Annotated in this window: 39 protein-coding genes (1 of these 39 running past the window's edge); 20 read left to right on the plus strand and 19 right to left on the minus strand. The window is 72.0% G+C overall.

Features of this window, described 5'->3' with window-relative positions:
• Nucleotides 1-1017: carbohydrate-binding domain-containing protein (locus NRP21_RS23865; RefSeq protein ID WP_257718744.1), on the plus strand; the 1017-nt coding region annotated here is incomplete at its 5' end.
• Between the two features lie 66 nt (nucleotides 1018-1083).
• Here NRP21_RS23865 and NRP21_RS23870 read toward each other — a convergent pair.
• Entirely contained in the window at nucleotides 1084-1881 is a 798-nt protein-coding gene (locus NRP21_RS23870; RefSeq protein ID WP_257718745.1) for a DUF1194 domain-containing protein, read from the minus strand.
• Nucleotides 1882-2062: 181 nt separating this feature from the next.
• Entirely contained in the window at nucleotides 2063-4354 is a 2292-nt protein-coding gene (locus NRP21_RS23875) for a hypothetical protein (RefSeq protein ID WP_257718746.1), read from the minus strand.
• 1213 nt (nucleotides 4355-5567) lie between these two features.
• Between NRP21_RS23875 and NRP21_RS23880 the strand changes: the two genes are divergently transcribed.
• Nucleotides 5568-6140 carry a helix-turn-helix domain-containing protein gene (locus NRP21_RS23880; protein ID WP_257718747.1) on the plus strand — a complete coding sequence of 191 codons (573 nt, stop codon included), beginning with the start codon at nucleotides 5568-5570 and terminating at the stop codon, nucleotides 6138-6140.
• A gap of 18 nt (nucleotides 6141-6158) precedes the next feature.
• Here the strand turns inward: NRP21_RS23880 and xrtA are convergent, their stop codons facing one another.
• Genes xrtA through NRP21_RS23925 form a run of 9 tightly spaced genes read right to left on the minus strand, consistent with a single transcriptional unit; the run spans nucleotide 6159 to nucleotide 16575 of the window.
• Nucleotides 6159-7652 (minus strand): exosortase A, encoded by a 1494-nt coding sequence (xrtA, locus tag NRP21_RS23885; protein ID WP_257718748.1) that lies wholly within the window; start codon nucleotides 7650-7652, stop codon nucleotides 6159-6161.
• The gene (locus tag NRP21_RS23890; protein ID WP_257718749.1) at nucleotides 7649-8890 is read right to left on the minus strand and encodes a TIGR03087 family PEP-CTERM/XrtA system glycosyltransferase; all 1242 of its coding nucleotides are present in this window, start codon (nucleotides 8888-8890) and stop codon (nucleotides 7649-7651) included. The genes xrtA and NRP21_RS23890 overlap by 4 nt, the downstream gene beginning before the upstream one ends.
• A 5-nt stretch (nucleotides 8891-8895) precedes the next feature.
• Nucleotides 8896-9930: a FemAB family XrtA/PEP-CTERM system-associated protein gene (locus NRP21_RS23895; RefSeq protein ID WP_257718750.1), complete on the minus strand. Its 1035-nt coding sequence runs from the start codon at nucleotides 9928-9930 to the stop codon at nucleotides 8896-8898.
• A 10-nt stretch (nucleotides 9931-9940) separates the two neighbouring features.
• Nucleotides 9941-10792, minus strand: a complete 852-nt coding sequence (locus tag NRP21_RS23900) for an XrtA system polysaccharide deacetylase (RefSeq protein WP_257718751.1) — start codon at nucleotides 10790-10792, stop codon at nucleotides 9941-9943.
• Nucleotides 10793-10799: 7 nt separating this feature from the next.
• Nucleotides 10800-11768, minus strand: a complete 969-nt coding sequence (locus NRP21_RS23905; protein WP_257718752.1) for an AAA family ATPase — start codon at nucleotides 11766-11768, stop codon at nucleotides 10800-10802.
• 10 nt (nucleotides 11769-11778) lie between these two features.
• Nucleotides 11779-13509: a TIGR03016 family PEP-CTERM system-associated outer membrane protein gene (locus NRP21_RS23910; RefSeq protein ID WP_257718753.1), complete on the minus strand. Its 1731-nt coding sequence runs from the start codon at nucleotides 13507-13509 to the stop codon at nucleotides 11779-11781.
• A complete protein-coding gene (locus NRP21_RS23915) occupies nucleotides 13499-14437 on the minus strand; it encodes a P-loop NTPase family protein (RefSeq protein WP_257718754.1) in 939 nt (312 codons plus the stop codon). The genes NRP21_RS23910 and NRP21_RS23915 overlap by 11 nt, the downstream gene beginning before the upstream one ends.
• Nucleotides 14434-15948 (minus strand): XrtA system polysaccharide chain length determinant, encoded by a 1515-nt coding sequence (locus tag NRP21_RS23920; protein WP_257718755.1) that lies wholly within the window; start codon nucleotides 15946-15948, stop codon nucleotides 14434-14436. The genes NRP21_RS23915 and NRP21_RS23920 overlap by 4 nt, the downstream gene beginning before the upstream one ends.
• A gap of 3 nt (nucleotides 15949-15951) precedes the next feature.
• Nucleotides 15952-16575, minus strand: coding sequence for an XrtA/PEP-CTERM system exopolysaccharide export protein (locus NRP21_RS23925; protein ID WP_257718756.1), 624 nt, complete (start codon nucleotides 16573-16575; stop codon nucleotides 15952-15954).
• A gap of 325 nt (nucleotides 16576-16900) precedes the next feature.
• Between NRP21_RS23925 and NRP21_RS23930 the strand changes: the two genes are divergently transcribed.
• The 8 genes from NRP21_RS23930 (at nucleotide 16901) to NRP21_RS23965 (ending at nucleotide 30842) form a co-directional block, all read left to right on the plus strand.
• Nucleotides 16901-18241, plus strand: coding sequence for a sugar transferase (locus NRP21_RS23930; protein WP_257718757.1), 1341 nt, complete (start codon nucleotides 16901-16903; stop codon nucleotides 18239-18241).
• Nucleotides 18242-18266: 25 nt separating this feature from the next.
• Complete coding sequence (gene prsK, locus NRP21_RS23935; RefSeq protein ID WP_257718758.1) at nucleotides 18267-20357, plus strand: XrtA/PEP-CTERM system histidine kinase PrsK; 2091 nt, start codon at nucleotides 18267-18269, stop codon at nucleotides 20355-20357.
• Nucleotides 20354-21754 (plus strand): PEP-CTERM-box response regulator transcription factor, encoded by a 1401-nt coding sequence (gene prsR, locus NRP21_RS23940; RefSeq protein ID WP_257718759.1) that lies wholly within the window; start codon nucleotides 20354-20356, stop codon nucleotides 21752-21754. Before prsK ends, prsR begins: the two co-directional genes overlap by 4 nt.
• Entirely contained in the window at nucleotides 21751-24630 is a 2880-nt protein-coding gene (gene prsT, locus NRP21_RS23945) for an XrtA/PEP-CTERM system TPR-repeat protein PrsT (RefSeq protein WP_257718760.1), read from the plus strand. The genes prsR and prsT overlap by 4 nt, the downstream gene beginning before the upstream one ends.
• A gap of 9 nt (nucleotides 24631-24639) precedes the next feature.
• On the plus strand, nucleotides 24640-25986 hold the full coding sequence (locus tag NRP21_RS23950; RefSeq protein ID WP_257718761.1) for a putative O-glycosylation ligase, exosortase A system-associated: 1347 nt from the start codon (nucleotides 24640-24642) through the stop codon (nucleotides 25984-25986).
• Nucleotides 25987-26167: 181 nt separating this feature from the next.
• Nucleotides 26168-27391 (plus strand): glycosyltransferase family 4 protein, encoded by a 1224-nt coding sequence (locus tag NRP21_RS23955; protein WP_257718762.1) that lies wholly within the window; start codon nucleotides 26168-26170, stop codon nucleotides 27389-27391.
• Nucleotides 27388-29487, plus strand: a complete 2100-nt coding sequence (locus tag NRP21_RS23960) for a hypothetical protein (protein WP_257718763.1) — start codon at nucleotides 27388-27390, stop codon at nucleotides 29485-29487. Before NRP21_RS23955 ends, NRP21_RS23960 begins: the two co-directional genes overlap by 4 nt.
• 50 nt (nucleotides 29488-29537) lie before the next feature.
• Nucleotides 29538-30842, plus strand: coding sequence for a glycosyltransferase family protein (locus NRP21_RS23965; RefSeq protein WP_257718764.1), 1305 nt, complete (start codon nucleotides 29538-29540; stop codon nucleotides 30840-30842).
• Here NRP21_RS23965 and NRP21_RS23970 read toward each other — a convergent pair.
• The 3 genes from NRP21_RS23970 to NRP21_RS23980 are packed head-to-tail and all read right to left on the minus strand — an operon-like array spanning nucleotide 30774 to nucleotide 33719.
• Entirely contained in the window at nucleotides 30774-31784 is a 1011-nt protein-coding gene (locus tag NRP21_RS23970) for a glycosyltransferase family 2 protein (protein WP_257718765.1), read from the minus strand. The genes NRP21_RS23965 and NRP21_RS23970 overlap by 69 nt on opposite strands.
• Nucleotides 31785-31788: 4 nt before the next feature.
• On the minus strand, nucleotides 31789-32730 hold the full coding sequence (locus tag NRP21_RS23975) for an FkbM family methyltransferase (RefSeq protein ID WP_257718766.1): 942 nt from the start codon (nucleotides 32728-32730) through the stop codon (nucleotides 31789-31791).
• On the minus strand, nucleotides 32727-33719 hold the full coding sequence (locus tag NRP21_RS23980; protein WP_257718767.1) for a glycosyltransferase family 2 protein: 993 nt from the start codon (nucleotides 33717-33719) through the stop codon (nucleotides 32727-32729). The genes NRP21_RS23975 and NRP21_RS23980 overlap by 4 nt, the downstream gene beginning before the upstream one ends.
• A 225-nt stretch (nucleotides 33720-33944) precedes the next feature.
• Here NRP21_RS23980 and NRP21_RS23985 point away from each other — a divergent pair, with 225 nt between their 5' ends.
• The 4 genes from NRP21_RS23985 to NRP21_RS24000 all read left to right on the plus strand — a co-directional run bounded on the left by NRP21_RS23985 (nucleotide 33945) and on the right by NRP21_RS24000 (nucleotide 39647).
• Nucleotides 33945-34931, plus strand: coding sequence for an NAD-dependent epimerase/dehydratase family protein (locus tag NRP21_RS23985; RefSeq protein ID WP_257718768.1), 987 nt, complete (start codon nucleotides 33945-33947; stop codon nucleotides 34929-34931).
• Between the two features lie 270 nt (nucleotides 34932-35201).
• On the plus strand, nucleotides 35202-37118 hold the full coding sequence (gene asnB / locus NRP21_RS23990) for an asparagine synthase (glutamine-hydrolyzing) (protein WP_257718769.1): 1917 nt from the start codon (nucleotides 35202-35204) through the stop codon (nucleotides 37116-37118).
• Nucleotides 37115-38662 carry an oligosaccharide flippase family protein gene (locus tag NRP21_RS23995; protein WP_257718770.1) on the plus strand — a complete coding sequence of 516 codons (1548 nt, stop codon included), beginning with the start codon at nucleotides 37115-37117 and terminating at the stop codon, nucleotides 38660-38662. The genes asnB and NRP21_RS23995 overlap by 4 nt, the downstream gene beginning before the upstream one ends.
• Nucleotide 38663: 1 nt before the next feature.
• Complete coding sequence (locus tag NRP21_RS24000) at nucleotides 38664-39647, plus strand: glycosyltransferase (RefSeq protein ID WP_257718771.1); 984 nt, start codon at nucleotides 38664-38666, stop codon at nucleotides 39645-39647.
• A gap of 8 nt (nucleotides 39648-39655) precedes the next feature.
• On the opposite strand, the gene NRP21_RS24005 is transcribed toward NRP21_RS24000, so the two are convergent.
• On the minus strand, nucleotides 39656-40696 hold the full coding sequence (locus tag NRP21_RS24005; protein ID WP_257718772.1) for a GNAT family N-acetyltransferase: 1041 nt from the start codon (nucleotides 40694-40696) through the stop codon (nucleotides 39656-39658).
• 53 nt (nucleotides 40697-40749) lie between these two features.
• Between NRP21_RS24005 and NRP21_RS24010 the strand changes: the two genes are divergently transcribed.
• The 5 genes from NRP21_RS24010 to NRP21_RS24030 are packed head-to-tail and all read left to right on the plus strand — an operon-like array spanning nucleotide 40750 to nucleotide 47194.
• Nucleotides 40750-42999 (plus strand): glycosyltransferase, encoded by a 2250-nt coding sequence (locus NRP21_RS24010; protein ID WP_257718773.1) that lies wholly within the window; start codon nucleotides 40750-40752, stop codon nucleotides 42997-42999.
• On the plus strand, nucleotides 42999-43754 hold the full coding sequence (locus NRP21_RS24015; protein ID WP_257718774.1) for a YdcF family protein: 756 nt from the start codon (nucleotides 42999-43001) through the stop codon (nucleotides 43752-43754). The genes NRP21_RS24010 and NRP21_RS24015 overlap by 1 nt, the downstream gene beginning before the upstream one ends.
• The gene (locus NRP21_RS24020; protein WP_257718775.1) at nucleotides 43732-44859 is read left to right on the plus strand and encodes a GNAT family N-acetyltransferase; all 1128 of its coding nucleotides are present in this window, start codon (nucleotides 43732-43734) and stop codon (nucleotides 44857-44859) included. The genes NRP21_RS24015 and NRP21_RS24020 overlap by 23 nt, the downstream gene beginning before the upstream one ends.
• Entirely contained in the window at nucleotides 44856-46034 is a 1179-nt protein-coding gene (locus NRP21_RS24025) for a glycosyltransferase family 4 protein (RefSeq protein WP_257718776.1), read from the plus strand. The genes NRP21_RS24020 and NRP21_RS24025 overlap by 4 nt, the downstream gene beginning before the upstream one ends.
• Nucleotides 46031-47194: a glycosyltransferase gene (locus NRP21_RS24030; RefSeq protein ID WP_257718777.1), complete on the plus strand. Its 1164-nt coding sequence runs from the start codon at nucleotides 46031-46033 to the stop codon at nucleotides 47192-47194. The genes NRP21_RS24025 and NRP21_RS24030 overlap by 4 nt, the downstream gene beginning before the upstream one ends.
• 45 nt (nucleotides 47195-47239) lie before the next feature.
• On the opposite strand, the gene NRP21_RS24035 is transcribed toward NRP21_RS24030, so the two are convergent.
• The 4 genes from NRP21_RS24035 to NRP21_RS24050 all read right to left on the minus strand — a co-directional run bounded on the left by NRP21_RS24035 (nucleotide 47240) and on the right by NRP21_RS24050 (nucleotide 55627).
• Nucleotides 47240-48136: an FkbM family methyltransferase gene (locus NRP21_RS24035; protein WP_257718778.1), complete on the minus strand. Its 897-nt coding sequence runs from the start codon at nucleotides 48134-48136 to the stop codon at nucleotides 47240-47242.
• 285 nt (nucleotides 48137-48421) lie between these two features.
• Nucleotides 48422-50209, minus strand: a complete 1788-nt coding sequence (locus NRP21_RS24040) for an ATP-binding protein (RefSeq protein ID WP_257718779.1) — start codon at nucleotides 50207-50209, stop codon at nucleotides 48422-48424.
• Between the two features lie 294 nt (nucleotides 50210-50503).
• A complete protein-coding gene (locus NRP21_RS24045) occupies nucleotides 50504-54553 on the minus strand; it encodes a DUF6165 family protein (RefSeq protein WP_257718780.1) in 4050 nt (1349 codons plus the stop codon).
• A 108-nt stretch (nucleotides 54554-54661) separates the two neighbouring features.
• Nucleotides 54662-55627, minus strand: coding sequence for a hypothetical protein (locus tag NRP21_RS24050; protein WP_257718781.1), 966 nt, complete (start codon nucleotides 55625-55627; stop codon nucleotides 54662-54664).
• Between the two features lie 653 nt (nucleotides 55628-56280).
• Between NRP21_RS24050 and rfaE1 the strand changes: the two genes are divergently transcribed.
• On the plus strand, nucleotides 56281-57671 hold the 5' portion of the coding sequence (rfaE1, locus tag NRP21_RS24055) for a D-glycero-beta-D-manno-heptose-7-phosphate kinase (protein ID WP_408639658.1). It continues 55 nt past the right edge of the window; the window shows 1391 of its 1446 coding nt (coding positions 1-1391); it begins with the start codon at nucleotides 56281-56283; its stop codon lies off the right edge, out of view.

Here is a 57671-nt window from a genome sequence, read left to right on the forward strand (position 1 = left end):
TTCACAACAGCGGCCGACTTCACGCGCGACCCCACCTTCTCCCTGGAAGCGCCCGGCAGCAGCGGAACCGTCATCCCGCCCATCACCGAAATCCCAGCCCATCCCGGAACCACGCCTGCAGATCCCGTGACCCTGCCAAGCGATCCCGTGACCACGCCGGAGCATCCGACGGCGCCGAGCGACCCCGCCGAAGGGCCGGCGACGCCCCTGCCGCCGGAAACGGCGAAAGGCGTGCCTCTCTCGATCACCCTCGGGGCGGAGAGCTGGAACGGAAACCCGTTCGCGAAGGTGATGGTGGACGGGGCCGTGGCGTTCAGCGGCGAGATTGCCGCTAGCCACGCCTCGGGCGGTATCGCGATGGTCCTCGGCACCGTGGACCCGGAGCAGGCGCACACGGTGACGGTGGAGTTCACCAATGACGCCTGGGGCGGTTCAGCCGCGACCGATCGCAACCTTTACGTCGAGGACATCCGGCTCGGTGAGGTTTCGTCCGGGCAGGACGGTGCGCTGCTGGAGGATGGCCTGCTGACGTTTCAGCTCCGCGGGACGGCTCCGGCATCCGATCACGCGCCCGTTGCCGCGACCGATCAGCACCCGATCGAGATCGGCATCTCCGGCGACGCCTGGGGCGGCAGCCCGCGCTACGACGTACTGCTCGACGGCTCGAAGGTGATCTCGGGCCGGGAGGCAACGGCGGCGCATGGCGCGGGGGCGGCCGAGACGATCGGGATCGGCGCAGACCTCTCGCCGGGCGACCACGTGCTGACGGTTCGCTTCCTGAACGATGCGTCGGGAGGATCGGCCGCGGCAGATCGCAACCTGTACGTGGACTCCGTAGTGGTGAACGGCACGGACATCCACCAGCAGGCTGTCCTGACGACCAACGGGGACGCCGTCTTCCACTTCAGCACGGCCGGGGAAGCCGCTGCGGTGGTCGATGCCGCCATCGCGGCGGTTGACCACGCGATCCAGCCGGTTGTGACCGATCTGGGCTCCAGCTCCATCTGGTTGGGCTGAGGGCCGTTCTTCCTCTCAGGGGAAAATCGGGCGTGCGGGGCGGGCTGCCCCGCACGCCCGATCAGGTCAGGCCTGGGCGGAAGGAGCGCCGGCCGAACGGCGCCGGCGAATCAGGCCGACCGCCGCGAGGCCGACACCGAAGATCGCCAGCGAGGCCGGCTCCGGCACGGGAACCGGGGTGATCTCGCGAACCAGCTTCTGCCGGATGGCGGTGGCGAAGTCGTTGAAGCTGTTCGCGACCTGCAGGAAGCCGCCGCCGCCGACGATGCTGTTCTGGTAGAAGGACTGCACGCCGGCCTCGCCGAGGATCACCAGGCCGTTGATGGTGTCCACGCCGGACGCAAGCGCGGCGTTCCGCGCGGCGGCGGTGTTGATACCCTCGTTCGCGGCGCCGTCGCCGGAAACGTCGATGACCTGGCGCGGCGCCTCGAAGTTGTTGCTGGCGAAGAGCGGCGCCGCGAAGGCGAGCGCGTTGCCGGGTGCCGTGTTGCCGGAGAAGGCCCGGCTGACGTTGCTGATCTGCGTCGCGAAAGCGTTGGCCGAGGCGACGCTGTTGATCAGCGTGTAGCCAATGGACTGGGTGGCCTGACCGGCGCCGGACCACTGGATGAAGTTCACGGCGATCGAGCCGCCAACGCTGGACAGGATGGCGTTCTGGACGGCGGCGCTGCGGAAGGCCTGCACGTAGCCGTTCTTCTGCAGGTTGTACTCGGTGGTGTCGACGCTGCCGGAGACGTCGATCAGCAGCGACAGCTCCAGCCCAACCGGAATCGCCTGCGCCTGGCCCGCGACGGCGAAGGGCGAGACGGCGGCAGCGACGATGGCAAGGCCGCGCAGGGAGGCGCGCAGGCGGGGTACCAGCATGGGTAATCTCCAGATCTGAAGCCGGCCAGGATCGACCGGGCTTCCAGACCGCTTGCGCAACGTCCGTGCCAATCCGTTTCCCGTCGTACTTACAATATCTTGTGTGCGGTTCGGTGCTCGACAGGGGCGCTGCCGTAAAAGTCGCCGACGAGCTGTGTGCGTGCCCTTGCGAGCGCGGGACCTACCGCTTGGACACTTTGCGGGCGGCTTCGATTGCCAGCCCCAGGATGTTTGCCAGGGTCTCCAGAAAGGAGATCTGGCCCGGCGCGAAGCTGCCTCCCGCGGTGTCGTCAACACCCAGCACGCCGAACTGGGGGCCGCTACCGGGGATCAGCACATCGATGCTGCGCCGCACGCCGTATTCCAGCAGGAAAGGCGGCAGCGCGATGCGTCCTTCGCCGGGCGGACGGGGGTAGATGGCGGGCCGCCCCCCGGTGAAGGCCTGGCTGGCCGGGAAGCGCGGATCGAGGGGAAAGTAGATCTGCGCACTCCCCTCGACCTGCCACCCCACCTTCTCGCAGAGCAGAAGCGTGCCGGTGCCCGTCTCGTACCTCATGATCCTGGCGAAGGGCACTTCGCAGCCGTCAGCCGCGAGTTGCGCGGCCTCCTGGCTCAGCACCGCGATATCCTTGTTGCGCAAGGCGAAGCGGCTGAAGGCGGTCAGCATGCCCTGTTGCCGGAGATTGCTGCCCTGCGCAGCGGCGGGGCTCGTGGCTGCGGGCCGGGATGGTCCGACCGGGGAGGGCTGGGCGTCGGCCGGCCTTGGCAATGCCCGCCTCGCACTCCCCACCTCGCGGGGAGCCGCTTTGTCGGGCCGCACCGGGTTGAGAGGCTGCTCCGTGCCGGAAGCGTCGAACTGGTAGGCCTTGAAGCGTTGCCAACCTTCGATCAGCGCTTCGAACTGCTCGTCCTGCGCGGCCCGCTCCCGGCGCAGCTTCTGCATCTGCTCACGCAGAGCGAGGACCGGATGACCTTCCGCGAGATTCGCGCCCGTCTCGATCGCCCGGAGGAAGGACGCCGCTTTCGTCGGGTCGTCCCGCTCGATGACATAGGCTGCGTAGCCCATGACGGAGGCCCGGCCGTAGTCGATCATCCGCCGGCCGAAGCTGCGCAGGACGAGCAGCCGCGGGTGCCTGTCCAGGATCTGCTGGATCTCCGCCGGCGTTGCCTTCTTCGCCCGCACGGCCGAGCTCCGATGCTCGCGCCGCCAGAGGAGATTGGCCATGGCAGCGGCCAGGGCCGCATCCCCGAAGGACCCGAGCGGGTGGCGCATCGCGGATTTGCGGTGGGTGTAGTGATCATAGGTTCCGCGGGCCTCTTCCGGGAGACCGCGCACCACCAGGACGGGGACCTCGGCCTTCGCGGCCACCACGGCCTTGAGCCGGCGGCACCCGTCGAGCAGCCGGCCTGTCTTCAAGAGGCATATGGGCTGCGCGTTGAACTTCCATCGGCCTGTGGCGATGTCGCGGGCTATGGCGTCGACATCGTTGCGCGATGGGGCGGAGCTGCTGTCGCCTTTCTCAAGGTGGCGGGCGGCCTTCGCCGGGTCGATCACCTCGACCTGCAGTGTGACGCCCAAGGTATGAGAGGGCATGGCCGGAGAGGCAGGCACCGCTTCGGCGGCGGCCGTTGCGAGGCCTGGATATCCTTCCAGCCGGGGAAAGGGTTCCGAGGTCGGGTCGGAGCCGCCGGCCCACACGATCCTGCGCGGCCGCTCATAGCGCAGCATGGCGTTCATCGCCTTGATCGAGAGCGCCAGCAGCCCCAGGCGATGCGCCGGACTCGCCGTGTCGGTCGGCAGGCGGTCGATCTCGGCCCGGAGAACGGCACCGGGCTCGCTGGAATCGAAGCGATCGGGGTGCCGCAGGGCTTCCAGCAACCTCATCGTCAGCGACCAGTCCACCTGGCGCCCCATGTAGAGGATGACCGAGCGGACGGGCTCGGGGAGGGGTGAGTTCTCCATGGCCAGACTGGCCGAAACCGCCACCTGGATGCCGGGATTGGCGCGAAGCGCGGCCTCCATTCGCCCCCAGTCCGGCGCGGCTTCAGGGCCGGCGAGGAGAGTGCCTTCGTCGTAACGGATCAGCCGCTCGGTCAGAGCAGCTTGCGCGCGCGCATGGGGAACTCCGCGCGCTGCCAGCACAGCCGCGAAGGGGCGGCGGCGGCGCTGGTCGATGGTAGGAAGCACCTCGTCATCCAGGCCCCGCGCTACCACGGCCGTGAGTGGGACATCCGCTGCGACGCAGGCGGCGACGCGTTGAACGCCGTCCAGCAGCACACCAGACCGCGAGACGATGATGGAGGCACCGTTGAAGGCCCAGCGCCCGGTCACCATGGCCAGCCGGTACATCTCCACGGCCGAGGTGTTCAGGCGCGCTCCCGTGCGGCGCCTGGCCAGGAGATCGCCCGCTTGCTGAGGGGTGAGGACTTCGACGCTGATGCTGACCGGCCCATACGTCAAAGGCTCGGGCACGTAAGGATGCTCCTCATCTGGCGGCCGGTTACTCATCAGTAAACACGCCCCTCACAGGCGCGCGTGCTGGAAGGCGCGCAGACCGGCAGCTGGATCGATCGGGAGACACATCTCAAGGAACATGGGCGCTCCTCATTCGTTTCGAATAGTATACATAAAAGAGCGCCGAAGTCACGGCGTTTTCCCATGCTGCTCGTCCGCGGGCCAAGCGTCTCAGCCCGGTGCAACGCTGGCGGAGGCGATCGTCCGCTCGGCGACTTTCGTGTGGGCATCGGCATTCCCTGGAGCTTCGCCGCGCCGGCCGATCCGCCTCGCCATGGACACTCTGTCAGATACTCCGCTTCGGATCGCCCGCAACATCATCGCGCGTAACACAATGTGCTCGCCTGCGCGGCGCCCCCATAAACCAGTGCAGAAACGCACGTTCAACACGCCTGCTGATCGGTTCTGTGGCGGGGCCATGCACGCCATGAGCACTGCTGGCCTCCCTCCCGGTTATTGCCGCAATGGGGCTCTCAGCCCTGTCCTACGGGTTGATGCCCTCCTCTCCGGAGTTCATCGGGTCCACGACAAGGCGGAAAGGGCAGCGACGTCGGGACAACGCACCTATATGGCGAAGGTATTCGGCCCCGGTCGCTCTCCCGTAGGCGAGACACCGGCCTGCTTCTTAGGTGGCGTGTGTCTCCGCCGTCTGCGTGCGAACCATTTTTTAAAAGTAACGTGTCATACCTAGGATGCTGGATTCGTCTCTGGACCTGCCAATCTGCTCACGGGTGCAGGAGGGAAGAGGGATTTTTCGCAACGCCGTCTTCACGATTCCGTGAAGAGTACCTTGACGTTGCTGAGCTTGCCGCCAGGCCAATTCGTTGACAAACCGGCTCGTTCTGTAAAGCTTTCGAAGTAAAGTGAAGTATTCACGTGGATTTTTAATGGAAGTAAATTTCTTAGCAATTGGCTCTCAGAAAATTGGTGGCCAACCAGGGGAAAAGTGCGGCCTATATTATCTTGAGATAATGACAGTAACATCCATCGCCACGATCTGGACACGTTTCGTTCCTAATCTCGAGCCTCTCCCCTCCCTCATTTCGCAAGCTGGCATGCAAAGTTGCTTTGCGGTTAGGGACACTGGTTGTTTCTTGTGGGTCCGCGTTGCGCAGTATCGGCGGCCAATCAGGCCAGCGAATTCGGGCCAACAGGAGGAGGAGGGTCACCAATGGGCAATAGTTCCATCCATCCGAGCGATACATCCACGCGGAACGTCGTGGACCTGCCGACACCGTCCGGCGCTGGCATCATGGCCAGGATCGCCGAGCAGGAGGACCGTGCAGGCCGGCTGACGCAGAGCCTCGAAATCCAGCGGCGGCGCGACCTGATGGGTACCAACCAGCGTTCCCCGACATCGTCGGACTCCGCCGTGGGCCGTGAGATTCGCGAGCTTCGCCGCGCCCAGGGACGCACGCAGAAGGAGCTGGCGAGGATGGTGGGCGTCACCGGCGCCCAGCTGCATCGCTACGAGACGGGGACCACGAGGATCGCGGCCAGCCGCCTCATCGCGATCGCGAACGCGCTGGACATCCGGCCGGACGTGCTGATCGCGGCCGGCTCCACCCGGGATGTCGCCGCACCTGTCATGCCGGCTTTCCCGGCCGACTCCGGCGACGACATCGTCGAGCTGATCCAGGCCTTCGGCTCGATCTCCGACCCGAAGCACCGCAGCGCGCTCGTCGCCGTCGCCAAGATGATGGCCGCGCAGTACAACCGCCACCCGTCCGGCCAGGCGGATTAGTTGGGCCCGGCCCGCCCGTCAGGGTTGGCGGGACAGTTCCGCCGCCTGCCGCGCGGGCCCGGAGCCCTGCATCTCCAGCACGCGCCGGAGAAGGGCCCTGTCGCGAAGGCGCGACGCCCCATCCCTGCTTCCCGCCGGGCTTTCCACGGACACCACAGCGAGCACCGGCCCCTTTCCGCCGACCAGGCTGTTCCAGCCCTGCTCGGCCCGGCTGCGGATGCCGCCGCCCGCCGGCTGCCCATGAAGCCAGGAGGCGACGGCCACAAGGCGTGAGCCATCGGGCGATTGCCGCGCCCGCCACACCGCATCGCCGCTCGCCACGGAGAACGTCACGGCCTCGTCGTCCTCGCCGGCCAGCCGGTTGCCCTCGGCCGTCACGGCCGCCCAGGTGACGTGGGATGGGAAGAGCAGCAGCCGGCCGGAGATGACGAGATCTTGGCAGCGCAGCACCCCTGGGGCGGGGGCACTGCAGCCCTCCGGAGCCGTCAGCCGAGCCGCCACAGCAGCCGGGTGCCCATCGCCCCCCGGGCCCAGCGCCGCCACCAGCGCCGATGGGGCAGCGGCGACCGCCAGCTGCAGCCCGGCAACGCCGAGGAGGATGGCGGGGCGCGGCGGGGCTACTGTCGCGGCGGCAGGCGGTGGCAAGGTCTTGGCCGCGTCCTGCCGGAACGGCAAGCCCAGGAGCACGAGTAGCAGGATCACGACGCTGAAGAAGACCCAGCCGTAGATCAGGTGGTCCGCCGCCGCCGCCTCGGCACTGCCGAGATGATGGCCGAGCAGGACGATGCCCAGGGCCCGCAGGCCATTCGCCAGGATCGGCACGACCAGGGCCAGTGCGAGGACGGTGAGTCGCCGCGCGGGGCTGCGGAACATCACCAGCGCGTAGAGCGCGCCGAAGGCGAGCGAGGCGATGGTGAAGCGTAGCCCGGCGCAGGCCTCCGCGACCAGGAAGGTGCCGGAGGGGATCTCGATGACAAGATCATCGGCGAAGTGCGGGATACCCAGGAGCTGCAGCCCCGCCACGATCATCCAGGCCGTCACGCGCTGAAGGGCGGGCACGGCGAAGGCGCCGAAGGGGACAAGGAAGACGAGGTAGGCCAGCGGAGCCGCCATTGCCCGCCCGATCCGCCATCCCAGCACGGACAACGCCGCCAGCACCGTGAGGGCGAGGGCGGCCAGCTGGCGGCCCTCCATGATCCCGAGGCGCTCCGCGGCCAGCCAGGCCATGGCGGCGCCGAGGGCAGGGATAGCGAAGAGCGTGGTCGGCTGCGGGTAGAGGCCGGCGAGACGGGCGCGCCGCTCCCAGGCAAGCCAGGCGGCGAGCGGGAGGACGAGCCAGCAGTGGTTGTAGGCGGTGGAGCGGTCCCAGGTTTCCACCGCCGCTGCCACCTCCTGCGCGAAGAGCGTGCCGAGCGCGGCGAGCGAGGCGAGGAGCACGAGGAGCGCCGGCGCCCATCCCCGCGGGACCAGCCCCGCCACTGCCGCGGGCGGCGCCGTCCGGGTCGTGCTCATTCCGCCGCTCCCACCGCGTGGAGGCGCGGCTCCGGTGCCAGCAGCGCGTCCAGCCGCCCGAGGGTGGCCGACCAGTCATGCCCGCGCGCGACCGCGGCGCGGGCGGCCTCGCCGATGCCGGGAAGCCGCCCGGCCAGCACGTCGGCGACGGCGGAGGCGGTCGCCAGCGCGCCGTCGGCCACCAGGATGTCCCGGCCGGCGACGGCGCGCACGCCCTCGAAGGCCTGCGGGGAGGCGATGACGGGGCGCGCCAGGGCCATGGCTTCCAGCACCTTGTTCTGGATGCCCCGCGCGATCCGCAGCGGCGCGACGGCCGCGGCGGCATGGGCGATGTAGGGGCGGGTATCCGGCACCGCCCCCGTGACGTTCACCCCGGGCAGTGCCGCCAGGGCGCGCACCGCGGGGGAAGGGCTGGCACCAACGATGTGGAACTCCGGCGGATGGTGCGGCGCCGCGGCGCGCAGCCGCGGCATGACCTCCTGCGCGAACCAGGTAACGGCCTCCACGTTCGGGCGGTAGTTCATGGTGCCGGTGAAGACGAGGGCCGGCCCCTCTCCCCGATAGGGGTTGGCATGGGGCAGCGCGGGGTCGAAGCGCCCGAGGTCCACGCCGTTGTCCACCCAGTCCAGCCGCGCCGCGCTCTCGGGCGCGAGGGCGGCGAAGTGGTCGCGCTCCTCGCGCGAGACGAAGAGCGTCCGGTCGAAGGCGGCCGCGGCGCGGCGCTCGAAGGAGAGGAGGGTGCGGGCCTCACGCGCCCAGACCTGGCGCATCGGCGGGGAGGCGCCCTCGGCGTAGGCGGCCCACTTGGTGGAATCGACGTCCACCAGGTCCAGGATGCGTCGCGGCACCGGGAGGCCGGTGCCCATGACATAGGGCGCCATGGAGGAGGAGTAGACGAAGGCCGCGTCGTAGCGCCGGGCCGCGAGCCCGGCTTCCACCCAGGCGCGCAGGGCCGGCGCGTGGAACCAGCCGAGGGTGAGCGGCAGGCCGGGGCGCACCCGCATCAGGGCGCGGGCGGCGGCGAGGGCGCGCCCGCCGGTCGGGTGGCACTCAACCCTGTCGCAGACCGCGCGCAGCGCCGGCAGGTGGGCCAGGTCGGCCGGGTCGTCCACCAGGCAGCCGAGGTCCACCGTCCAGCGGCGTGCCAGGTGCTCGAGCATGTGCCACGCCCGGATCTTGTCGCCCTTATCGGGCGGGTAGGGGATCCGGTGGCAGAGGAAGAGGAGGCGAGGGCGCATCGCGTCTATCCCAGTCCACGCACGATGGGTGGCCCCAGCAGGTTCGCCACGGGCAGCGGCAGATGGCGCCAGGCGGCGATCATCAGCTTGTAGCGGGGGTTGGTCGGGTTGTTGTCCGGCAGCCGCGCGCCGTCCCGCAGTTGGTAGCAATAGTTCAGCGGCTGCGGCTGGAAGCCCCAGTTCTTCTTGAAGTCGAAGGCACCCGTGCCGGACTTGCTGCGGCCGAAATCGAAGAGCCGCGCGCCGCGCTCCGCGCCCGCGCGCCGCATCACTTCCCAGTACATCACGTCGTTGGCGGCCAGGCGGCGCGCGTCCCGCGTGCCGCCGCCGTAATAGGGCAGCACCTCGTCGCGGAAGTGGAAGCTCAGCACGGAGGCCACCGGGCGCTCCTCGTGCATCACCGTCAGCACGTCGGACATGCCGGGGAAGGCGGTGCCGAGCAGCCGGAAGTAGCGGCGGGAGAACACGGGCGTGCCGAGGTTCCGCACGCTCTCGGCATAGACGCGGTGCAGCCTGTCCGTGTCGTGGTCGACGACCGAGGTCAGGCCGTTCCCCAGGCCCTTGCGCACCATCGCGCGCTGCTTCCGCGGGATGGCCTTCATGTCGGCCTCCGCATCGCCCGTGATGGGCTTGCGGAAGGTGTAATAGAGGGGCGGGCGAACCTGCCAGCCGAGGTCGGGCGCGCCGATGCGGCGGAATTCCAGGCAGGGTGTGCCGGTGCGGCGCATCAGGTCGCGCGCATGGTCCTCCAGCGCCGCCGCAGCCTCCGGCGTCGCAGAAACGGGGCCGCCATAGACGCAGAAGGGCGTGGAGACGAGCGCGTCTCCGAAGAGACGCGTGCGGATGCGCGCGAGCGGCAGGACCCCGACCACGGCGCCGTCCTGCTCGGCGAAGGCGTAGTGCGTGGCGTGGCCGAAGGCTTCCACGATCACGCGCTGCCAGGCGGAAAGGTGGAAGAACGTGGCGTCCGGCGAGGCGTGGACGAAGCGGTCCCAGGCGCCGGCGGCGGCGTCCTCGAACGGGCGGATGCGGACGGCCATGTTGCGTTCCCTAAGCCGCGCCGATATCGGCGGCGTGCACGCGATCGATCCGGTCCCAGGCGAAGTCCCGCAGCAGCCGGTCCACCCGCGGCGCCATGCTGGCGAGCCGGCTGTAGTGCCGGAAGCGGGAGAGCGCCGGGGCGCTGTGGATCCGGGGCTGGCCCGGATCCACCTCCCAGGGGTGGAAGTAGAAGATGCCCGGGCGCCGCTCCGCCCCGTTCACCCGGCGCAGCCCGGCGCGGAACACGGGGTAGGGCAGCAGGCGGAACCAGCCGCCGCCGGCGCAGGGCAGGTTGCGGCCCATGGCGCGCAGGGTGGTCATCGGCAGCTCCACCACGCCATCCGGCCAGGGGCGGTGCGGCCCGCGCGGCGCATCGGGCGCGCCGTAGAGATCGTGGCGGACGGGGAAGACGGAGGAGCTGTAGCGGTGCCCTTCCTCGGCCAGGATGCGGTGCGCCCAGGGGGTGATCGCGGTACCGATGGAGAAGGTGGGCGCGCGATAGCCCAGCACCGCCGTGCCGCCCGCGTCCTCCAGCACGCGGCGGGCGCGGCGGATATCGGCCCGGAAGGCCTCGGGGCCGATCTCGTGCACGCGCTCATGGCCGAAGCCGTGGCTTGCCAGCTCGTGCCCGGCGGCGACGATGCGGCGGATCAGGTCGGGCTGGCGCTCCGCCACCCATCCCAGGGTGAAGAAGGTCGCCCGCACCCCGGCCCGCGCGAAGCGGTCCAGCACGCGGTCGGTGTTGGCGACGACGCGCGGCGTGAGGGCGTCCCACTCGCTGCGGGGGATGATTCCCGCGAAGGCCTGGACCTGGAACCAGTCCTCCACGTCCACGCTCATGGCATTGGTGACGGTGTTCATCGTCGCCTCACCGGCGCGCCCGGGCGCCATCGCTGAACAGCTCGGACATGCGGTCGAAGATGCGTTCACGGCGGGCCATGAGGCGTTCGAGGGCCTCTACCCGGTCGGTCAGCCGGTCCAGCGTATCGCCGCTCCTCGACAGGCCCTCGGGGCAGTGTGCGTCCGGCGCACCGCCGCTGAGGTCGTCCTCCAGCTCCAGCGCCGTGGCCTCCACGAGCGATCCGGTCAGTTCGTCCGTGCCCTCCAGCGAGCCCGCGAGGAGCACGCGGGCGCAGAGACGGTTGATCCGGCGGGGAATGCCGCCGCTGTAGCGGTGCACGAGATCCAGCGCGTGCGGCTCCCAGCTCGGGCAGCCGTTCCAGCCCACTGCGCGCAGCCGGTGCTCGACATAGGCGTGCGTCTCCTCCAGCGAGAGGCCGCCGAGGTGGTAGGAGGCGAGGACCCGCTGGCGCAGCTGGTCGAGATCAGGGCTGGCGAGCATCCGGCGCAGCTGCGGCTGGCCCAGCAGCACGGTCTGCAACGGCGCCTGGCCGCCATCGGTGACGTTGGAGAGCATCCGCAGCTCCTCCAGCGCCGGCAGCGGGAGCCCCTGCGCCTCGTCCACGATCAGCAGGTGGCGCCTGGCCCCGCTGCGCAGCATCGCCGCGATCTCCAGCAGCACGCGCGCCTTGCTTCCGTCCGAAGGCGCGCCGAAGGCGTCGGCCACGAGCCGCACCACGTCATCACCCGAGACCTGGGTGGTGGCGATCCGCGCGACCGAGAAGCCCTCCGGGTCCAGCGTGCCGCAGAGGCGCTCGATGAGCGTGGTCTTGCCCGCGCCGACCTCGCCGGTGACGACGATGAAGCCCTCCCGCTGCGCCAGCCCATAGGTCAGGTGGGCATAGGCGCGGCTGTGGACGGAGCTCGGAAAGAAGAGCCGCGCGTCCGGCGTCATCTGGAAGGGCTGCTCGCGGAAGCCGTACCGGTTGATGTGCATGGCTTATCCTTCAGAAGGTCTGCCGCAGCCCGACGAGCACCACGTTCTGCAAGGCCCGGCCCGAATCGAAGTCGTCGCTCCGGGTCGTCAGCGCGTACTGGGCGAAGGCGCTGAGGCCGGGCCGGAGCTGTGCCGCCAGCGTCGCGCTCGCGCTGAACACGTCGCCCCTGCCGGTGCCGGGGGAGGTGAAGCGGCCATACTGCACGTTGCCGATGGCGACCATCGACGGCGTCAGCTCGTGCGACCAGGTGAGGCTGGCGGAGGTGCCGCGCTGGGAGAAGGCGGTGGTCCCGACCTCGACCGAGACGGGCCGCCGCTCCTCGCGCGAGAGGGTCAGCGTGATGCGGTCGCGCGGCCACAGCTGGCTGATCGAGATCGCGCCGCGCCGGATGCGGAAGAGGCTGCTCTGCACGCCGAGGAGGGAGTCCGAGAAGGGCTGCGCCGTGGGCGCGCCGGTCGCGGCATCCACGGGGTTGCCGAACTCGTCCAGCGTGGTGGTGGAGAGGAGATCGATGGCGCGCTGGGCGCCCGTCGTCAGCCGCTCCGCATAGTTGGCGAAGAGCTGCGTGCGGACCCCGAGCCCGACCACCGCATCCACCGTGGCCGAGTTGAAGCCGTCGCGGCGGCCGTACTTCGCGGTGACCCAGCTCTCGGGCGAGAAGTTCACGCGCCCGCCGACCGCCCAGACCGGCTCGCTGATGTCGATGCCTGGCACGCCGGCATAGCGCTGCTGCTCGTAGCCGCCCTCCACGAGGGCAATGACGGAGCGGGTGATGGCGTAGCGCGCCTGCAGCGAGGCGATCCGCCTGTAGGCGCCGTCGAGGACGCCGGTGCCGTCGTAGCTGGTGGAGGCCAGGCGGCTCTCGAAGGCGAGGCGGCCGAAATTCTCCCCGGTGCGGCCCACCGCGTAGAACTCGTGGGCGGTAAAGTCCTGGTCAGCGAAGAAGCGCTGCCCGCCCGGCGTGAAGGCGCCGTTGCCCGTGTCGCTGCCGAAGCCGTTGCCGCCGATGTCCTGCGACACCGCCTGGAAGGCGTAGCCGATCTGCAAGGTGCCCAGGCCGCCGAAGCGATGGACGAAGTAGGGGGAGATCTGGACGCTGTTCGTCTGGACCCGGTTGTCCCGCCCCACGACGACGTTTCCCTGGGACGCGAAGCCGCCGCTCGCCGCCTGGGTCGCGGACGCGCCGCGTATGTCGAGGAACACGGCGTCCGGCACCACCGTGACCAGCACCTGCCCGTTCAGGCGCTGGTCCACGCGGTTGCTCTCGCCTTCGGCGGTGTGGAACTGGATGTTGGGCGCGTAGTTGATGATGCCCCGGATCCGGGACGTGTCCACGGACAGGAGCAGGCCGGGGATGATGCTGGTGACGAAGTCCGCGCGCTTGTTCCGGCGGCTTTGGTCCAGGTTGTCGGTGGCCAGGAACTGCACGCCGAGGCTGGGCGTGATGTTCCAGCTGCGCCCGGGCAGGCCGGGCGGCGGGGCGATGGCGCTGTAAGGGAAATCGGGCGCGTCGAGCCGGGTGAAGCCGCTATCCGCCGCCGACGGCAGGGCGAACGGCCCGCCGGACGGGGTAGGGGTGGCGCCGCTGCCCTGGTCCGGGGACGCTGAGTCGATCAGCGACGATGGCGGATCGAGGGCAGGCAGGAACGGCTCGGCGCGGGCCGGGGATGCGATGGCCAGGGCCGTGCCGATCGCGAGCCAGTGGCCGGCGGGCAGCTTCCTCGCCGCCTCAGCCAGCATTGGGCGCCCCATAATCGCCGTGTGCGCCGAAGGTATCGTTGGCGGAGAAGCGCACGCGGTTCAGCAGCAGCTGCAGCACCGGGCAGGCATCCAGCATGTCGAGCGCGGCCTCGACCTCGTTGCGCTGCGTCCGCTCCGCGTCCACCACCAGGATCACCTGCCCCGCGATGGAGGCCAGGGTGCTCGCCTCGCTCGTCGAGAGGCTCGGCGGCGTGTCGAGCACGATGACGTGCTGCGGCAGCGCGGCCGCGAGGCGGAGGATGGCGGAGGCGATGGCCGCGCCCGAGGGCAGGTCGCCGCGGCCGCCCTTCTCCGCACCCTCGTCGGCACCGCCAGGAGCGGTGCCGTAAGGGAGGAAGGACAGGCGATCGATGGCGGTGCGCAAGGGCAAGGTGGCCGGGCGGAGCGACGGGGTGGAGGCGATCTGGCGCAGCCCGGGCCGCCCGGCGGTACCGAGTGCCTGGCTGCACCCGCCCTCTCGCCCATCGACATCCACCAGGACCACGCCGGCCGCCCCGCCGGCGGCGGCGGCGGCCAGGTTCAGCGCGGCGAAGCTCTTGCCCTCGCCGGGCAACGCGCTGGTCACCACCACGATGCGGCCCTGTGCCGTGCCGGCCCGCGGGCCGTCCTGCACCGTCCGCAGCATCTGGTGCTGGATGACGGCGATCTCCTCCGCCACGCGGCTGCGCTCCGGGCGGTCCGGCGCCACGAGCCCGGCGGCCCGCAGTGTCTCCACCGCGATCGGCGGCGGGGGCGCGGCGGCCTCGGCCTTCGCGGGAGCCTCGGGCGCGGAAGCCTCGGGCGCCGAATCGGCCGCCCGGGGGACATCGGGGAGCACGGGGCGCCATTCCTGCGGCGCGCCGGGGTCGCCGAGCAGCTCCGCTGCGCGCTCGATGAGGTGGGTGCGCGCCGTGGCAGCCGGGCTCATGCCAGTATCCTCATGACCTGACCCGGCACGCCGCCGAGTATCGCGCCGAAGCCTGCCAGCAGCAGGACGAAGACCCCCGCGAAGGTGATGGCGGGGAGGAGGCGGCGCGGCGCAGGCGGCGCCGAGAGGCCGCCGAGCACCGGCAGGCCGAGGCCGCGCAGGTCGTGGAGCGTGTAGAAGGTGCGATCCAGCCGCACGAGGGCCACCGCGGCCAGCAGCCCGGCCGCGAGCCCCGCCACGAGCACCCCGGCCGCCAGCAGCAGGCGGTTCGGCGCGATGGGGGTGATCGGCAGGGTGGGTGGGTCCACCACCTCCAGCCGCACGCGGTCGGAGTTCGTGCGGGCGGCGCCGGCGATCTGCACCGACTCGCGGCGCGACAGCAGCTCCTCGTAATTCCGCCGCAGCACGGCGTAATCGCGGTCGAGGTTGAGGTACTGCGCCTGCACCTCGGGCTCGCTGCGGGCCACTGCGTCCAGCCGCTCCACCTCCGCGCGCCCCGTGCGCTCCTGCCGCTCGAGGGAAGCGATCTGGGCGTTCACGTCCACAAGCCGGACCTTGAGCTGCTCCATGAGGGGGTTCGAGCGCGCGATCCGCTGGGGCGCGGAGCGCGGCGCCCCGCCGCCGCCGCCGTTCGCGCGCAGATCGGCGATGGCGCGCCGCGCCGCGAGCACGTCAGGGTGCTGGTCGGTGTAGCGCAGGCGCAGATCGCGCAGACTGCGCTCGGCCTCGGCAAGGCGTCCGTCGCCGCCCCCGCCACCGCCGCCGCCCGTCTCGGTCACGAGCTGGGCCGGCGTGGCATCGATCTGCTGCTGCGTCAGGTCGCGCCGGGTGCGGGCGTCCTGCAGCTCGCCCTGGACCTGCTGCAGCCGCGCCCGTGCCGCCTCCAGCCGGGAGATCCCGCCGTTCGCGTCCGATGGGAGCAGGTCGATGTAGCGCGCCTGGAACTCGGCCTTGCGCCGCTCGGCCTGGCGGAGCTGCACCTCGTAGGAGGCGATCTGCTGGGCCACGAAGCTCCGCGCGCTCTCCATCTGCTGCCGGTCGGTCGCCGTCGCGGCCTCCATGAAGAGGTTCAGCGTGGTCTGCACCACGTCGCGCGCGACGCGGGGGTTGCGATCGCGGTAGTCGATCGTGAAGAGGTTGCGAGTCTGCGTGGTGATGCGGATGTCCTTCATCAGCCGCTGGATCAGCATGTCGCGTGAGGCGGTGTCGGGTGCCTGCGCGTCGAGCCCCGTGCGGACGATGACCTTCTCCAGGTTTGGCCGGCTCAGCAGCGTGCGCTGCAGGACCTCGACCTGCCCGGCCGGCGTGCCGTCGATGGCGATGCCGCGAAGCAGGAGGCCAAGGATCGCGTCGGCGTCGGCGTAGAGCCGGGCGCTGGATTCATACTGGCTGGGCAGGGCATGGATGCCGGCCCAGCCGCCGAGGCACACGAGCCAGGCGACGCCCATCGCGGCCCAGCGGTGGCGCCAGCCGGCCCTTGCGTGCCGGCGGATCAGGGCGGGAACCTGCACGGTTCAGAACCAGCCCTGGGGAATAACCAAGGTGTCGCCCGGGCGCATCGCGGTATCCTGGGTGATGTCCCCGTCGCGCAGCAGGTCCGAGAGGCGGACCGGAATGGCCCTCGGGCGGGCGCCCGGATCGCGACGGATGATCTCCGCCCGGTTGCCGGCCGCGTAGCGGGTCAGCCCGCGCGCGCCGATCATGACGTCGAGCACGGTCATTCCCTCGCGGTAGGGCATCGCCATGGGCTGCGCGGCCTCCCCGATGACGCGGACCTGCCGGTCCGACGGGCCCTGGAAGGACCGGACCATCACCGTCACCGTCGGCTCCCGCACATAGGTACGGAGCCTCTGCTCGATCTGCTTGCCGAGTTCGGAGGGAGTTCGCCCCGCCGCCTCGATATCCGGGATCAGGGGCAGCGAGAGGCGGCCATCTGGCCGGATCGGGAGCTCCGGCGCACTGAGCTCCGGCGCCCGATAGACAAAGATGGAGAGCGTGTCTCCGGGGCCGAGCACGTACTCGGGCGCCGGCTCCGAGGCCGCCGCGAGGAGGTCGCGCGGCGCGCTGGGCTGCCCCGAGCAGCCCGCCAGGCCGAGCCCGGCCATCAACAGGAAGGGGGAATAGGCGATGCGGGGCATAGCGGGATCCTGCTCTCCTCCCGTTACGGCATGGCGCAGGCCCTGTTTCCAGGCGCCGATTATATCTGCCGATCGGTTCCTCGGAAGTTATCACCGCTAAATCCGCCTTCAATAAATTTTTTACAACATCGGAGTTGATCCAAGCGAAAACATGAATGGAAGTGTAAAATTTCCCGGTAAATTTCTTAGCGCGGGTAAATTTCATAAGCGTTTTTAGGTACTTATGGACCATCGTTCAACTTGGATGGGTGTTATAAAATCTTCCAGCCGTCAGCCCCGGCTGGTAAGTCATACCAGGGGGAAGCCTCTGTTCAGGAGCGGCCTGATGACGAGCGTGTTCGGACATGACGTCCGTTCTGATTTGCTGGTCCTGTATCTGGCGGAGACCGGCGCCGTATTCCTGGCCGTCTATGCGCTCGCCCTGCTCGGCGTGGCGCAGGACACCCGGATCAACACCCTGGATGCCGGGCTCGTCGCGGTGGCGGTCGCGCTCTGCTGCGGCGTCGTGGTCGGTGCCAGCGGGCTTTACAGGCCCGAGGTGCTCTCGCGGGCCCGGCGGATCGCCGCAGGCGGCTTCGTCGCCGCCCTCCTCCTGCTGATCCTCACCTGGCTGGGCCTCCAGTTCCTCACTCCGGCCCGGGACCCCTTCTCCTGGAGCATGGTTGGCGCGGTGCTGCTGGGCTCCGTGCTCGGCGTCGCCGTGGCGCGGGTCGGCTGCAGCACGGCGACGCGCTGCGGCCTGCTCACCCGCCGCCTCCTCGTGCTCCAGGACGCCCCACCGGGCCTGCCCGCGGGGCGGGAAGCGGAGGCCGTGCGCGACTTCCTGGTCCCGGTCTTCATGCCCATCGATGCTGTCGGCGATGGTGCCCTCACCCCGGAGTGGCTGAAGGCGCAGCGGATCTGGGCCGTCGTGGCCGAACCCTCTTCCCTGACGTGCACGATGCGCGAGAGGTTCCGGGCGGCGGGCCTGCGGATCCTCAGCCCCGACGAGCTCGACGAGTGCCGGCTGAACCGTGTCGTGCCCGAGCGCCTGCCGGAGAACTGGCTCCTCACGGCCCGCGGCGCGCATTCCTCCCGGTTCGGGCAGTTCCTGCATCGCTGCCTCGATATCGCCGCGGCGTCGTTCATCCTCCTGGCCACGCTTCCTGTCTGGGTGGTGGCGGCGGTGCTCGTCCGGCTGGATAGCCCGGGGCCGATCCTCTACCGGCAGGTCCGCGTCGGCCTCCACGGGAAGCATTTCACCCTCTACAAGTTCCGCAGCATGGTGGTGGATGCCGAGGCTGGCGGCGCGCCGCGCTGGGCCACGCGCAACGACCCGCGCGTCACGCGCCTCGGCCGCTTCATGCGCCTCACCCGCATCGACGAGCTGCCGCAGCTCATCAACGTGCTGCGCGGCGAGATGGCCATCGTCGGGCCGCGGCCCGAGCGCCCGGGCTTTGTCGAGCAGCTCGGCCGCCTGATCCCGCACTACGACGATCGCGCCCTGGTCAAGCCCGGCATCACTGGCTGGGCGCAGGTGAACTACCCCTACGGCGCCTCGGTCGAGGATGCGCGGATGAAGCTCGCCTACGACCTCTACTATGTTCGCCGGCGCAGCCTTTTCCTCGACCTAGTCGTCCTGGTGTCCACGGTGCGGGTGGTGCTGTTCCAGGAAGGCGCGCGGTGACTCCCGGCCGGACAGGAGGCGCGGCATGAACGGCAACGCCTCCGTCGTGCTTTACGCGGGCTGTGCTGTCATCAGCGCCGCCTGGGCGGTGCTCGTCCTCGCCGTCGGCCGCGGGGCCGCCGCGCGGCCGCCGGCGCTGGCGGGCGCGATGGTCGCGGTCTGGGCCGCAACGGTGGCGATGACGCCGGAGAACCCGCTCGACGGCGTCGCAGGGCTCGCGGAGGTGCTGCGCAGCGCGACCTGGTTCGCCGTGCTGTTGCTGCTCTGCAATCGAATGTCGGCTTCGGGCGGGGGGGCGCTCCTGCGCGGCCTCGGGGCGCTCGGCCTCGGCGCCTCGCTGCTGGCCGTCGCGTCGCTCCTGCCCGTGGTGGGCGAGGCAGCCGGAGCGCGGAGCTTCGCCACCACCCTCGCCCTCGCGCGGCCGGCGCTGGCTCTTCTCGTCGTGGTGGTTGCCGAGAACCTCTACCGCAACGCCCCCGAGGAAGCCCGCTGGCACGTGGTGCTGCCCTGCATCGCCCTCGGCGGGTTGGCCGCCTTCGATCTCCTGCTCTACGCGGACGCGGCCCTGTCCGGCGCCTTCTCGGACGTGCTGATCGACTCGCGCGCCGTGCTGGCTGTGCTCGCGGTGCCGCTGCTCGCGATCGCCGCGATGCGGGACCGTCGGGCCTCGCGGGAGCCACCGGTCTCGCGCCAGCTGGTGTTCCACGGCGCCACCCTGCTGACCGCCGGCACCTTCCTGCTCGGCGCCGGCATCGTGGGGGAGGCGCTGCACAGGCTCGGCGGCCCCTGGGCGCGCGCGGCGCAGGTGGGGCTGCTCGCCGGCGCGGTGATGGCGCTGGCCGTGGCGGTCAGCGCGCGCTCCGTCCGCTCCCGGCTGCGGCGGCTCGTCGTGGATCCCTTCTTCCGCGACCGCTACGACTACCGGCGGGAGTGGCTGCGCTGCGTCGCCACGCTCTCCGCGCCGGATGCCGAGGCCTCGGCGGAGGTCCGGGCGATCCGCGCGATCGCGGATGCGGCCGACAGCCCCGCGGGCATCCTGTTGCTGCGCGACCCTGGCGACCCGCCCTCCGGCGCACCGGCGCTGTGCTGGGCCGGGTCCTGGAACGGCCCGGCGACGCCGCTGGCGCTTCCGGCCGGGCACGCGATCGCGCTGGCGCTGCGGGACGGAACCTGGGTGGCCCAGCCCGAGCCGGGCGAGTTCCCGGATCTGCGGTCCTGCTTCGGTCCGATCTGGCTTGCCGTGCCGCTGACCCACCACCGCGAGGGCCTGCTCGGCGTGGTGCTGCTCTCGCCGCCGCGGGCTCCCTTCGTGCCGGATAGCGAGGTGTTCGCGCTCCTGCGCGCCTTGGGGCGGGAGGTCGCGATGTTCCTGGCGGAGCGGCGCGCCGCCCAGCGGGTGGCGGATGCCGAGCGGATCCAGGCTTATGCCGGGCGCTTTGCCTTCGTGGCGCACGACGTGAAGACGGTGGCGACGCAGCTCAACCTGCTGCTCGCCAATGCGGAGGCGAATATCGCGGACCCGGAGTTCCAGCGCGACATGCTGCTCACCGTCGGTGCCGCCGCCAAGCGGATCGACACGCTGATCGCGCGGCTTCGGGCACCGGAGGAGGGCCACGCGCCCTCCACCGCGCGCATCCGGCCCGTGGCCAGGCTGCGGCAGCTTGCGGGCCATCGCCCCGGCACGATCCTGCTGGAAGCGGGGGACGAGGAAGAGGTGCAGGTGGCCATGGCGCCCGATGCTTTCGACGCCGCGGTCACCCACCTGCTGGACAACGCCGTGGAAGCGTCTCCTCCCGGCCGGCCGGTGCTCATCCGGCTGCGGCGGCAGCAGGGGACGCTGCTGGTGGACATCGTGGACCGCGGCACCGGCATGTCGGCGGCCTTCCTCCGCGACGTACTGTTCCGTCCTCTCGCTTCCTCCAGGCCGAACGGGAACGGGATCGGCGCCTGGCAGGCGCGGGAGCTGCTGCGGCGAGCCGGAGGCGACCTCGTGGCCCAGAGCACCCCGGGAAGCGGCACCACCATGCGCATCAGCCTTCCCATGGAAGATCCCCTGCCAATGATTTCCACCCCAGCGCGAGAGCCCGCCGGAGCGGGTGCGGAGCTATGCCCATGAGCAAACCGAAGCTGCTGATCGTCGAGGACGACGTCGCCCTTGCGACCCAGTTTCGGTGGGCCTTCCCTGATTGTCGCGTCGTGCTCGCGCAGGACCGGGCGCAGGCGAAGCAGCTCGTCGAGAAGGAGCAGCCCTCGGCAACGCTGCTCGATCTCGGCCTCCCACCGGACCCGGAGGGCGTGACGGAAGGCTTCGCGACGCTGGAGGTTCTCCGGCGCCTCGCGCCCGGGATGCCGGTCGTGGTGTGCAGCGGCCAGGGCCAGCGCGAGAACATGCTGCGCGCCATCGCGCTCGGCGCCTACGACTTCTGCGAGAAGCCGGTGGACCTGGCGGTGCTCCGCACGGTGGTGGACCGCGCGCTGCGCCTGCGGGAGCTGGAGGAGGAGAACCTCCGCCTGGCCGCCACGCCGCGCGCCAGCCCGGTGCGCGACATCATCACCGCCGACGAGGCGATGCTGAAGATCTGCGGCACCGTGGAGCGCCTCGCGCAGGTGTCTGTCCCGGTGCTGCTGCTGGGCGAGAGCGGGACCGGCAAGGAGGCGCTGGCCCGCGCCCTGCACGAGATGGGCCCGCGCGCGAAGGGGAAGTTCGTCCCGATCAACTGCGCTGCGATCCCCGAGCCGCTGCTGGAGAGCGAGCTGTTCGGGCATGAGCGCGGCGCCTTCACCGGCGCCGTGCGGCAGGTGACCGGCCGGATCGAGGCGGCGAACAACGGCACCTTGTTCCTGGACGAGGTGGGCGACCTGCCGGCCTCCCTCCAGGCGAAGCTGCTGCGCTTCCTGCAGGACCAGGTGATCGAGCGGGTGGGCGGGCGCGCGCCGATCCGGGTGGACGTGCGCGTCGTCTCCGCGACCAACCAGCCGCTGGAGGAGCAGACGGAGACGGGGCGCTTCCGCGCCGACCTGCTCTACCGGCTCAACTCGCTGACCATCCGCGTGCCGCCGCTGCGCGAGCGCGGCGACGATGCCCTGCTCCTCGCGCGCTGGTTCCTGGCCCGCTACGCGCGGGAGTTCAACCGCCGCATCCGGGGCTTCGACCCCGCCGCGACGCAGGCGATCCAGGCCCATCCCTGGCCGGGCAACGTGCGGGAGCTGTCCAACCGTGTGCGCCGTGGTGCCCTGATGGCGGACAGCCAGATGGTGACGGCGGCGGACCTGGAACTGAGCGAGCCGGAGCTGGCGCCGGAGGCGGATCTCGATATCCGCGCCGCGCGGCTCCGCGCGGAGCGATCGGCGCTGGAGCGCGCCCTGGCCCGGAGCAGCGGCAGCCTGACGATGACGGCGCGGCTGCTCGGCGTCAGCCGGCCCACGATCTACGCGCTGCTGGAAGCGCACGGGCTGAGCGGCGGCCGCAACTACGTCGAGCCCTCTTCTACCCCCCCAGGGAACGAGCGATGAGCAAGAATCCCGCAAAGTACCCGGTTGCCGCGCCCGCCGCGGCCCCCATCGGCGCCGGTGCCGCGCTGCGAGGCGCGATCCTTGCCGGGGCCGTGCTACTCGGGAGCGCCGCCGCGGTGCCCGCCGAGGCCGGGGCTCCGGAACGGGCGCGGGAGGCCGCGGCGCGCGGTGACCTGAAGGCGGCCCAGCTGGAATGGCGGAATGCGGTACGGGACGATCCCGGATCGGCCGCCACACGGATTTCGCTGGCACTGGCCAGCCTGGAGCTGGGCGACGGCGAGGTCGCCGAGCGCGAGACGCGGGCCGCGATGGAGCGCGGCTACGATCCCGTGCGCGGCACTGCGCTGCTGATCCGCGCCTACCTCGCCACCGGCCGCTTCGACGAGCTGCTCCGCGACTTCCCCGCGCCGGGATCATCGGCAGGGTCGCCCCCGGCCAACCCGGCCGTGGCGGCGCAGGTGCTGGCCGGCCGCGTCTTCGCGCTGCTCTCCATCGGGCAGGCGGGGCCGGCGGGCGAGGCAAGCCAGGCGGCGCTGCGCCTCGCGCCCGAGGCGGAGGAGGTGCAGCTGGCCGCTGCCGCCGTGGCGATGGCGGCCGGTGACCGCGCGGCCGCGGAGGCCGCGACGGACCGCGTGCTGGCGCGCGACCCGGCTTCCGTGGAGGGGCTGCTCCGCAAGGGCGCGCTGCAGTTCGAGCGGCGGGACGTGCGGCCGGCACTGGAGACCTTCACGCGGGCTGTGGCGGCCGCGCCCGGCAACGTGGTGGCGCGGCTGCGGCGGGCCGAGGCGCTGATCCAGCTCAACGAGACGGCGCGGGCGAAGGAGGACCTGGACACGGTTCTCGCCGTGGTGCCGAACAATCCGCCCGGCCTGTATCTCCGCGCCATGCTGCTGGCCCGCGCCCAGGACTGGGCGGGGACGGACGCGGCCCTGCAGCCCATCGGCGCCGTCCTCGGCAACTTCCCGGACGGCTTCCTGCTGCTGGCCTTCGCCAAGCGCGGGCTGGGCCAGGTCGCGCAGGCCGAGGACGCCGCGCGCCGCCATCTGGCGCGCCAGCCGGAGGACCCGCGGGGCGCGCGCATGGTCGCCGCCTTCGAGATCGACGCGAACCGCCCCGAGGAGGCCGTGGCGATCCTCTCCCGCCTCGCGGAGCGCGGGGCGGCGGATGCCGAGGCGCTGGACCTGCTGGGGCGGCTGCAAATCCGCGCGGGGCGCCCGCGGGAGGCGGTGGCCGCCCTGTCCCGCGCCGCGGAGCTGGCGCCGGGCGATGCCGGCGTGCTCGGCCGCCTGGCAGCGGCCCGCCTGGCCGCGGGCGACACGGCAGGGACGGCCGCGGCGGCGGAGGGAGCGTTGCAGCGCGACCCAGCCCGGCCCGGCGTGCGGGAAATGCTGGCCTTCACCGCCCTCCAGCGCGGCGACCTGCAGGGGGTGGAGGCGGAGCTGGGGCGCCTGGACCCGGCCGCACAGCGCAGCGAGATAGGAGGCGTTCTCCTGGGCACGCTTCACCTCGCGCGATTCGAGTTGCAGCCCGCGAAGGCGACCTTTTCCAACGTGCTGCGCGACTACCCGGCCTCGGCCGCCGCCCGGAACGGGCTGGCCCGCATCGCGCGGATCGAGAACCGCCCGGAGGAGGTCGAGCGCCTGCTGGGCGAGGTGCTGCGGGCGGAGCCGACCAATTCCGAGGCGATCGGCCAGCTCGCCGCCGCCGCGATGCCGGGATCGCCGCGGGCCGTGCAGGCGCGCGCCGTGCTCACGGCGGCGCAGGCCGCTGCGCCCGGCGCGCAGCCCCTGACCCTCGCCCTGGCCAACGTGATGATGCGTTCGGGCGACGCCGCCGGCGCAGCCCGGATGCTGGCCGCGGCGCCGGGCCAGGGCGAGAGCGGGGGCAGCATCACCCTGCCGCTGGCCCGCGCCGAGGCCCATGCGGCGGCGGGCGAATGGGCCGAGGCGGAGGTGCAGAGCCGCCTGGCCCTGGCCCAGGACCCGGATTCCGTGGCGGCGCGCCGGCAGCTCGCGGGCCTGCTCGTCCGTTCCGGCGATGCGCGCGGGGCGGAGGCGCTGATCGAGCAGGGGCTGCGGACCCGCCCGGCCGACGCGGCGCTGCAGCAGACGCTCGCCGCGCTGGTCCTGCAGGCACGGGGGCTGGACGCGGCCCTGGCCGTGGCGGACCGCCTGGCCGCGCAGCCCGGCACGCAGCCGGCCAGCCTGGCGCTGCGCGGCGACGTGCTGTCCACGGCGCGGCAGCCGCGAGAGGCGGCGGCGGCCTACGCGGCCGCCCTTGCGCAGGCCCCCTCCGGGTTGCTGGCGGTGCGCCAGGCGGCGGCGCTGCGCTCCGCGGGCGATCTGCCGGGGGCGAGCGCGGCCCTCCGCACCTGGCTGGCCACCAATCCGGACGATGACGGCGCCGGGCTCCTCCTCTCGCAGTTCGACATCGAAGCGGGGCGGAACACCGAGGCGGCGCAGCGCCTGGAGAAGGTGGTGGCGCGCCACCCGGAGGACCCCGTCTCGCTCAACAACCTCGCCTGGCTGCTGGGGCAGCGCGGCGGCGACGCGGCGGCGCAGTCCCGCGCGCTGGCGCTGGCCGAGCGCGCCTACTTCCTGACGCCCAACCCCGACACGGCGGATACGCTCGGCTGGATCATGGCGCGGGGCGGGCAGGCGGAGCGGGCGGTGCCGCTGCTCCGGCAATCCGCCATGGCGCGGAAGGGGGATCGGCCCGATCCCGGATCCGCCTATCGCCTGGCCTATGCGCTCCGCGCCACGGGCGGCCGGGAGGAGGCGCTGGCGGTGCTCACCGCCGCCATGGAGGGTGCGCCAGCCTTCCCGGACCGGGCGGAGGCGGAGCGCCTTCTCGCCGACCTGCGCACGCGCCGCTGAGGGCCGGGGATGCGCGACCTCTTCTTCGTCGCGACGCTGATGGCGCTGCTGGCGCTGGCGGTCGCGCGGCCCTTCGCCGGGATCCTGCTGTGGTCGTGGATTTCCTTCATGAACCCGCACCGGCTGGTCTGGGGCCCTGCCTCCGAGCTGCCCTGGGCCATGTCGGTCTTCGCCGCCACGCTGATCGGCTGCGTCGCGGCGGGGGAGATGCGCCGGCCCGTCTGGAACGCCGTGACGATCCCGCTGCTGGGGCTGATGGCGTGCTTCACCCTCACCTCGGCCGCGGCGCTCGGCGATCCCACGGCGGTCTGGGCGAAGTGGGAGCAGGTGATGAAGGTGCTGCTGATGCTGCTCGTCACCGCCTCCATGCTGACGGACCGGCGGCGGGTGCACGCGCTGGTCTGGGTGATGGTGATCTCGCTCGGCTACTACGGGGTGCGCGGCGGGATCTTCGCGATCGTCAACGGCGGCAACTACCGGGTCTGGGGCCCGGTGCAGACCATGATCTACGACAACAACCACCTGGCCGCGGCCATGCTGGTGACGCTGCCGCTGATGAACTGGCTGCGGATGCAATCGGCGCACCGCCTTGTGCGCACGGGGCTCGCGGCCGCGATGGCGCTGACGCTGCTGGCCACCGTGGCCAGCTACTCGCGCGGCGCGCTGCTCGGCCTGCTCGCGGCCGCCTTCGTGATGTGGCTCCGCAGCAAGAGCAAGATCATCTCCGGCACCTTGCTGGCGGGCTGCCTGGCGGGGGCCATCGCCTTCATGCCGGGCGCCTGGACGGAGCGGATGAACACCATCTCCACCTACCAGGAGGACGGCTCGGCCTCGGAGCGGCTGGTGCTGTGGGGCATCTCCTTCCGCCTCGCGCTCAGTCGCCCGCTGGTGGGGGTGGGCTTTACCGGGCCTTATAACCGCGCGGTGGTGGACACGGTGGCGCCGGACGGGCCGGCGCGCGCCGTGCACAGCATCTGGTTCGAGCTCCTGGGCGAGAACGGCTTCCCGACCTTCTTCCTCTGGGTGGGGCTGACGCTCTCGGGCCTTTTCTACGCGTGGAGGCTCGGCCGCATGGGGCGCGGCCGGCCGGACCTGGCCTGGGCAAGCGATTTCGGTCTCATGGCGCAGGTCTCGATCGTCGCCTTCCTCGTCAGCGGGACCTTCCTCTCGCTCTCCTACTGGGATTTCTACTGGACGCTGCTGGTGGCCGTGGGCGCCACCTATGGGCTGGCGCGCAAGGCGCTGGCCGAGGGGGCGGCCGGGCGCACGGAAAGATGGCGCGGCGCGGCGGGCGGATGGCGGGCGGCGCCCGCGCGGCCAGCCCTGCCGGGCCTTGCGAGAGGTGCCGGCGCATGACCCCGTGCATGACCCGGCCATCGGAGGAGCGCGCGCATGGACGGCCTCTACTTCCTGGCGATGCTCGCGGGCATCGCGTGGCTCACCTGGTGGGCGGTGCGCGACCCCGGCACGGCCGCCTGGTCGCCCTTCGAAATGCGGGAGGAGCCGCCGGCCCCGGTTCCTTCGGCGGGGGCCGGCCATGAGCGCGGCGCGCGATATCCTCGCCCATCCCGGAGCGGCGCCGCGCCGCGCGGAAGACCCGGTCCGGCTGCTGACCTTCAGCACCCTCTACCCAAGCCCGGGCCGGCCCAACCATGGCGTCTTCGTCGAGAACCGCCTCCTCCATCTCGTCGGGGGCGGTGAGGCGGAGAGCACGGTGCTGGCGCCGGTGCCGTGGTTTCCGTTCCGTGGCGGAAGCAGCCCGGCGGAGGCCCTCCGGCACGGGCTGCGGGTGCATCATCCCCGCTTCCTCGCCCCGCCCGGGCTGGGGATGCTGACCGCGCCCATCAGCCTCTACCTCACGGCCCGCGCGGCGCTGGCGCGCCTGCGGGAGCGGGGGTTCGACTTCGACCTGCTGGACGCGCACTACCTCTACCCGGACGGCGTGGCGGCGGTCTGGCTGGGGCAGGAGCTCGGCAAGCCCGTGGTCATCACGGCGCGGGGTTCCGATGTCAGCCAGCTGCCGGACTACCGCCTGCCCCGGCAGGCGATCCGGCGGGCCATCGCGGGGGCGGACGCACTGATCGCCGTGAGCTCGGGGCTGCGGGACGGCCTGCTGGCGCTCGGGGCGCCGGCGGAGAAGGTCACCGTGCTCCGCAACGGCGTGGACCTGGATCTCTTCACGCCCCCTGTTTCGCGCCGGGCTGCGCGCGCGGCCCTCGGGCTGGGCGAGGAGCCGGTGCTGATCTCGGTGGGGCACCTCATTGAGCGGAAGGGGCACCACCACGTCATCGGGGCGCTGCCGATGCTGCCCGGGCACAGCCTGCTCATCCTGGGGGAAGGGTCGGAGCGCGGGGCGCTGCTCGCCCTCGCGCGGCGGCTGGGCGTGGAGGAACGGGTGCGGTTCGTCGGCGCTCAGCCCCATGCGAGCCTGCCCGGCTGGTACGGCGCGGCGGACGCCATGGTGCTCGCCTCCAGCCGGGAGGGATGGGCGAACGTGCTGCTGGAATCCATGGCCTGCGGCACCCCGGTGGTGGCGAGCCCGGCCTGGGGCAGCCGCGAGGCGGTGCGCTCCCCCGCCGCGGGGCTGGTGCTGGATGAGACGACGCCGGAGGCGGTGGCCGCCGGGGTGCGGCGCCTGCTGGCCGCCCCGCCGGACCGGGCCGCCACCCGCGCCTATGCCGAGGGCTTCGGCTGGGAGGAGACGACCGCCGGGCAGATGCAGGTGTTCCGGCGCGTTCTGGCGGCGAGGGCAGGGGCATGATGCGCCGGCGCCACCTTCTGGCCACCGCGGCGGCCTGCGCCGCGCCCGCCGGGGCGATGGCGCAGGTGCGCGCCGCCGCCCCGGCCTGTCCCTCCCAGAGGGGCGACGTGGTGGGGCTGGTGCTGGAGGGGACGGGCGGGCCGGCCGGCGCCGTAGCCGTGTTCGGCCAGGCCTTCCGCCCCGGCGACGTGCCGGATGCCGGCGCCGGCCGCGCCGCGCTGCGCGCGCGGCTGCCGGACGGGCGGCCCGTGCCCGTGCAGGTTGACGTGAAGGCCCGCCATCCCGACGGCTCCGCCCGCTGGGCGGTGGTCGCCCTGTCCTGCCCGGCCCTGCCGCGCGGCAGCCGGCAGGGGGTGGTGCTCTCGGCAGCGGCAGAGGCGGCGGGGCCGGCCATGGACACCGCGGCGGCGCTCTCCGGCCGGCAGGCGGTTGTCACGGTGCGCGGGGCGGGCGGGGCGGAGTGGAGGCTGGATCTCCTGCCGGCCTTCCGCGCCGCGCTGGCGGAGGCGCCCTGGCAGGCCGGGCCGCTGGCCGTTGCGGCGCGGATCTCTGCCGCCGTTTCCCCGGCCGCGGCGGGGGGCGTCGCCTCCCTCCGCCTGGTCGCGGACGTGGCGCTGCGGGCGGATGGCGCGCTTTGGGTGGAGGCCTGGTTCCGGAACGACGTTGCGATGCGCCCGAACGGCGGCGAGGCGGCCTACGCCGCGCAGCTGGTGCTGGACGGGCGCACGGCGCTGGAGGTCACGATCCCCAGGCAGTTCCAGTACACGGGCTGGGGACGGCTGGTGGGATCGGTCCGCGCCGGCACGGCGCCCTGGGTGCGGCACGATGCCGCCTACCTCGCCGACGCGGCCGCCGTGGCGCGCTACGACCTCTCGACCGGGGTCGATGAGGCGGTGCTGGCCCGGATGGGGCAGGCAGTCACGACGCCAGCCTGGGCGGCACCCCTGACGGCGCGGGGAATCGCGCAGGACATGGGGCAGACCGGCGGCCGCCCCGATATCGGCCCTGCCACCATGCCACAGGCCGCCTGGCTGATCACGGGCGACCCCCGCGCGGCCGCCTACGCATTGGGGCAGGCCGAGGCGGCGGGTTCCATCCCCTGGCACTACTGGGATCCTTCCGGCGGCGCGGGCAGCGGCGGCTGGATCGACACGCGCCGCTGGCCCCGGCTGTGGAGCGACGGGCGGGGCGGCCCCGCGCCGGGCGGGCTGATGCAGCCCGTGGCGGGTGATACCGGCTGGCGGGCCGACTGCGCGCACCAGCCGGACCTGAACTTCGTGCCCTACCTGCTCACGGGGCGCCGGGCGCTGCTGGACAACCTGCAGGCCCAGGCTTCCTGGTGCGTGGTCTCGCAGTGGCCGGCACCGGCCGCCCGCGGGGCAGCGGGCGCCGCGGGGCCGGGGGAGGGGGTGAACGTCGTGCGCGGCAACCAGGTGCGCGGTGCTGCCTGGTCCCTGCGCCAGCTGGAGAACGCGGCCTGGGTGAGCCCGGACGCCGATCCCAACCGGCCCTGGCTGCGCGCGGCCGCCGCCGGGAACTGGGCCTGGATCCGCGCGCAGATCCCCGCCTGGACGGCAGCCCAGGGCGAGGCGCATGGCTGGATCCCCGGCGAATACGGCTCCGCGGGCGTGCTGCCGCCCTGGCAGCAGGACTACTTCGCCTCCACCGCGGCGATCGCGGCGCGGCGGGGGGACGAGGCGGCGCGCGCCGTGCTGACCTGGATGGCGAACTTCCTCGTCGGCCGCTTCGCGGCGGCGGATCGCGGCTTCACGCGGAACGACGGCGCGGCCTATCTCATCGCGAACCTCTCCTCCGGCGGGCAGCCCCTGGGCAGCTGGGCGGCGATCGGCGAGGCGACACGGGCAAGGGGCCTCTCCAACGGCAATGGGTGGGGCAAGAGCGAGGGCGACTACGTCCAGCTCGCGATGGCCTCGCTCGCGGCCGTCTCCGACGCGCTCGGCTCCGAGAAGGCGGCGCAGGCCTATGGCTGGCTGGCCGGAACCGGTGCGCCCTTCACCCGCGCGCAGGACTTCGCCCGCGACCCGGTCTTCCACATCGTCCCGCGCGGGCGGGCCGGCGCCCGGTGCGCGCCGTGAATCGTGCGCCATGAGTCGTGTGGCGTGAGCGGCCGGGGAGGGGCAGCCCGATGATCCTCGTCTTCGACATGACGAATGGCGGCACGGCCCATGTGCCGATCAACCGCGGCCTGCTGCAGGCGATGGCGCTCGCGCTGCCCGGGACCGGCGTGCGCTTTCATGCCGAGGCGGACCACCTGGCGGCGCTGCGCGAGGACCCGGCGATGCTCCGCCTGCCGAACCTGCGCTTCACCCCCATCGCGCTCTCGCCGCTGTACCGGTGGAAGACGCACATCGTCTCCGCCCGCCGCTTCTGGCGGGAGCTGCGGACGATCCAGGCCGCGCTGCGCGCCGCCGCGCGCGAGGCCAGCGCGGGGGAGGCGCACCTCATCGTGCTCGCCTCCACCACGCCGACGGCGATTCTTGCTGCCCTGATCGCGGCACGCACGGCGCGGCAGACCGTCTCGGTGCAGGTGGGCATGCACGGGAACCTCAACGAGGTGGTCGGCTGGCGGTCGCGCCACCCGCTGGTCCGCATGCTCGACCTGCACGCCATGCTCGCGCGGCCGGCGCGGCAGCTCAGGCTGCTCGTCTTCGAGACGGTGATCCGCGAGGCGCTGGAGGCGATCATCCCCGGCAGCCGGGCCCGCACGGACGTGCTTCCCCACCCCGTGGACACGCGGGAGGCGGCGGGCCACCCGGCACCCGGCCTGGACGGGCCGCTCCGTATCGGCATCGTGGGGATGGCGACCGGATCCAAGGGGATCGACGCCTTCCTGGAGACGGCGCGGCTGTTCCGGGCGCGGTATGGCGAGCGGATCGAGTTCCACATCGTCGGCGGACGCCCGCACACCACCCCCGCCGAGCGCTTCGCCGACATCGCCCACCCCGTGGAGATCGGGCACATCCCCCGCGCCACCTTCGCGGCGCGGCTGGCCGGCCTGCACTACGTGTTCCTGCCGCTCCAGCCCGGCTACTACAGCCTGTCGCCGAGCGGTGGGCTGATGGACGCCGTGGCCTGGTGCAAGCCGGTGATCGCCGCCCGCGTTCCCATCACCGAGGCGCTTTTCGACGAGGGCGGCGATATCGGCCATCTCTGCGACGACCTCGCGGGGATGCAGGCGGTGCTGGAGGAGGTCATGGCGGGCGGCCTGGACCGCGCCCGCTACGAGGCCCAGGTGGCGGCGCTGCGCCGGCTGCGCGAGGGCCGCGGGCCGGAGGCGCAGGCCCTGGCCTACCGGACCATCCTGCGCCAGGGCTTCCCGGAGTTGTTCCGGCGGGCAGCACCATCCCGCCTGGCGCTGGCCTCAGCCCCGGTTGTTGCCGGCGCGCCAGGAGCCGAGGGCGAGGAGCGTACCGCCGAGGAAACGCGGTAGCGGCCGCGGCAGGGCGGAGACGCCCAGCTTGAGCTTCGTCCTCCATCCCCGGTGCGGGCGGGGGAGCTGCGCGTAGATCCGCCGCACCGCCTCGTGGTCATGGCGCCCGAAGGCGATGTCCAGCGCGCTGGCACGGCGATGCGCGGCGCTCTCCCGAATGGCGGCCGCGTGCTGCAGCAGAGAGGGGCGGCGTTGGAGCACGTGCTCCAGGATCGCCGCGTCGCCGAGGTTCATCGCCTGCACGTCGGCCGAGTAGTTGCCGGCGTGCTTACGGATCTCGACCAGTGGCCGGGTCACCACGCCGAAGGGCGCGTGCTCCGCCAGCAGCAGCACCGTGGCGAAATCCGTGCCGACGATGCGCCCGACGGACGCGTCCCAGCCGCCGATCCCCAGGAGGAAGAGGCGGTCCGCCACCATGCAGGAAGGGAAGAAGGGCTGGAAACGGATGAGCCGGTCGACGACCGGGCTGTCGAACACCGCGCTGTCAGGCCCGAGGGGGCGAAGGCCATCCCAGAAGCCGGGCGGCGCCGCATCGAATTTACGCGCGGCGTCGTGCTTTTCGTCATGGAGAATAGTGAAATTCGCGAAGGCGACGCGCGTGCGCGGCTCTGCGGCCCAGAGCGCGGCCATGGCGCGCAGGAAATCGGGAGACCAGAGGTCGTCGCTGTCGCAGAACGCCACGAGCTCGCCGCTGGCGATCCGGAGACCAGCATTGCGCGCGGCGAGATCGCCCGAGTTGGGGATGCGGCAGACCGTGACAAGGCCGCCGTAGCGCCCGGACAGCATTGCGGTCGTGCCGTCCGTGGATCCATCATCCACCACGATGATCTCGTGCGGGCGCAGGCTCTGGCCGATGATGGCGTCGAGGGTCTGGGCGAGCAGGGCCGCGCGGTTGTAGGTGGGGACAACGACGCTGATGCGCACCGTGGCTTGCGGCAACATGGGATCACCCGGGCCCGCCGGCCCGCCGGAAGACGAGGTCGGCCATGTCGAAGCCCGTGCGGGTGAAGGGAACCAGGCGAGTGGGCGCGGGGCGGATGTAGAAGCCGGGGCGGTAGTCGTTCGCGACCTCGAACGGGTGGAACCCGGCCTCCCTGAACAGGGCGAGCAGCGCCTCCAGCGATCCGCCGGTCTCGTTCAGGGCGGCGGGCTTCACCTCGACGAGCACCTCGGCGTCCTCGCGCAGCCGCGGCAGGATGTCCTTCATGCCCTGGAGCACCATCCACTCCGCGCCCTCGACATCGATCTTGATCAGCCGTGCCGCCGTGATCTCCTCGGCCGGCACGATCTGCGCGAGCGGCCGGCCCTCCACCGTGGCCTCGTGCCGGGCGCCGTTGCGGGCCGCCTCCTCCGCGACAATCGTGGTTCCGCCGAGATTCGTGTCGTCGTGCAGGAAAACCGGCACGGGGCCGGCCTCCGCGGTGGCCGCCACATTGTAGGCGCGGACGTTCCCCGCGCCGTTCGCCGCCAGGTTCCGCTCCAGGCGCCGGAAGATCCAGGGCGACGCCTCCACCGCATGAACGCGCCCGCGGGGCCCGACGAGGCTGGCGGCGAGCAGCGTGTGCAGCCCGACATTGGCGCCGATATCGATCACCACGTCGCCCGGCTTCAGCGAGGCGCGGAGGAGCGCCGTGACGGAGGGCTCCCAGATGCCGAAGAAGTACACGTAGCTGTGCACCACGTCCGGGAAGGCGCCTTCCAGCCTTGCTCCGAAGCGCGTCCGCGCCTCGATCCGGAAGGACCGCCAGAGGATGTGGCGATGGACGATCCGGTTCCAGAGCCATTCCTTGCCCGAGCGCAGTGGGACGTGGCGGAAGTAGAGCCGCAGCCCGGCACAGGCGGCACGGAGCATCATGAGCTGGCCTTGCGGCCGCGCGATCGCGTTCATCGGCTGTCCTGGGAAGAGAAGATTTCGGCGTGGGAATACCGGAGGCGCTGTGCCGGGCCGGCCCCGCCGCCGATCCACATGCGAAGGAAGGTGGCGAGATCGCCGAGCTCGCGCGGGTCCATGCGATAGGTGTCGAGCGCGAGGAGCAGCGCACGAATGCGGTGGCCGGCGAGGAGGTTGTTCAGGGCAAGGCCCTTGCGGGCGCTGTAGCGGGCCCAGCGCAGTTCCCGCCGGAAGCCGTGCAGCAGCGGGTCCGCGGCCGCCAGGCTGTGCATCCGCATGGAATCGGGAGACAGGCGCGCAGGGGATGCCGTGAGGCCCGTTCCAGTGCGGCGCCATGCGTAGACCTCGGCGTCGAGCAGGTGGAGCGGCTCGACGACCGACAGCTTGGCGAGGAACAGGAAATCCTCGTAGTAGCGGAGCCCCTCGGCAAAACCGCCGATACGGAGAGCGACATCGCGTTTCACCAGAACCGCGCCGAGGTGCATCCAGAAGTTCGCGATCAGCTGGCGGGTGAGATCGGGGCCGCGATACACATCGGCGCGGTCTGAAGGGCGGCCCGCCCTTGCCATCGCGTCCGCGATGCCAGGCTCCCTGTGCAGGCTGCCGTCGCGATGCAGCGAGACGTGCCGGCCGCCGATCCAGTTCGGCTGTGCCGTGCCGGCCAGCGCCACGGTGGCTTCCAGCCGGCCGGGCAGCCACAAGTCATCCGCGTCGAGGAAGCCGATCCACTCCGTCCTCGCCTCCGCGATGCCGCGGTTCCGCGCCGAGGCCGGGCCTGTGTTGCGCGCCTGCCGGAAGACCCGGACGCGCGGCTCGGACTGCATCGACTGCAGCGTGTCCAGGGTGGAGCGGTCCGTCGATGCGTCATCGACAAGGATGAGTGCGGCGACACCACGGGAATCCCCGGCCGACAGCACCGATCGAGCCGCGGCGCGCAGCAGCGCGGGATCGCTGTTGAAGACAGGGCAGACGACGCTGAGGTCCACGGGGCAGCCCTGCACATGCACTGGTTGGAGTAAGCAAGATCAGACAGTTCGGGGGTTTAATCAATGAAACTGCACGGACGCTTTAGTCATTCCGGTTTAATTCTGTGAAATTCAATAAATTCAGATAATGTAAAATGTAAATTGTGTAAGGCGCATAATACTATCTATCCAGAAACCAATGTCCGGTTATCTTTCACCTGTGCCTTCACGAAGGACTTCAGGGCGATGGCGATGTTCCTGGTGACCGGTGGCTGCGGCTTCATCGGCTCGCATCTCTGCGCCGCGCTTCGCGCCCGGGGGCACGGCGTCCGGGTGCTGGACGACCTATCCAGCGGGTCCGAGGCCAATCTCGCGCCCGGCAGCAAGCTTCTCCTCGGCGATGTCTGCCAGCCCATGGCGCTGCGCGAGGCCCTGGCGGGCGTCGATGGCTGCTTCCATCTCGCGGCGATCGCCTCTGTCCAGCGCGGCGAGAGGGACTGGCTCGGCGCGCACCGGACCAATCTCTCAGCGACGATCGCGTTACTGGAAGCGGCGCGCGGGCTCCGCATTCCCGTGGTCTACGCCTCTTCCGCGGCGGTGTACGGCAGCAACGGGAGCCTGCCGCTGCACGAGGATTCCGCCACCCGGCCGCTTTCGGCCTATGGTGCGGACAAACTGGGATGCGAGCAGCACGCGCGCGTCGCGGGCCATGTCCACGGCGTTCCCACCGTCGGGCTGCGCTTCTTCAACGTGTTCGGGCCGCGGCAGGACCCGGCCTCGCCCTATTCGGGCGTGATCTCCATCTTCTGCGACCGCCTGCTGCGGAACGAGCCATTGACGGTCTTCGGGGATGGCGAGCAGACCCGCGACTTCATCTTCGTCGAGGACGTGGTGCGCGCGCTTCTCGCGGCGATGGACCACGTCGACATCGCCGCGCCCGTCTATAATATCTGCACCGGGCACGGGGTGTCGGTCCTGGAACTGGCCTCCCTGGTGGCAGAGCTTTGCGGCGTGAAGGCCGAGATCGTCCGTCAGCCCGCGAGGGCGGGGGAGGTCCGGCACTCGATCGGCTCGGCGCTCCGGGCGCGCGAACGGCTCGGCCTGGGCTCGACCGTGGCGATCCAGGACGGGCTGGAGGCGACCCTGGCGTGGATGCGGGCCGGGCGACCGGGGCTGGCGCCGTCTGCCCGTCCGGCCGTCAGCGCCAGAACGCCCATGTGGTCAGGCCTATGACAGCCCAGCCGAGCACCGAGAGCACGGCGATCAGCAGCGCGGCCGCCGGCCAGGACATCCGCCTCTGGACCGTCGCGGTGGCGGGCCTGACCTCACCGGATCCCCGGCCCGATTCCGCTTGGCCAGGGTCGGTACGGCCAGGGTTCATGCGACGTCTCCTCAAGCGGAACGGGGCCGTGATGAGCGGTGCTCCTCCGCCAGGGCCCGGACGGAAACCCTGTTCATAGCACAGCAAAGCACCGCAGGTCGTCCTAAAGGGGGAGCCCCAGCATGTGTGGTGTGGTAGGGATCTTCCAGCCGGCCCTCGGGACCCCGGACCTCGGGCCGGTCCGGCGCATGGCGGAGGCAGTGCGGCATCGCGGCCCGGACGGAGACGGCTTCCATGCCGAGCCGGGGGTCGCGCTCGGGCACCGGCGCCTGGCGATCGTGGACCTGGCCGGCGGCGCGCAGCCGATGACCACGCCCGACGGCGCGCTGGTGATCTCCTTCAACGGCGAGATCTACAACCACGCCGAGCTGCGCCTCGAGCTGGAGGCGCTGGGGCACCGCTTCGTCACCCGTTCCGACACGGAAGCCATCCTGCACGGATGGCGGCAATGGGGCGTGGGCTGCCTCGAGCGCCTGAACGGCATGTTCGCCTTCGCCTTGTGGGACCGGGACGGCGGGCAGCTCTTCCTGGCGCGCGACCGCCTGGGCGAGAAGCCGATGCACTACGCGGCGCTGCCGGACGGCAGCATCGCCTTCGCCTCGGAGATCGCGGGGCTGCTGGCGCTCCCCTCCCTGTCCCGGCGCCTGGACCCGGCGGCGATCGACGACTTCCTCGCGCTCGGCTACGTGCCGGACCCGCACACGATCCACGCCGCGATCCGGCGCCTGCCGGCGGCCCATTTCATCCGCATGGAAAGGGGCGAGTCACGGCTCCCGCCGCCCCGGCGCTACTGGCAGCCGCCGCAGTCCGTCGTGCCGCCCCACGGAACGCCGGCGGAGGAGCTGGCGACACGGCTGCAGGATTCGGTTCGGATCCGGCTCATGTCGGACGTTCCACTGGGGTGCTTCCTGTCCGGCGGCCTTGATTCCAGTGCGATCGCCGTCGCCTCGGCACGCGCCGGGCAGCCGCTGGACAGCTTCACCATCGGCTTCGCCGGCGCGGAGGACGAGCGCCCGGCCGCGGCCTCCCTGGCGCGGCTGCTCGGCGGCACGCACCGTGCCCAGGCCGCCTCGGGCGACCTGCTGGAGGATGCGCGGCGGCAGGCCGCCCTCTTCGGCGAGCCCTTCGGGGACGCCTCCTCCGTGCCGACCCTGGCCGTGTGCCGCCTGGCGCGCCGCCATGTCACCGTGGCGCTCTCGGGCGATGGCGGGGACGAGGTCTTCGCCGGGTATCGCCGCTACCGCTGGCACGGGCTGGCCGAAGCGGTGCGGCGCCTCATGCCCTCGCGGATCCGCCGCCCGCTGATCGGCTCGCTCGCGCGCGCCTATCCCAAGCTGGACCGGGCGCCGCGCTGGCTGCGCGCCAAGCACACGCTGACGGAGATCAGCCTCGACAGCGCGCTCGGCTACTACAACACGGTCTGCCGCATCGGGCAGGAGCGGCGGCGGGGCCTGTACTCCCCGGCGATGCGGGGCGCGGTGGAAGGGCACGACCCGGCGGCGCGCTTCGGTGCGCTGATGGAGGAGTGCGACCCGGACCAGCCGCTGCTGCAGGCCCAGTACGCGGACCTGCACACCTACCTGCCCGGCGACATCCTGACGAAGGTGGACCGCACGAGCATGGCGGTTTCGCTGGAGGTGCGGCCGCCGCTGCTCGACCACACGCTGGTGGAATGGGGCCTGGCCTTGCCGGCCCCGCTCAAGCTCCGCCAGGGGGCCGGGAAGCGCGTGCTGCGGGAGGCCGTTCAGGGCCTGCGGCCCGGTGCCGTGCCGAACCGGCGCAAGCAGGGCTTCGCCGCGCCGATGGGCGCGGCGTTGCGGGCGCAGATGCCGCAGCTGCGGGCGCGATTGCTCGGCCCGGCCATGCTCGACAGCGGGCTGTTCGATGCCGCCGCGCTGGCGCGGCTGGCTGACCAGCACGCCGATGGCCGCTTCGACCACGCCCAGGCCCTCTGGCAGCTGCTGGTGCTGGAAGGCTTCCTCGCGGGCGCCGCGGCCGGGGAGCGAGCCGTGCCCGACGCGGCGGTGCTAGCACCATGAGGAATGGCGGGGGACCCGCGCGTGGCGGCATCCTCGCGGCCACCGCGCGCGGGGCGGGCTGGGTAATGGCCTGGCGCATGATGACGCGGCTGCTAGGCCTGGTCAGCACGCTGATCCTCGTCCGCCTGCTGCCGCCCGGCGACTTCGGGCTCGTCGCCCTGGCAACGGCTTTCGCCCTGGCGCTGGATGTTTGCGTCTCCATCGGGGTGGAGGACCAGATCGTCCGCTCCCACGATCCGCGGCCGGCACTCTACGACACCGCCTTCACGCTGAACCTGCTGCGCTGCCTGCTCCTCGCGGTGCTGATCGCGGTGGCGGCCTGGCCGGCGGCCGGCTTCTTCGGAGAGCCGCGGCTGGCACCGGTGCTGCTCGCCCTCTCCGTCTCGGCGGCCGCGACGGGGCTGACGAATGTCGGCATCGCGGATTTCCGCCGGCACCTGAGCTTCGAGAAGGAGTTCCAGCTCCAGTTCCTGCCGCGCGTCGCCGGCATCGTGGTGACGGTGGTCGGGGCGTGGCTCCTGGCCAGCCACTGGGCGCTGGTGCTGGGCATCCTCGTCAACCGGCTCGGCCTCGTGGTGGCGAGCCACCTGCTGCACCCGTACCGGCCGCGCCTCTCCCTGACGGCGTGGCGGGAGCTGGCGGGCGTCTCGGTGTGGAGCTGGGCGAACAGCCTGGCCACGGTGGTACGCGACCGCGCGGACAGCCTTGTCATCGGCCGCGTCCTCGGCCCCACCCGGCTGGGCGTCTACGCGGCGGGGGCGGAGGTGGCGGTGCTGCCGACCACCGAGATGGTGGACCCGATCTGCCGCGCCTGCATGCCCGGCTTCGCCGCGGCCCTGCGCCACGGCGACCCGGTGGTGCTGGAGGATGCCTATCTCCGCATCGTCGCCCTCACGGCCCTGCTCACCATCCCCGCGGGCTTCGGCATCTCCCTCGTCGCCGGGCCGGTGGTGGCGCTGGCCTTCGGGCCGGCATGGATCGAGGCGGTGCCGGTGATCCAGATCCTCGGTGTCGCCTGCACGCTGACGCTGTTCGGCGGCATCAGCGCGGCGATGCTGAACGCGCGGGCCGCCCTGCGCACGCTGCTCGGCATCACCGTGGCCGCGGCCGCCGTGCGGGTGGTGCTGCTGGTCCTGCTGACGCGATCCCACGGCCTTTTCGGCGCCGGGATGGCCGTCGGCCTCGCGGTCGTGGCGGAGCATCTTCTTCTCGTCGGCTCCGGCCTGCGCGCCCTTCGGATCCCGCCCCTGCGCTTCCTGGCCCAGTTGCGGCGGCCGGCACTCGCCACTGCCACGATGGCCGTCGCGCTCTGGTGGGTCGGGCTCGGCTGGGCTCCCCCTCCGCCGTCCGCGGCGGCGGCGGTTCCGCTTCTCCTGGCCGGCGCCGGGCTTGGGGCAGGGATCTTCGTCGCCGTGCTCACGACGAGCTGGCTTGCCGCGGGAAGGCCGGCGGGCGCGGAGGCGGACATGGCCGCCCTGGTCCGCCGCATCGTCGGGCGCTTCGCGGCCCTGCGCGGGCGATCCCCGCTGCCGCGGGAGAGCTGACATGGACATGCCGGTGCCGCGACCGGAAACGCCGCCGGCCAGGCTGGACCGGGGCAGGGCCGAATGGGCGGCGGCCGTGTTCGGCCGGAACGAGGCGGCCTTCATCGCCGGCTGCATCCGCGCCCTGGCCAGGGCGGGGGAGGGAAGGGACCTGCACGTGACGGTGCTGCTGAACGGCACCACCGACGCTTCCGCCGCGCTGGCCTCCGCGGCGCTGCACGAGGCCGGGCTGCGCGGCCGGGTGTTCCTCATCCCCCAGGCCGACAAGGCCAATGCGCTGAACCAGTTCATCCACGCGCTGCGGCCGCGCGCGGAAACCGGATTTTTCGTGGATGCCTACGCCGTGGTGGAGCCGGACGCCTTGTACCGTCTGGCGGCCGGCCTGCGGGAGCATCCGAAGGCCCAAGCAGCCGCGGCCGTGCCGAGCACGGGCCGCAGCGCCGCCGCGTTGCGCCGCCGGATGCGGGTGGAGCCGGGACTGCACGGGTCGCTCTTCGCCCTGCGCGGCGGGTTCCTGGACCGGATCGCGGCGGCGGGGCTGCGGCTGCCGCTCGGGTTCTACCGGGGCGACGGACTGATCGGCTCCCTGGTGATGCACGACCTGGATGCGGCGCGCGGCGGCTGGCGGCCCGAGCGCCTCCTGGTGGAGGAGCGCGCGACCTGGTCTGCGCCGCGGCTGAACCCACTGCGCTGGCAGGATGCGCGGCGGCACTGGCACCGGCTGATCCAGCAGGGGCGCGGCCGCCTGCAATGGGCGGCACTGCGGGATACGCTCTACGCGGCGGATGGCGCGGCCGGCGGCTTCGGCGCGATGCCCCACAACGCCGATCGCCAGGTGCTGGAATGGATCGCGCGCGCCCCGGCCGTGCGGGAGCCGCGGCCCTGGCGCGATCCCTTCGCGGCGCTGGCGCTGCGCCGGATGCGCCGCGCCCCGCCCTGGGGCGACCTCATGCCGCACCTCGTCTCGGACACGGAGGCCGCATGAGCGCGCGCTCAGACCTTCAAAAGGCGCCGCAACCCGGCCGCGAGGCCGAGCGGCGACAGGACCGGCACGCGTTCCGACCAGACCAGCCGCCCGGCGCCGTTCGCCAGGCTGCGCTTGTACTGCGCGTCCCCGGCCAGGAAGTCGTAGACGGCGTCGCCCGCCTCCAGCGCGCGCTCCACCGCCATCGCGTGGCAGGTCAGCCCGGGCTTCTCGGGGGATCCCGCCTCCGTCGGCGCCAGCCCGCTCTGATAGGCCGAGACGCGGCCGCCGAGGCGGAAGTTGTAGAGGTAGCCCACCTCCGCCCCGCCCGCGGTCACGCGCAGCATGTCCAGCTCGTCCCGCACGGCGGCGGCCGCGATCAGGGCGCGGTGGAAGCGCAGCAGGAAGGGCGTGGCGAAGGCGCCGGGCCTGCCGCGGGCCTTCCACGTCCTCTCGTGCAGCTCGCGGAGCCGCTCGAACCATTGCAGCGCCTGGCCGGCATCCTCCGCGCGCTCCAGCCGCAGCGGGCCGCGCCTCTCGAAGGCGCGGGCGGAGCGGCGCAGCTGCTGGCGCGTGTTGGCGCTCCGCGTCGCGAGGTATCCGCCGCCGCTGGCCCTGACGGCCGCGAGATCCAGCAGGGGCGCGGGGCGTTCCTGCCACCGCAACACGGTGCCCCCGGCCGCTTCGGCCAGCGCCGCCTCCGTGCCGGCGAGGACGAGACGCCGCGCGCCGGAGACCGCCCAGGCGGCGCGGAGCAGGGCGGCCCCGGTGCCCTCCGGGGCCTGCGCCGCCACCAGCGGCGCGTTGTGCTCGATAAAGGGCGCGTCGAGCGCGGGATCGCCGCTCTCGGCGAGGTGGAGGCGGCCGCGGCGGCGGTTGAACAGCGCCAGCGCGACATCCCGACCATCCTGCCGGCCCCGCAGCAGGACGGGATCGTCGTAGCGCTCCTCCGCCAGGCACCCCACCCAGCTCCAGGACTGGAAGAAGGAGCACGCCGCCTCCGCCTCCAGGGCGCGCCAGTCCGCCCCCAGCTGGGCGAGGTCGCGCACGGGATGGGCGGTGATCTGCACGGGGGCGATCCTGCCCCGCCAGGGGCCGGCCGCACAATGTGGGGGGCACGGCAATGAAGGGCCCGTCGCGCCGCGTGCTGCACGTGCTGAAGTACTACCGCCCCTCCTTCACCGGCGAGGGCGTGTTCCTGGAGCGATGCAGCGCCGTGATGCAGGAGCTGGCGGGGACGGTGGAGCACGACCTCCTCGTCACCCACACGCCGCGCCCGGCCGCGCCGGAGGAGGCGGGGTTCTGCTCCACGCTGCGGCGGGTGATCTACCTTAACGCCGCTCCGGTCTCCACCGTGCGGCACCACGCCAGGCTCGCCCTGTGGTTCCTGCGGAACATCAGGCGCTACGACGCCGTGCATTTCCGCACCCATGCGGATTGGTACTTCGTCACCTACCTCCTCACCCGGCTCGCTGGGCGGCGGCTGGTGCTCTCGGCCACGCTGGACGACAGCCTGCCGGTGCTGATCGGCCACTACCGGCCTGGGCTCCGCCGGCTGGCGGCGGCGGGGTTCCGCCTGTTCCACGCCTATGTCGGCATCAGCCCCCGCCTGCACGAGCAGAGCCGCTCCGTCGCAGCCGAGCCGGAGCGCTGCCACCTTATCCCCTGCGGCGTCACCGTGCCGCGGGCGGCGCCCCGGACGCGGGAGCGCGTGCGCCGATCCCTCGGCGCCGGGCCGAACGACCCCGTGCTGCTCTTCGTCGGCGGCCTCTGCGCCCGCAAGGACCCGCTCTTCCTCATCGAGGCCATGCCCGAGGTGCTGGCGCGGCATCCCGGGGCACGGCTCGTCCTCGTCGGGCCGCCGCTGGAGCCGGACTACGTGCGCGGGCTGGAGAGGGCGGTCGCCGCGGCGGGGATCGGCGAGGCCGTGGTCTTCGCGGGGGAGCAGCTGGATCCGCATCCCTGGTTTGAGGCGGCCGACCTGCTCGTCTTCGCCTCCCGGCTGGAGGGATTCGGGACGGTGGTGCCGGAGGCGATGGCGCACGGGCTGCCCGTGGTCGCGCGCCGGCTGGCCGGGGTGAACGAGAGCTTCGTCCTGGAGGGAGAGACCGGCTTCCTGTTCGAGGACCGCGCCGGCTACCTGGGCGCCGTCCTGCGCCTGGCGGGAGACGCTTCGCTGCGGCGCCAACTGGGCGCAGCGGGGAAGGCGCTCTGCGCGCGGCAGTTCGGCATGCGGCAGGTGGCGGCGCGCTACCTCGGCATCTATGGCCTCGCGGAGCCGGGCGAGGCGTCGCCCGAAGGGCCGGAGAGCGGGCTCGGCTGCACCGCCTCCATCACCGACAGCCGCTTCCACGCCCTCGCCGATACGATCGGCACCGGCCCGCAGGACGCCCCGGTCCTGCTGACGATGGTGGATGCGGAGGAGGCCTTCGACTGGTCCCGGCCCTTCTCCCGCGACGCGACGGATGTCAGCTCCATGCGGAGCCAGCACCTTGCCCACCGCGTCTTCTCCCGCCACGGGGTGGTGCCCGTCTATCTCGCGGACTATCCCGTGGCGGCGCAGGATGCAGGGCGGGCGCCGCTGCGGGAGCTGTTGCAGGATGGGCTCTGCGACCTTGGCGCGCAGCTCCACCCCTGGGTCACCCCGCCCTTCACGGAATCAGTTGGCGAAGCCAACAGCTTCGCCCGCAACCTGCCCGCCATGGTGGAACTGGAGAAGGCGCGGCGCCTGACCGGCGCGCTGGAGGACGCCTTCGGCATCGCGCCCCGGATCTACCGGACCGGGCGCTTCGGGGTCGGCCCGCGCACGGCGGACGTGCTGAAGCAGCTCGGCTACGTCGCCGACAGCAGCGTCAATCCCTGCTGGCCGACGGCGGCGCAGCGGCACGATCCCAGCGTCTGGATCAACCCGCCCGGCCCCTACTGGGTGGACCGGGAGCGGACGCTGATGGAGATCCCGGTCTCCGCCGCCCTCGTCGGCCGCCTCGCGCCCCAGGGAGATCGCCTGGCGCCCTACCTCTTCCGGCCCGGGGCGGACCGGCTGCGCCTCGCCGGCGCCGCGGCCAGGCTGGGCCTGCTGGAGCGCATCCGGCTGAGCCCGGAGGGCATGACGGTGGAGGAGGCGAAGCGGCTGACGCGCGCCATGCTGGCGCAGGGCCACCGCGTCTTCGCCCTGACCTACCATTCCCCCTCCCTGGAGCCGGGGAACACGCCCTATGTCCGCACGGCGGCGCAGCGGGACCATTTCCTGGCCTGGCTGGACGAGTACTACGCCTTCTTCCGGGAGGAGCTGGGCGGCCGCAACACCACCTGGCGGGAGGTGCGTTTCGGGGCCGGGGCGGCGGCCGCGCCCGCGCTGGCGGCGGCTTCGTGATGGACGGCACCATCCCGCTCCGCCAGGTGCTCACGACACTGGGCCTGCCGCCGCTGGGGCTTGTCATCGCCTGCGTGGCGGCCGGGCTGCTGGCATGGCGTGGCTCGCGGGCTGCTGGCCTCGGCGCGGCGGTCGCCGCGGCTGTGATCCTCCTGCTGGCCACGCCCGCCGTCTCCGCGCTGCTCATGGCCTCGCTCGAGCGCGAGGTCGACCTGCCCGCGCCACCCCCGCGTGCGGCCCCCGCGGCCATCATCGTCCTCGGCGCCGAGGTGACGCATGGCCGCCACGGCGCGGCGGTCGGGCCGCTGACGCTGGAACGCCTGCGCGCCGGGGCGGCCCTGCAGCGCCGCACGGGCCTGCCGCTTCTCGTCACGGGCGGCGTGCTCTCGCCCGGGGATCCGCCCCTCGCTGCCCTGATGGCGCGCAGCCTAGAGGAGGATTTCCGGACGCCCGCGCGCTGGGTGGAGCCGCGCGCGGCGGATACGCGGGACAACGCCGTGTTCAGCGCCGCCATGCTGCGCGCCGAGGGGATCGGTGCTGCCTTCGTCGTCAGCCACGCCTGGCACCTGCCAAGGGCGCTGGAGGCCTTCGGGCGGGCCGGGCTGGAGGTTGTGCCGGAGGCGCCCGACCGGGTTCCTGATCCCCGCTTCGACCTTCCGCACTGGCTTCCCCGCGTGGACCGGCTGGTCGAGAGCTGGTTCGCGCTGCGGGAATGGGCGGGGAGGCTGGTCTATGCCATCCGCGACGGTAACTGACGTGCCCGTGGCCGGCGCCGCGGGGGCTGGCGCCCGGTTGGCGCGGCTGGAGGAGCCGCGCCTTCCCGGATGGTGCGACCGCTACCTGGCACCGGCGGGTGGCGATTTCTTCGCGGGGCGGGGCTGGTACGATACCGTCCTGGCCCATGCCGTGCCGCAGGGCGCCGTGCCGGTCCTGGCCGTTTGCGGGGGGGTGCTCCTGCCCTTGCTGGGCCAGGGGCGGCAGCTGCGCGCCCTGGCCACGCCCTATACGCTGCGATGGGACCCGCTGCCCGCCCCCGGCATCGGGCAGGCCGGGCTGCGGGAGGCGGGGCGGGCCCTTGCCGGGCTGCTCCGCGGCCGCCCGCCAACCCGGCTGGAAGCCCTGGACGACGCTTCCCCCGCGATGGACGGGATCACCGGCGGGCTCCGCGCCGGAGGGCTGTCGCTGGACCGGTACCTGCACTTCGGCAACTGGTGGCAGCCCCTGCAGCCCGGGGCGGGTTGGATGGCCTATCTCGCCGAACGCCCATCGGCGCTTCGCACGACCGTCGCGCGCAAGTTGGCCCGCACGGCGCGTGAGTCGCGCTTCACCCTCGTGACGGCGCCGGGGGCGGCGCTGGAAGGTGCGATCGACGCCTACCACGCGGTGCGGGAGCGCAGCTGGAAACCGCCCGAGCCCGCGCCGGCCTTCGACGCGGCCCTGATGCGGGCCGCCGCGGCGGCCGGTGCCCTGCGCATGGGCGTGCTGCACCGGGCAAGCGATGGCCGGCCCCTGGCCGCGCAGTACTGGGTCGTCACGGGAAGCTGCGGCTTCCTCCTCAAGCTCTCGCATGACGAGGCGGAGCGGGCAGCGTCGCCCGGCACCTCCCTGACCGCGATGATGATCCGCCACATGATCGAGGAGGACGGCGTCACCGGCCTCGACTTCGGCCGCGGCGACGATCCCTACAAGCGGCTCTGGGTCGCGGATCGCCGGCAGCGGTTCGGGCTGATGGTCACCGACCCCTGGCACCCCGCGGGGATGCTGGAGCTGGCGCGCCAGATCGCCAGGCGGGGGCGGCGGCAGGCGATGAGCTGGCGGCAGGCGGCGCCTGCCGGAGAGGCGCGGGAGGGAGACGCATGAGATTTCTCTACAGCCACCGCATCCGGTCGCGCGACGGGCAGGCGGTGCACCTGGAGGCCATGGTCGCGGCCCTGCGCGCGGCGGGGCACGAGGTGCGGGTCGTCGGCCCTGCCGGCTTCGAGCACGGCTCCCTCGGAGGGGACAGCAAGGCCGTTTCCTTCGTTCGCCAGCGACTCCCAGCCTGGGTCGGGGAGTTGGCGGAGCTGGCCTATGCGGTCCCGGCGGCGATCCGTCTGGACCGCGCCGCCTCGGCCTTCCGGCCGGACGTGATCTATGAGCGGGCGAACCTCTTCCACCTCGCCGGCACGCTCGTCGCGGTGCGCCGCGGGCTGCCGCTGCTGCTGGAGGTGAACGCCCCGCTGGCGGAGGAGCGGGCGCGCTTCGGCGGCTTGGCCTTGCGCCCGCTCGCCGCCTTCTTCGAGAGGCTGGTGTGGCGCCGCGCGGACCGGGTGCTGCCGGTCACGGCCGTCCTCGCGGCACGGGTCGCGCGGGCGGGCGTGCCGGCCGCGCGCATGACCGTCGTGCCCAACGGGATCGAGCCGGAGGATTTCCCCCGACTGGCCGAGCGGCCGTCCAACGGGGAGATCGTCCTGGGCTTCATCGGCTTCCTGCGGGAGTGGCACGGCCTCGCCTCCGTGGTGCGCGCCCTCGCGGCGGCGGAGCCGGGGCTGCGGCCCGTACTGCAGGTGGTGGGCGACGGGCCGGCCCGGGAAGGGCTGGAACGCTTGGCCGCGGAGTGCGGCGTGGCGGACCGGGTGCGCTTCACCGGCCTCGTTCCGCGGGACGAGGTGCCGAACGTCGTTGCCGGCTTCGACATCGCGCTGCAGCCGGCGGCCGTGGACTACGCCTGCCCCCTGAAGGTGCTGGAGTACATGGCGGCGGGCCGCCCCATCGTCGCCCCCGACCAGCCGAACATCCGGGAGTTGCTGGAGCATGGCCGCACCGCGCTGCTCTTCGATCCCGCCGATCCGGACGGGCTCTGGCGCGCCGCGCTGCGGCTGGCCGGGGATGCGGCGCTGCGCCGCGCGCTGGGCGATGCCGCGCGAGCCGAGATCCTGCGCCGCGACCTGACCTGGGGCGGGCACGCGCGCCGCGTCGCCATGCTCGCCGCCACCGAGACGGGGCGCCGCGCCGCCGGCCGCGCCGCCCGCACGACGCCGGAGCCCGCCGCATGATCCGCCCCGCCACGCCTGTCCTGGACGACCCCGCCCCGGGGGAGGAGCAGGCCGCCGCGCCGCTACTGCTGCACGTCTTTCCCAGCTTCGCGGTAGGTGGCGCGCAGGTGCGCTTCGCCGCGCTGGCAAACCGCTTCGGGCCGCGCTGGCGGCATGTCGTCGTCGCGATGGATGGCCGGTCGGACTGCGCGCGGAGGGTCGGGGACGGGGTGCGCCTCTCCACGGTCGGGCCGCCCTGGGAAGCCGCGCCGGGCCCGGTGCAACGCCTGGCACGAATGGCGGCGCTGCTGCGCCGCCTGAATCCGGCCCTGCTTATCACCAGCAACTGGGGCAGCATCGAGTGGGCCGTCGCCAACCGCTTGGCGGCGCGCGTGCCCCATCTTCATATGGAGGACGGGTTCGGGCCGGAGGAGAGCGGCGTGCAGTTCGGCCGCCGGATCATGGCCCGCCGCGTCGCGCTGCGGCAGAGCAACGTTGTGCTACCCTCCTCGACGCTGCTCCGGGTGGCACGGGATGTCTGGAAGCTTCCGCCGGATCGGCTCAGCCACATTCCCAACGGCATCGACCTGCGCAGCTTCCGGCCGGACGGGCCAAAGGCCGAGCTGGGCTTGGGTGGGGACGGACCGCTGATCGGCGCGGTCGGGGCGCTGCGGCCGGAGAAGAACTTCGCGCGGCTGCTGCGCGCCGCTGCCGTGCTGTTGCGGGAGGGGGCAGTCTTCCGCCTCGCCCTCGTCGGCGACGGGCCCGAGAGGCAGCGGCTGGAAGCCCTGGCCGCGGAGCTCGGCATATTCGGCATGACGCATTTCACCGGCCATGTCGCGGACCCGGCCGCGGCCTACCGGGCCATGGATGTCGCCTGCCTTTCCTCAGACACGGAGCAGATGCCCTTCTCCGTGCTGGAGGCAATGGCGACGGGCCTTCCTGTCGCGACGACGGAGGTCGGCGACGTGCGGCTGATGCTGTCGGAACCGAACGCGCCGTATCTGGCGGCCCGCACCGACGCGGCCCTGGCCGGGGCACTCCGGCCGCTGCTGCACGATGCCGGCCTGCGGCACCGCATCGGGCGCGCGAACAGGGCGAAGGCGGAACGCGACTACGACCAGGAGGCCATGTTCCAGGCCCATGCCGCACTGATCGAGCGGACCGTGCTCTCACGGTGAGTGATGCGGCGGTCGCCACCGCGACCCCGAACGCCTGCCGTCGGGTCAGGCGGGCAGGGCAATGAGGTTCTGGGTGACGTAGATCTCGCAGCGCTTCACGTCATAAGGGAAGAGCGGCAGCAGCGTGCCGTTCAGGCAGAGGCGATAGATCTCGTAGCCCGGCAGGGCGGTGAAGAAATCGCGCATGGTGACGCGGGTCGCGATGTTGGCGGGGATGAACTCGAACTGGATCACGCCGATGCGCCGTTCCCTGATCGCGCGTTCCGCCCCCTTCAGGACGTTCAGGTCGAAGCCCTCGGTGTCGATCTTCAGAAAGGCTACCCTCTCGATCCCCTCCTGCTCGAGGTAGCTGTCGAGGGTGGTGCAGCGGATCGCGTGCCGGACGACCTGATCGGCGAACAGGTCCACGGCCTCCTGGCTGAGGCTCGCCTGGGTCGATCCGTCGCCGTCTGCGAAGTCGAACAACTCCAACTCGCCACTTCGGTCCGATAGGGCCTGCTGCACGAGGGTGATGCCCCGCCCGGAGAAGCGCTGCGACAGGCGCTGGAACGTGCGGGGGTGCGGCTCGAACGCGTGGATCTGGGCCGTCGGCGCGATGCGCGAGAGGTAGTCGGCATAGGATCCGTAATTCGCGCCGACATCGAGGAGCACGCCGCCCTGCAACTGCGGTGCGACGCTGTCCAGGAAGCTTTCTTCCGCCTTGTTCAGGCCGTGCCGGCCCTTGAAGTTGATGGCGACCCCGTTGCAGCGCAGGGCGAAGTCATAGATGGCCCGGGCGAGCCAGGAGGCCGAAGGGCGGTTGATGGCCCATATGAGCGGGTAGGCGGCCGTGGCAGCCGCGCGCCGAGCGAGACTGTCCTTCCATGCTGCCGTACGGATCGGGGCCGCGGCCGCGGCCCGCGGTACGTGATGCACGTGCCCGACGGCTGATTTCATCTTCATGATGCCGGCGATCATAGCAGTTCGCCGCGGCCGGGCTATCTGTTTCGCGCTCGCTTTGATGTTTCGGCAGCGCGGAGCCTGTTACGGCATGGGCCTGACGACGCGGGGAGGTGTGGCCGGCAACGGAAGCTCACGGGCATCGCCGCAGTGCGCGCTGAGCGCCCGATCGAGTGCCTCGCGGCCCGCGACCCCGTCCAACAGGTCACAAGGTCGGGTTCACGGCGCCATCCTGAACACCTCCGGCAACCCCGGCGTGTCCAGGACCTTCATCTGCGCCGGGCGATGCTACGCCGCGGACCGGGACAACCGGGCCTGGAACCCGGCGAGCAGTTCGGCCTTGCCCCCATAAATATCCTCGGCGGCGATGGTGAGCGTCTCGCTGCTGGTGGCCGCGCGCTTGTCCACCTCGTTCCACCCGCTGGCCGCATCGCGCTTGCCCAGGCCGAAGACGAGCGCGCGGCCGACGCGGAGGAGGAGGTCTTGCTCGGCGGCCGCGACAGCCTCGGCCTTCACCAGCTCGGGCGGCGTGGAAGACGGCGCTGCCTGCACCAGCATCTCGACCTGCCGCTGGACCGAGGGATAGGCCATGTTGATGTAGAGCTGGTGCGATTCCGGGTAGTAGCGCGCGGCCCGGTAGGTCAGGTTCCGGTCGGCGATCTCCTGCGGCTCCCGCAGCACGAGGATCTCCGGCGCATCCTCGACATCGAGCACCTGCTCCGTCGGCGTGCCCGGCGGCAGCTCCTTCGGGGGCTGCTCGTTCCGCGGCCTGTCCTCGGCCTGCCGGGGCGGCCGCGCCTCCGCACGCCCCGCCAGTTCCGCCTGGCGCTCCGCGGACATGGCCCGCGGCATGATGGGCCGGCGGGCGCGAAGGCGCGTCCGCTTGATGCCCAGCATGCGCAGCAGCTTGGCCAGCTGGTCGGAGACGTCGCGGGACAGGTCCACGTCCGGCGACATGCTGGCGATCAGCTCGATCAGCCAGGCCGGGCGGTTCTCGCGGATCATGCCCGCGAAGTCGGAGGCCCGCACATGGTCCTGCACGCCGGCGACATAGCGCAGGAACTGCCGGTAGCCGTCCACCCGCACCGGGAAGTCATCCGAGAGATGGACCAGCACGGAAATGTGCCGTGCCCCGAAGGTAACGCCGTAGGCCGGTGCCTCCAGCGTCCAGGCCAGGCCACGGCGCATGTCGTAGAGCTCTCCGCCGTGCACGATGGCGCAGAAGCTGGTGTCGTGTACCAGGCCGTCCTCGTAGGAGGCGTTGCTGCCCGGCCGTGTCGGGTGCGGCGGATCGTAGAGGTACTCGATCCGGATGCCGTCCGGCAGCGCCACCGCCTCGTGCTGCCCGTAGTGGGAGGCAATGCGGTCTTTCAGGGGCACAAGACGACGCTCGCCGCGAAGGTGGTGAACGTCGGGGCTGAGGATCAGGTCGATCCCCTCGCCGATCTCGAAGAACTTGTTATAGATGGTCGTGGGGACCCAGTTGCGCGACATGGCCGGGTTGCCGGCATAGGGGTCGGCGACCGTGTCCTGCTCCGGGGTGTTTCCCAGCAGGACCACCTCCGTCCAGTCGCTGTCGGTGGATAGGCCGTCCGCCTGGGCGGCCGCCGTCGCGTCCACGACGAACCCTGTCTTCCCCGTCGCGGGATCAACCAGCGGGACGCGGCCATAGAGGCCATCCCGCTTGCCCAGCATGACTTCGTGCACCCGCCCCGCATGGCAGGAACGGTAGCGCAGCCCGAGCTGGTTCGAAGGCAGCGAGGCGACCTTGGCCCCCATGCCGAAGTTCCGGTCCAGGCCGTGCTGCTTGCCGATAGAGGAGGCGATGTCGCACATGCGGAAGAGCTGATCCGCTGTCATGCCCGTTCCGGAATTCCAGAAGCGCAGCTTCCGCACGCCATCTACCCGCGCGGCGGTCACCTCCACCTTGCGCGAGCCGGCCGGCGCGCTCCCCGCGGCCTCGAGCGCGTTCATCAGGAGCTCGCGCACCATCAGGATCTTCGGCGCCCGCTCGATCATGCTGGCCACGAGGAAGTCTTCGTCGCCGACGCTCAGCTTACTGAAAGACGTGCTCACCGGACCATCCACGCTGCCGGAAGTGCGCGGAATGCGCCCAATCCAGATTTCATTGTATCGGATACCTAAAGGCGACAGAAGGGGCCCGCTGGTCCTCAGTTCTGTAGTTCATTGCGCGAAACTGTCGCAAATTGTGCAAACGTGGCAGGACACCTCAGCTTTGCCACGGCCCTAATCCCCTGCGGATCTGATGTTTTCGGAGGGGGCGGGAGGTGTCGCCGGACGCGCCCCTGTAGGGTGGCTCCTACAGGATGTGGCCGTTCCAGGGCCTCACCGCCGCCATCCTCCCGCTGATCAGGCCGGTGCCAGGCCCAGCTGCGCCAACTGGTCCAGCACATGGACTTCCACCACATCCACCGGCAACTCGCCGATGCAGCGGCAGGCACCGGTATCGAAGATCGCGCGCCGTTCGGGGCCTGCCTCGCATGGTGCGCAGGGCTTGAACAACGCGACGTAGGAGGATGTCTCGCGCAGCGGGCCCCGGGTGGCCGGATTGGTGGGGGCGAAGACGGCCGTCAGCGGGATCCCCAGCGCGTTGGCGATGTTCATCAGCCCGCTGTCATTACTGATGAAGTAGCGGCAGGACAGCATGGCCCTCGCCATCTCGCCGATGGTGCCACCCGTCAGGTCCAGCGTGCCCTCCACCCACTCCTCCGGAACCCCGAAGGATGCGCATTCCCAACCGCGCGCGGCCAGCCGGGCCGCGAGCTCGGCGTGGCCAGGCCAGCGCTTGGACACCCAGTGCCCGCCCTTGGACCCGCCGTGGAAGCCGATGCGCGCTCCGCCGGGCGGGGCGTAGCGCAGCCCACCCACGTAGTAGTCGGTGACATCCTCCGGCCCGTAGCCAATGCCCAGCACCTCCCGCGCCGATTCCAGGTTGTACTGTGTCTCGTGCAACGGCCCGGCCGGATCGAAGTCTCTCCAGTCGCGTGCGTTCCGCGTTGCCCTGGCCTGGAATGGCGGGCGGACATTCCCGAAGCTGTGGGTCAGGAACACCAGGTCGTAGCGCCGCCGCAGAACCTCCTGGCGCAGTGGGAAGACGCTGTTCACCGATGCTTCGTCCTGCAGCAGGAACAGGCTGTCCCGGTGATCCTCCGTCACCACCACGTCCACGCGCCGGCCCAGCTTCCGGGCGATGTTCCGCAGCATCGGCCCGACATGCAGCATGTTGCCGATGCCCGACCCCACCCCCACCAGCAGCCGGTCTCCGATCGTGGAGACGATCCCGGCCAGGGCGGGCTTCTGGCGGGCATAGGCGTAGCGGGCAGCGTTGGCCGTCGCCTTCGCCTCGGCCTCGGACCTGTGCGTGGCGTCCCGGCCGAGCTGCCGGATGGCGGCGGCCCAGGCCCCCGGCTCTTCCGGGAGGACCGCGCCCGATTCCGCCAGCAGCACGGGCACGTTGCCCTTGTCTGATCCCAGCACGGGCTTCCCGAAGCGCTGGGCCTCGATGCAGACGCGGCTGAAGCTCTCGACGAAATGGTAGGACGGCACAGCGACGGCCAGCGCGCGGCGGTACAGCAGGTCCACCCGGTCCACGCGCGGCAGTATCCGCAGGTTGGGCAGGCCCGCCGCGAGGCGCCTGGCTTCCTCCAGCCCCGACTGGCTGGCCAGGGCGATGAAAGGCTGATCGGGCAGTAGCCGCGCGACGGCGAGAAGCAGGCCGAAGCCCTTCTCCTCCCGGGTGTTAAGCAGAAGGATGAAGTCGCGCCACCCGCCGGTCAGGGCTTCGGCCATTGCCAGGTCGTCGGGCGGCACCTCGTCCCGGGGGAGGGAGAGCAGCACCGGCGCCCGGAACCCGAAGGCCTCCTCCAGAACGTCCCGCGTGAACTCCGAGTTGGCGTAGATCGTGGCGGCGCGCTGCACCACGTAGCGGAACGTCGCGCGCGCGATGGGGCGGCGATCCCCCGCGGCGAAGAAGCGCCCGTCATCCTCGGTGGCGCCGAGACAATCCCGCCAATAGTGCACGCCATAGACGAAGGGCACATCGAGGAAATCGAGCGCCTCCGCGACCTCCTGGCCCAGGCCGGACAGGACGTGGACCAGGGCCGGCCGCTGCTCCAGCACCAGGCGGCGTATCGCGTCGGCGTCCGGTGCAACGAAGGCGTAGGGCCAGCCGCCCTCCACGCCCGTCTCCCCCGCGCGCTGCGCCTGCGCGCCGATGATCATCGGCTCGTAGCCCAGTGCCGCGTAGTGCTCGGCCATGCTCTCCAGGAACTGCTCGCCGCCGCCGAACTTCACCACGCCGTGGCGGGAGACGCAGAGCACCTTGCCCGCCGGGCGGAGATCCGGACGCGGCGCCCAGCGGTCACCGGCTCCCGGCTCCCAGGACGCGACATCGCCCCGGACCTGCAGGAGCTGGTCTCCCAGCGCCGCGGCATCGGTGAGCAGCCCGGAGCGCGCCAGCCCCGCCAGCAACTCGGTCCGCCACAGGTCAATCGTTCGCCCGCCCGGCCCGGGGAGGCGCAGCAGGCCGCACCAGGACGGGGCGCGCCGCGCCGCCTCCTGTGCGTCCGCGGGCAGGGGAGACGGGACCTCTCCCAGGAGGAGCCAATCGGCCGGAACGGCCTGAAGCGTCCGGGCCAGCGCCCCGCCGCCTGGCAGCCGTGTCGCCGGGCCATCCCGATCCTCCCACGGCAGGATCTCGAACAGCTCTTCGCCCCGTTCCACAACCCGGCTCAGCGAGGCCAGACGCGCAGGGGCTTCGCCGACCTCGTCCTCCGCCAGATGGCGCAGGGCCCGCAGGTGGAACAGCGCCGATCCGCGGGTAGGATCCAGGGCCAGGATCCGCTCCGACAGGCGCAGTGCCTCCGGCACGCGGTTCAGCGCCAGAAGTTGCTTGCTGCGGAACTCCAGCGTCTCCACCGTCTCGGGAAGTCCGACGAGCTGCGCCAGCGCCATCTCGGGGCGGCCCAGTTCGGCGAGGCACCGCGCGGCCGTCAGCCGGAGGCGCGGAACCGCCTCTGGCAGCATCCCGGCCGCCGTCTCCGCCTCGCGCGCCGCCTCTTCCAGCAGGGCCGTGCGGGCCGGGGGCGCCAGGCCGGGACGGAGGGCTGAGCGGCGCAGCGCCGTGGACAGCTCCGCCCGGTAGTTGCCGGCACCGGGGCGCATCAGGACAGCGCCGCGGAGCAGCTCGGCCGCCTCGTCCTCGCGACGGCCGCGCAGCAGGGCCAGGCCGCGCAGGAAGCGGGCCTCGTGGTCTCGCGGCCAGCGCGCCACAACCTGCCCAGCCAAGGCGGCCGCCTCCTCGTACTGCCGGGCGTTCAGCAGGCCGCGCACGGCCAGCAGCGCCAGGGCGAGCTGCTGCGGCCTGTCCTGCAGCATGGCCTGGCCCAGCCGTGCCAGGGCGGGCCATCCGTCCGGCGTTGCCAGCCGGCGCGCCAGGGGCAGGAGGAGCATGTCCTCCAGAAGGCCCCGGAACCGTCCAGGATTGTCCGGCGGTGTCTCGCCCATGGCCTCGGCGAGGGCGGACAAGGCATCCAGCACGGGCGGCGCCAGGGGCTCCGGCAGGGGTTCCTCGTTCTCCGGGATGATTCCTGTCCTGGGCGGCAGGGCGCGCAGCAGGGCTGGCGGGAGGTGCGACGGCGCTGCTTCCCGCAGCACCGCCTCTGCCGTGGCGACGGGCGGCCCATCACCCGCCGGGGACGCGACGCGAAGGCTGATCCGTCGCGGCGCCTCCCCGCTCCAGCCCGGGCGGATCTCGATGGCGAAGCCGTGCCCGCCCGGCGCATCCTCGGTCGCACCGCCTGAGGGCAGCCCGGTGCGGAACGTGCCCACGGGCTCGCCATCGACCTCCAGCGCCAACAGGAGAGGCCGCGAGGGGTCACCCCGGTCCAGGGCCCAGCCCCGGATCAGCCCATCCTCCACCGAGAGGATGGCCCCCTCGGGTCGTTCGCCGGATAGGGCTTCCTGCTGCGATGCGTCGCCGGCCGGGCCGTCGTGCGCGGGGCCGCCATGGTAGGACTTCTCCTCCACGAGCAGCGAGCCCAGGAGAAGGTTGATCCTCCGCTTCACGGCGGCGCGGTGGTCGTTGTTCTGGTAGACGGCACGGGCCAGCTCGATGAAGGACGGGCCGAAGTCGGCGCGGTGCTCGTGCTCGCGGATCGCGTCCTCGATGTCCCAGAGCCGGCGGTTCACCGCCCCCAGCTCGGTCACCAGCGGCATCAGCCCATCCGCGGCCGCCCCGACCGTCTTTTGCCGGAGCAGGTCCAGTTCCAGCGTGACGTTCCGCAGCGCCTGCGGATCGGACAGCCTCTCCTGCTTGATCTCGAGGATAGTGATCTTGTCGAGAAGCTCTCCCCAGGAAACCGGCACTTCCAGCGGGCTCGCGTTCGGCCGGGCGTCCAACGTGCTCTCCAGCTCAGGGACAGCGCCGGGGGGAGCCGCCTATAACGGCGGCAGACATACATCCGGCGGTTTCGGGCGGAAAGGAGCCCCCCTTGGCCGCCCGGCCTGTCAGAGCCGGGCGGTGATGCGCTCCCGGTGCGCCTCGTCGCCCCAGTGGTGGCGCACGGAGGCGGCCAGGCTTTCCTGCACGCTACGGAACAGCTCCGGCTCCCGCACCATGGCCCGGAGCGCCGCGATCAGGCCCGACTCGTCCGGGAATGTGCAGAGGCCCGGGACGGGCCCGGCCGCCGGTGCCGCGAGCAGGACGACGCGCTGGCGCAGCAGCGCGTGGCCGACCACGTCGTGCGGGCGGAACTCGCCGGGAAGGGACCGATTCTCGACGAGCAGCGACGCGCGCCCATAGAAGTCGTTCCAGTAGTTCCGCCCGGATTGGACCGGGCAGACCTCGATGCCATAGGCCCGGAGCGGCCGGGCCGCAGCCTCCTCGGCCAGCACCACGACGGGGCAGGGCAGGGACGCGTCCAGGCGGCGGAGGAAATCCCGCTGCTCCACCGCCTGCGCGGCGTCCCGCAGGTGGTAGCCCACGGCCTCGATCCGGTCCGCCGGCGGTACCTCCGTGAAGAGGCCGGGGTACAGGCGGACAGGCCAGGCGTCAGGCGCAGGATCGGCTTCCGCCCAGGCCGAGGTCAGCAGCCGGACCTCCCCTTCAGGGTAAAGGGTGGCGAGGGCGGCCCGGGCCGCCTCCAACTGGCTGTGGCGGGCGACGAGCAGGAGAGCCCGCGCCGCAAGCGGCCTGGCCGGCAGCAGGGCCATGCGCTCCAGGCTCTCCAGCCCGTAAAGGATGAGAAGACGGCAATCCCGCGGAGGGGCGTTCAGCAGCGCCTCCGGAGGAAGGCGGCGGGCCTGCCAGCAGAAGCGTCCCGGCTCCGCCTCGGGCAGGGCCCAGGCAGAGGAGGATAGCCCGTGGGCCCGTTCCGCGCTGACCTGGGTCAGCAAGGCCCAGTTCAGCAGGCCATCCGATCGGAGGTCGCCGACGTGGAGGACATCCAGCCCTCCGGCCGGGCATGCGGGCATGACGCTTCATTCCCTGCTGTTCCGCCGCAGATACACGTCGCCCGGCAGCGGCGGGAGATGCTGCCCCGGAGTTCCAGGAGCCTTGGGCCCAGGGCTTGTGGGATGCGCCGAGGAAGGGGTCAACGCCGCGCTCGGCGCAATCCGCTTTGGCTTGATCCGATGTTCTTTCCCAGGTCATTCTGGCGCGTAAAGATCGGCCCAGCCGCTGGCGCGTCACCGGACGGGATCGCGGTATTTGCATGCCGCCCGTGGTGTCGGGGTGTGGGCCCGGGATGGAAGACCTATTGCTTCATCAGACCGCCTTCCTCGTCCCAAGCCTCTCTTTCACGATCGTTTCACGCGACCATCGGTCCATACATAACCGGCATGTTCACCGGCGTGAAATTCAACAGGCCTGTTTTGCAGCTGCCTGTCTGTGGTCGTCAGGGAGTGCATGAGAAGGCAGCTGAGCTGGCAGGGCAGGCGATTAAATTTCGGTTAAATATAGAAATTTCTCCTGGGTATAGACGCATCTCAGTCACGGCCTTATATCCGGCGCACCATCACGCTGCCGTGAGTCGGTGTTTGGCGGGCGTTGCGGCAGCCTTGGCGGTCGGCCGGGGCTTCTCTCGTCCGTGGGTGTCCGGAGCGCGTGGGTGAAGGGGCATCGCATGATCGACTTCGACGGCCAACGCGTCCTGTGCCTCGGCGACGTGATGCTGGACCGCTTCTACTACGGCCAGATCGACCGCCTCTCGCCGGAGGCGCCGGTTCCGGTGGTGCGGATGAAGGAGAACCGGGCGATGCTCGGCGGCGCCGGCAACGTGGCCCGCAACATCGCCTCACTCGGCGGCGAGGCCGTGCTGATGGGCATCGTCGGCGATGACGCCGCAGGGCGGGAGCTGGCCGCGCTGGTCGAGGCCACGCCCGGCATGGTGGACGCCAACATCCGGTCCGCTACGCGCCCCACCATCTGCAAGACCCGCATCATCGCGACCCACCAGCACGTCGTCCGGCTGGACGAGGAGGTCACGGGCGCCATCGACGCGGCGGATGTCGCCGCCACCTGCGCGCGCCTGACGGAGAGGCTGCCGGGCTGCGGCGCCCTGATCATCTCGGACTATGCCAAAGGGCTGCTGGGCGAGGAGGTGGTGGGCCACGCCATCGCCGAGGCGCGGCGGCTGGGCCTGCCCGTCTTCGTTGACCCCAAGCGGGACGACTTCGCTTTCTACGCCGGCGCCTCCGTCCTCACCCCGAACCTGAAGGAACTGCGCGCCGCCGCCCGGGCGCCGGTGGAGACGGAGGAGCAGGTGGCGGAGGCCGCCCGCGCCCTGCTCGGCCCCGCGCGCGCCGGCGCCATCCTCGTCACCCGCTCCGAGAAGGGGATGCTGCTGGTGGAGGCCGATGGCGGAGTCCACTCCGTGCCCGCCCACGCCAAGGAGGTGTTCGACGTCTCCGGCGCGGGCGACACGGTGATCGCAGTCACCGCCCTCTCGGTCGCGGCCGGCTATGCCCTGCCGCAGGCGATGCGCATCGCCAACGCGGCCGCCGGCGTGGTGGTCGGCAAGCTCGGCACGGCCACGCTCGACATGGAGGAGCTGCTGGCTGCCGTGGAGGCCGATGCGGCCGAGGCGACGGGCTTCCCCGGCAAGGTGGCCACCGTCGCCCAGGCCATCTCAACGATCGAGGGGTGGCGCCGCCGGGGCCTGGAGATCGGCTTCACCAACGGCTGCTTCGACATCCTGCACCGCGGCCACGTCACCATGCTCCAGGCGGCCCGCGCGGCCTGCGACCGGCTGGTGGTGGCGCTGAACACGGATGCCAGCGTGGCGCGCCTCAAGGGGCCGAGCCGCCCCGTGAACCCGCTGGAGGACCGCCAGGCCGTGATCGCCGCCCTGCAGGCCGCCGACCTCGTCGTCTGCTTCGACGAGGACACGCCGCTGGATCTCATCACCCGCCTGCAGCCCGACATCCTCTTCAAGGGTGCCGACTACCGGGCAGAGGACGTGGTGGGCGGCGACGTGGTCCGCGCCCGCGGTGGCCGCGTCACCCTGCTCGACCTCGT

The sequence above is a fragment of the Roseomonas populi genome (assembly GCF_024594815.1).
Classification (GTDB): Bacteria; Pseudomonadota; Alphaproteobacteria; order Acetobacterales; family Acetobacteraceae; genus Roseomonas; species Roseomonas populi.

Bases quoted from the DNA above. Each gene is read 5' to 3' on its own strand.
- NRP21_RS23870 (WP_257718745.1), bottom strand. From the start codon at position 1,881: ATGCTGGTACCCCGCCTGCGCGCCTCCCTGCGCGGCCTTGCCATCGTC.
- NRP21_RS23880 (WP_257718747.1), top strand. From the start codon at position 5,568: ATGGGCAATAGTTCCATCCATCCGAGCGATACATCCACGCGGAACGTC.
- xrtA (WP_257718748.1), bottom strand. From the start codon at position 7,652: ATGAGCACGACCCGGACGGCGCCGCCCGCGGCAGTGGCGGGGCTGGTC.
- NRP21_RS23890 (WP_257718749.1), bottom strand. From the start codon at position 8,890: ATGCGCCCTCGCCTCCTCTTCCTCTGCCACCGGATCCCCTACCCGCCC.
- NRP21_RS23895 (WP_257718750.1), bottom strand. From the start codon at position 9,930: ATGGCCGTCCGCATCCGCCCGTTCGAGGACGCCGCCGCCGGCGCCTGG.
- NRP21_RS23900 (WP_257718751.1), bottom strand. From the start codon at position 10,792: ATGAACACCGTCACCAATGCCATGAGCGTGGACGTGGAGGACTGGTTC.
- NRP21_RS23905 (WP_257718752.1), bottom strand. From the start codon at position 11,768: ATGCACATCAACCGGTACGGCTTCCGCGAGCAGCCCTTCCAGATGACG.
- NRP21_RS23910 (WP_257718753.1), bottom strand. From the start codon at position 13,509: ATGCTGGCTGAGGCGGCGAGGAAGCTGCCCGCCGGCCACTGGCTCGCG.
- NRP21_RS23915 (WP_257718754.1), bottom strand. From the start codon at position 14,437: ATGAGCCCGGCTGCCACGGCGCGCACCCACCTCATCGAGCGCGCAGCG.
- NRP21_RS23925 (WP_257718756.1), bottom strand. From the start codon at position 16,575: ATGCCCCGCATCGCCTATTCCCCCTTCCTGTTGATGGCCGGGCTCGGC.
- NRP21_RS23930 (WP_257718757.1), top strand. From the start codon at position 16,901: ATGACGAGCGTGTTCGGACATGACGTCCGTTCTGATTTGCTGGTCCTG.
- prsK (WP_257718758.1), top strand. From the start codon at position 18,267: ATGAACGGCAACGCCTCCGTCGTGCTTTACGCGGGCTGTGCTGTCATC.
- prsR (WP_257718759.1), top strand. From the start codon at position 20,354: ATGAGCAAACCGAAGCTGCTGATCGTCGAGGACGACGTCGCCCTTGCG.
- prsT (WP_257718760.1), top strand. From the start codon at position 21,751: ATGAGCAAGAATCCCGCAAAGTACCCGGTTGCCGCGCCCGCCGCGGCC.
- NRP21_RS23950 (WP_257718761.1), top strand. From the start codon at position 24,640: ATGCGCGACCTCTTCTTCGTCGCGACGCTGATGGCGCTGCTGGCGCTG.
- NRP21_RS23955 (WP_257718762.1), top strand. From the start codon at position 26,168: ATGAGCGCGGCGCGCGATATCCTCGCCCATCCCGGAGCGGCGCCGCGC.
- NRP21_RS23960 (WP_257718763.1), top strand. From the start codon at position 27,388: ATGATGCGCCGGCGCCACCTTCTGGCCACCGCGGCGGCCTGCGCCGCG.
- NRP21_RS23965 (WP_257718764.1), top strand. From the start codon at position 29,538: ATGATCCTCGTCTTCGACATGACGAATGGCGGCACGGCCCATGTGCCG.
- NRP21_RS23970 (WP_257718765.1), bottom strand. From the start codon at position 31,784: ATGTTGCCGCAAGCCACGGTGCGCATCAGCGTCGTTGTCCCCACCTAC.
- NRP21_RS23975 (WP_257718766.1), bottom strand. From the start codon at position 32,730: ATGAACGCGATCGCGCGGCCGCAAGGCCAGCTCATGATGCTCCGTGCC.
- NRP21_RS23985 (WP_257718768.1), top strand. From the start codon at position 33,945: ATGGCGATGTTCCTGGTGACCGGTGGCTGCGGCTTCATCGGCTCGCAT.
- asnB (WP_257718769.1), top strand. From the start codon at position 35,202: ATGTGTGGTGTGGTAGGGATCTTCCAGCCGGCCCTCGGGACCCCGGAC.
- NRP21_RS23995 (WP_257718770.1), top strand. From the start codon at position 37,115: ATGAGGAATGGCGGGGGACCCGCGCGTGGCGGCATCCTCGCGGCCACC.
- NRP21_RS24000 (WP_257718771.1), top strand. From the start codon at position 38,664: ATGGACATGCCGGTGCCGCGACCGGAAACGCCGCCGGCCAGGCTGGAC.
- NRP21_RS24010 (WP_257718773.1), top strand. From the start codon at position 40,750: ATGAAGGGCCCGTCGCGCCGCGTGCTGCACGTGCTGAAGTACTACCGC.
- NRP21_RS24015 (WP_257718774.1), top strand. From the start codon at position 42,999: ATGGACGGCACCATCCCGCTCCGCCAGGTGCTCACGACACTGGGCCTG.
- NRP21_RS24020 (WP_257718775.1), top strand. From the start codon at position 43,732: ATGCCATCCGCGACGGTAACTGACGTGCCCGTGGCCGGCGCCGCGGGG.
- NRP21_RS24025 (WP_257718776.1), top strand. From the start codon at position 44,856: ATGAGATTTCTCTACAGCCACCGCATCCGGTCGCGCGACGGGCAGGCG.
- NRP21_RS24030 (WP_257718777.1), top strand. From the start codon at position 46,031: ATGATCCGCCCCGCCACGCCTGTCCTGGACGACCCCGCCCCGGGGGAG.
- NRP21_RS24035 (WP_257718778.1), bottom strand. From the start codon at position 48,136: ATGAAGATGAAATCAGCCGTCGGGCACGTGCATCACGTACCGCGGGCC.
- NRP21_RS24050 (WP_257718781.1), bottom strand. From the start codon at position 55,627: ATGCCCGCATGCCCGGCCGGAGGGCTGGATGTCCTCCACGTCGGCGAC.